The following is a 57,671-nucleotide window of genomic DNA, read 5'->3' as shown; positions in this document are numbered from 1 at the left end:
GGGCGAGGTCGAGGGCTCCATGGCGGTCCACGGAGGCGGCCTCGCTCCTGATGACCGGGCCGTCGGAGTGGATGGTCAGTTCAACCCGCTCGCGGACGTCGGCGAGCTTGGGGTTGCGCTCCTGGGACACCTCCACATCGACGCTCATGCCCTTGCGCTCCCACTTGGAGAGCCTGTCGAGCTTGGTCTCGACATGCTGTCGGAACTTCTCACTCACACCGGTGCGTCGACCCTTGACGATGATGTCCATAGGACCCCCTTCATCGCATGGCCGTCGTGAAGGCGACGGCCAGGCTGGTTCTACTCCCTCCCCGGGTAGGGAGGGGTGTGACGCGTCGACCCCCTTCCGTCGGCGGCGCGAGCCGGTGCACGGCCCGCTTGAAAGTGCGTATACCCATCAGGGACAGGGTCATCACCCGCCCCAAGGACATGATTGCCCGGAGCCGGTGAGCTGCGAATAAGGACCTTCCACGGGTTTAGGACATGTCCGGGCAAGTCGCCTGAATCGGTCATGAGAACCCGCGGTGGGAAAGGTGCGCGGACCCCGGTGAAGTACCCGACACGAACGTCGGTACGGTCGGGACGAAGGATGTCGGAAACGACGGGACGACCGCGATCGCGGGACGCCGCGAGGATCGCGAGAAAGCCGTCCCGGTCCTGGGAACGGTAGGGGGCCCACGCCCACGGGATCTTCACCCCGGACACGTCGGACCCCCGCACGTCGGCATGCCACCCGTCCGGCCGACCTGGTCTTCGTCCCCACATCCGCCTGCTGAGAGTGTCGCCGCTCTTGATCGCGACTACTGCTCTTCTCCCTGTCATGAGGGACATCGGGACCCTCCGCGGGGCAGGGCTTACCTCTAAGGCGCACCGTGATCGGTCGACGAAAAGTCGCCTTACGTGGGCCGTTTCGCCTGCGCCTGGCATCGGCTTGCCGGAGGAGCTCCCCGGTTTTCCCGGAGGCTCAGAGATTCCGACGCAACCACGGACCCGGACGGGTGCCATACCTGGACCGTAACCTGTCCGGGCCCGTATGTCAGGTGGAGAACCGGCCCTCGACCCACCCCTCAGGCCCGCAAAGCCTTACAGAAAGGCATCTTTCGCCTGTTCAGGGGGGTTTGTAAAACCTTGGTCCTCGAACATTGCCCGCGCCCGAAGTCGGCCGCTCCGACGCCCGTCCCCGCTCCGCCAGCACGACCGCGCCCAGGACCCGGGCGCCCTCCGCCCGCAGGACTCGGGCCGCCTCCGTGAGCGTCGCCCCGGTGGTGAGGACGTCGTCCACGATCACGACCGATCGGCCGGCCGGTTCGACCCGCCCACCGTGTTCGAGTCGGGCGAGTGGGCGGGCCGTGAACACCCCGGCCCGGTTGGTCAGGCGTTGTGCCCGCCCCAGTCCCACCTGAGGTCCGACCGGGCGCCGGTACGCGAGGACGGGTGCCGTTCCGGCCGCCCCGGAGGGGCCCGCGCCGCGGACGCACTCCCGCGTCAGCCGCGCCACCCGACCGCTTCCCGCTCTGGTGCCCCAGCGGCCCGGGACCGGAACGAGCAGCACGTCCGGACCGGCACGACCCGAGGCCCACAGTGTCCTGGCGAGTCTCTCCCCCAGCACACCGGCCAGCCGCCCGTCACCGTGTTCCTTGTAGGCGAGCAGGACCCGACGTTCCCGCCCCGCGTGCCCGCCCGCCGCCCAGGTCGGTGGGCATCCCCTCCGTGGCACGCAGGGGCGCGGCCTCTGGGCGAGCAACGTCCGGCAGTCGGGGCACAGCGGGCCGTGGGGCGCGGAGCAGCCCGCGCAGCGCTGTGGCAGTAGGAGGTCGAGAAGTGCGGTGAGGAGGGCCGACAGGTGGTGCACGAGCCCGGACGACAGGCCCGGTAGCCACCCCCGTGAGGGTGCGCCGTCTTGGTCCATGCCCTCAAGGGTGCGGGACCGGGCACCGCTCCACCAGTGCCGACTTCGAACCTGTGGACAACTCGGCGCCCCACCGCCGTCGGGCCATGCGCGTTCGTCTGTTCGGTGGGTCAGCCCGGGAAGGTGGGCGCCCCGCCCTCGACGACGTTCTGCCAGTTCAGCGGGTCATTGGAGGCCCAGATGTTGCCGTCGTCGGAACCGGCGAGCAAGGGCTGTCCGGGCGCTCCGGAGATGGTGACCATGCCCGCGGCGGGGGTGCCCGCGCTGGCCGCGGGGGTGCCGCCGTCCAGCGCCACCAGCATCGCCTGGTGCGTGCCACCGTCCCTGCTGCCCAACACCACCAACTGGTCGCTGGAGCGCCAGGCGACCGCGGTGACGTCCTCCAGCTCCTGGGCGAGGGTGATGAACTCGCCCACGGAGACCTGACCGTCGCGGTCGTCGACCACCCGGCCGACCTTGAGCGCTCGTTCACCGTCCTGTTCGGTGATGACCACCGCGCGCGCACCGTCCCGGGAGATCCGGAAACTCACCAGGGAGTGATCGCGCAAGCCGCTCACCTGGGCGCGGACGACCTCGTCGCCGTCACGGAGCATCCACAGGGCGCTGTCACCCGGTTCGGGCGGTTCCTCGGCTCCCGATCCGCTGAGGTTCGGGTCCCCTTCGGGCTCCCGACCCGCGCCCTCCTCTTCGTCCTCGCCCTCTTCGTCCTCATCCTTGGTCTCCTCCACCACCCAGAGGTTGTTGTCGATGTCCCAGGACAGGTCGGTGAACAGACCCTCGTCGAGGACCTCCTGGGTCTGGGCTCCCGGATTGGCGAGGCTGGTGACGACCTCGCTCCCGCCGAGGGTGATGCCGGCGATGGTGCTCTGGTCGAGCGAGACCGCGAACCGGTCCAGCGTCTGGTCACCGCGGCCGAGCGGGCCGGGGACCGGTTCGGCGTCGCCGAAGTTCTCGGCGGTCCAGTCGGAGGCCGACCACAGCTGCCCCTCGTGGGTGTAGTAGCCGCGGATGTCGGAGGAGGTCGCCCCGGGACTCACCCTGGCCCACAGGTCGCTGCCGGGGCGCGGCCGATCGGCGCTCTCCCCGTCGGAATCGGGGAAGGCGACCTCTTCGCCGTTGACCTTGAGGGTGAACTCCTGGACCTCGGGCAGTTGGCGCAGCGTCCAGGCGATCTGGGCCGCCATGTCGTACTCGTCGATCTCGGCGACGCCGCTGACGTTGATCACCGCGTGCTGGGCGTCGACCTCCAGCCGGGTGGTGGCCTCCTCGGGGAACGCGGAGGACACCGCGGGCGCGAGCCAGTCGGTGGGGCCGGCGATGAGCTTGCGGAGCAGCCGCTCGGCCGGCTGGTCCGGGCTCACCGGCAGGTAGACCGGGTCTGGGACCAGGGCCGTGCGCTCGGCGTTGAAGTAGTAGAGGTTGAACGGTCGATGGGTGCGTTCGATGTCGAGCGCGCTCAGCAGCAGTTCGTCCGGCAGGTCCTGGATCCGCCACTCGCCCTCGGGGTCGCCGTCCTCCCGGGCCAGGGTGAACGTCTCCTCCAGGAGGGTGGCCGAGGACTGGGTGGGGACGTACTTGCCGCTCTCGTCGATGGTCGCCACCAGGTTGCTGCGCACCAGGACGCGGGCGGTGAGGCCGTCGTTGCTGATCTCGGCGTCGAAGTCGGCGGCGTCGAGGTCGTTGAACACGCTCACGCCGCCGTCGGGGGACCACGTCCCAGCGGTCTCGGGCAGCATGTAGCTGCGCGCCGCCTTGTGGTCCTCCTCGAAGCTGCCCATGTCCTTGAGGAATCCGTCGACCAGACCCTCGGGGGCCACTCCGGGCTGTGGGCCGGCGGGCAGCAGCCGCACGTAGCCGTCATAGGGGTCGCCGGAGACGTCGCCGCCCTCGCCGGGGACCACCGGGCCGGTCATGGGGACGGTGGCGCACGCCGCGAGCGTCACGCAGGCGAGCGCGGCGGCTCCCAGGCTCCGTGTGGCCCGGGACGACCACCGCGGGGCCCTCACGCCCGGTTGTGGCGTCCTCGGGGACCACGCGACCGTTCGTGCCTTCTGGCTCACGGTGCCTCCTCGTCTTCGGTGCCACCGCGCACCTTGGCGGACGTTTCACCCGGGGCGGTGAAGTTGTTACGGCCCAAGGCGATCTCCGGTGGTACCAGCGGCAGCGGAGAACCGCGCAGTTCGGTGCCGGAGCGTCGAGGCAGGGACAACCGGAACTGGGATCCCTGGCCGGGCATGCCCCACGCCTGGAGCCAACCGCCGTGCAGGGTGGCGTCCTCCTTGGCGATGGGCAGTCCGAGGCCGGTGCCTCCGGTGGTGCGCACCCGGGAGTAGTCGGCCCGCCAGAAGCGGTCGAAGCACAGGTGCTCCTCCCCCTCCTTGAGGCCCACACCGTAGTCGCGCACGGCCACGGCGATGGCGTCACGGTCGCCGGCGGCGGCGACCACGACGTCGCGGCCCTCGCTGTGCTCGATGGCGTTGACCACCAGGTTGCGCAGAATGCGGTTGATCCGTCGGGTGTCGAACTCGGCCATGCAGGGTTCGGCGGGCAGTCGCAGGATCACCTTGATCCCACGGCGTTCGGCGATCTGCTCGGCGTCGCCGACCGCCTTCATCACCGAGTCCCGGATGTCGGAGGACTCGATTCCCAGGGTGGCCGCTCCCGCGTCGTGTCGGCTGATCTCCAACAGGTCCGAGAGCAGTTCCTCGAAGCGTTCCACCTGGCTCTGGAGGAGTTCCACGGAACGTCGGTGGGAGCCGTCGAGCTCCTCTCGATCGTCGAAGAGCAGGTCACCGGCCATGCGGATGGTGGTGAGCGGGGTGCGCAGTTCGTGCGAGACGTCGGAGACGAACTGCCGCTGCACCTTGGACAGCTCCTCCAGCTCCTGGATCTTCTCCTGGAGGTTGCCCGCCATGTCGTTGAAGGACATCGAGAGCCGGGCGATGTCGTCCTCGCCCCGCACGGTCATGCGTTCGGAGAGGTCGCCCGAGGCGAGTCGTTCGGCCGACTGCGCCGCGGAGCGAACCGGGGCGACCACCATGCGGGTGACCATGAACGCGATGAACCCGAGGAGGACCACGAGCAGGACGCCGACGAGCGCGACCGTGTTCTGGACCAGGTCCAGGATCTCCTGCTCGTGTTGGAGCGGGAACACGTAGTAGAGCTCGTAGGCGTGGGTGAGTTGGGCTCCCACGACCAGCGCGGGTTCGACGGAGCCGTCCTCGGTCTCGATCCGCGTGTACGTGTGGTACTGCTGGTCGGGCACTTCGGAGTGGCGGACCTGTTCGACCAGGCGTTCGGGCACGCTCTCGTTGACGGTGTCCTCGTCGACGGTCGCCCAGCCTCGTTCGTCGCTGACCGAGGGCAGCACGATGACGCCGTACAGCCCGGTCTCACCGCTGCGGCTGGTCAGCTCGCGCGCGATGTTGTTGAGCAGGCGGTCGCGGTCGCTGGTCTCGTTCTCCTGCAGTTCCGCCACGGCGTAGCTGAGGCCGGCGCGGTGGTCGTTGACCGCCCCGTTCACCTTGGCCTCCAATAGTCCGCCGCGGACCTCGGAGATGAGGACGTAGCTCAGTCCCACCAGGACGAGCAGGGACAGGACCAGGGTCGTACTGATGACCCGCAGGTACAGCGAACGGCGCCAGTTGGTGTGCGCCCCGCGCACCAGTGCGCGCGCGGCGTGCTGGGCGAGGAGGTAGGCGCGGGTCAGGCCCGAGTTGGATTCGCTCGGGGCGTCCTCGGACGCGGGCAGCCCTGAGGAGGGGACCGGCCGTTCCCCTTCGGGGTCGGCCTGCCGCCCCTCCTCGGGTTCGGACACGGTCATGGGGTTCTCGGTCGGATCAGGCGGTACCGGCCTTGTAGCCGACACCGCGTACGGTCACGACGACCTCGGGGTGCTCGGGGTCCTTCTCGATCTTGGCGCGCAGGCGTTGCACGTGCACGTTGACCAGGCGCGTGTCGGCGGCGTGCCGGTAGCCCCAGACCTGTTCGAGCAGCACCTCGCGGGTGAACACCTGACGCGGCTTGCGGGCCAGGGCGACCAGCAGGTCGAATTCGAGCGGGGTGAGACTGATCTGTTCGCCGTCGCGGCGCACGGCGTGCCCGGCGACGTCGATGTTGATGTCGCCGATCTGCAGGACCTCGGGGGCGGGCTCCTCGGTGCGGCGAAGACGCACCCGCACGCGGGCCACCAGTTCCTTGGGTTTGAAGGGCTTGACGATGTAGTCGTCGGCCCCCGACTCAAGGCCCAGCACCACGTCGACGGTGTCGCTCTTGGCCGTGAGCATGACGATGGGCACCCCGGACTCGGCGCGGATCTGACGGCACACGTCGATGCCGTCGGCCCCGGGAAGCATCAGGTCGAGGAGGACCAGGTCGGGCTTGGTCTCGCGGAAGGCCTCCAGGGCCTTGTCCCCGTCGTGGACGAACGAGGGTTCGAACCCCTCACCCCGCAGTACGATCCCCAGCATCTCGGCGAGGGCGAGGTCATCGTCGACAACCAGTACACGTCCCTTCATCGGTGTGTCCGGCGCCGTAGGGCCGGCGTCACCCTGGGGCGACGCGGGGTTTTCGGCGCCTACTCCTCTCTCCTGGAACACTCAAGCGGCGTCAGTGGTTCGGTCCCCGTGATCCCGGTTCGGGATCGTCGGGAACCGCGTTACGTCTTCTCCAACCTTGCCGGCTATGGCCAGGGTTGGAAGAGCGGTCAACGGTGTTGGGCCCTTTTGGCCTGCTTTCGACCACCGGCGGTGTCGCCCCTGGCCAGGAAGACCTGGAAGGCTACGTGACTTGGCCGGTTGGTAACAGAAAGCATACAAAAGGAATGAAGTGCGTCGGTTGGCATGGGACACACTCCGAGGCCACTGAAGAGCGGTGGGACCGACCGGTAGGTTGGTTTCCGACAGATCAGAATTGGCGCGAATACGCTCGCGCAGAGTAACCGAACCTCACGGAGGGCGGAACGGATGAGCCAGGAGGACGGCCACCGGGACACGTCCGGGGAGAGCCCGGACGGCACCGAGGAACAGCGGTCGCCCGACTCCGGGAGCTCCGGCGGGTCCGAGCGGCCGGCCCCGGGTTCCCCCGACCAGGGTCCCGCGGCCCCCGGATGGGCCGCTCCGGGGCAGGGGGCGACGCCTCCTCCCACGGGGACCGATGACCCGGGCCTCGCACAGCCCGCACAGCCCGGGCACGGCGAACAACCCGCCTATGGGCAGCCGTCCTACGGGCCACCGCCCGGGTACGTCCCGCCCGCACAGCCCGGCCACGGCGGGCATCCCCCCTACGGACAGCACTACGGACAACAGCCTTCCTACGGGCCACCGCCCGGGAGCGTCCCGCCCGGTGTCCCGGGTTACGGCGTTCCCCCCGGATACCCGCCCGGCAACGGCCCCCAGGGCGGCCACGGATACGGCCCCGGGCGACCCAACGCCCCCAAGCCAGGTGTGGTGGCGCTGCGGCCCATGAGCCTCGGTGACATCTTCAACGGGGCGTTCAGCTACGTCCGCAACAACCCGAAGACCACCATGGGGTCGGCCCTCGTCGTCATGGCGTTGGCGACCATCCTCAGCTCGATCGCCTCGACGCTCTTCCTGAACGACTACACCACGTTCCTGGACGAGGTCATGGCCGATCCGATGGCCGTCGACCCGAACGCGCCGCTCTTCCCGTCCTCTCCGCTGGTCATGGGCCTCATGTACCTCGGCGAGCTGATCGTCTACCTGGGCGCGGCGATCCTGCTCGGCCTCCTGGCGGCGGTCGCGGGCATGGCGGTCCTCGGTCACAAGCTCACCCCGAAGCAGGCGTGGGAGGCCGCCCGCGGCCGAATCGGCGCCATCATCGGCCTCTCCCTGTTGAAGCTGCTCCTCGGGTTCGTCATCGGCGTGGTGTTCTTCCTCGCGATGTTCGTCGCGATCCTCGTCGGCGTCATGGTCGGCTACTCCTCCGGTGGTGGGGCCGGAGTGGCCGTCGGACTGCTGGTCGGCCTGCTCGCGGCGGTCGCGGTGATCGCGCCCGCGATGTGGATCTGGATCCGGCTGTACTTCGCCATGCCGATAGTCGTGCTGGAGCGGATCGGTCCCTTCCAGGCCATCGCGCGTTCCTGGCGCCTCTCGCGGGGCGGTTGGTGGCGCACCCTGGGCTACTGGATCCTTACCGGGCTCATCGTCATGCTGGTGCAGATGGTCCTGAGCGGCCCGGTGGCTCTGATCACCGGTGTCATCAGCGTGGCCGCTCCCGAGGCCGCCTGGCTCACGATCCTCGCCGGAGCGATCACCTACCTGCTCACCGTGCTGATCTACGCGGTCACCCAACCGTTCGTGGCCGGGGTGAACACCCTGCTCTACGTCGATCTGCGGATGCGCCGTGAGGGGCTCGACCTGAAGCTGCACCAGGTCGCCCAGCGGGGCGGGTCGAGCGGCCCGGAGATCTACCTGCCGGAGCCGCGCGCGTGAGGCCGGCGACGTTCGCGCCCCTGGAGGTGAGCCGGGACGAGGGGCGACGCCGCGCCATCGAGGAACTCTCCGACCCGCTCTACGGTGAGCACGAACCCTCGATCATCGATCGCTTCCTGGCCTGGCTGGGAGAGTGGTTCGACGCCCTGATCGCCGCCGGTGAGGGGTACCTGCCCGGTTGGGTCTGGGCCGCCCTGATCCTGCTCATCGTGGCGATCGCCGTGATCGTGCTGGTCGTGTACCTGCGACCGAGGCGCAACCTCCGTATCGACGCCCTCGTCCACGAGGGAGCCGTCCGCTCGGCGGCCGACCACCGCGCCGCGGCCGAACGACACGAGACCGCCGGCGAGTTCGCCCAGGCGGTCATGGAACGACTGCGCGCCATCAGCGTGGACCTGGAGGACCGGACCATCATCGCTCCCCGGGCCGGGCGCACCGCCACCGAACTCGCGGCCGAGGCCTCCGACGTACTGCCGGGAGAGGCCGAGGAGCTGCGCGAGGGCGCCCGCATCTTCAACGACGTGGTCTACGGCGACCGGGTCGCCACCGCGGACTCCGCCCGCATCCTGCGCGAACTGGACGTTCGGCTCAGCGCCGCCCGTCCGGTGCTCGCCGAGGGCGAGACCGTGGAGGGGACACGATGACGGCGACCGCTCCGGCCTCCCCCGAGTCCGCGACCCGAGAACGGCCCCGTCCCGGGAACGACTCCGGAGCCCGACGACTGTGGCGCTCGGTCCGTGTCCCGGCGGCCCTGGTCTCCGCCCTGCTCCTGGTGGGGGTCCTGCTGTCCCTGGGCGGCGAACAGTTCCCCTCCGGCCACCTTGAGCCGGGCAGCCCCGAACCCGATGGGGCGCGGGCCCTCGCCCGGCTCCTGGGCGAGGAGTCCGACGTCACCGTGGCGCGTGACTCCACGTCCGCGGCGCGGGCCGTGGAACGCGCGGGTGAGGACACCGTGCTGCTGGTCTTCCTCGACCATCGGTTGCTGCCCGAGGAGCTGGACACACTCTCCGAGCTGGGCACGGACACCGTGCTCGTGCGGCCCTCGCTGCGTTCCCTGGGGGCGTTCGCGCCGGGAACCGACGTGACCGGGCGGGCCGACGACGAGGAGTCCCTCGAACCGGAATGCGCGCTGCCCGCCGCCGATTCCGCGGGGTCCGCCGAGGTCGGCGGTGAGCTGTACTCCGCGAACGAGGACGTGGTCGCCCAGGCCTGCTACCCGTCCGACGACGGGTCCGCGCTGATGAGGGTGGATTCTCCGCACGGAGGCACCACCACCGTGGTCGGCACCGGTGCCTTCCTGTCCAACCGCGACCTGGACGCCGACGGCAACGCCGCCCTGGCCCTGAACCTGGCGTCGGCGGAGAACGTCGTGTGGCTGCGCCCGGACGCCCCCGAGGAGGTCGGCGGCTCCGACATCGTCGACCTTCTCCCGGGCGGACTGCTGTGGTCCACGGTGCCCCTCGCCCTGACGCTGCTGCTGCTCGCCCTCTGGCGGGGCCGGCGGATGGGCGCCCTGGTCCAAGAGTCGCTGCCCGTCGTGGTGCGCGCCTCGGAGACCACCGAGGGGAGGGCCGGGCTGTACCGGTCGCGCAACGCGCGGGACCGGGTGGCGGCCGCGCTGCGCAACGGTTTCCTGGAACGTTCGGTGCCCAAGCTGGGACTGAACGCCGACTCCGGCTCGCAGACCGTGGTGGCGACGCTGGCCGCGCGAACCGGGGACGACCCGCGTCACTTGGAACAACTGCTGTACCCGGGGCCGAACGACCCGTACGTGGCCGATGACGCCGCCATGCTCGGGCTCGGCGAAGCGTTGGACGGGCTCGCCCGGAAGCTGCGATGACCCGCGGCACCGGGCGACGCACCGAAGGACCGGGACCGAAGGGTCGCGCGGTTCTCCCCAGACCAGAACCGACAAGGGATCGAGAGAGGTAGACGGCACGTGAGCGCGTTCACACCCGAGGCACTGCCCTCCGCCGACGAGGCACGGGCGGCACTGACCGCCTTGCGCCGTGAGGTGGCCAAGGCCGTCGTGGGCCAGGACGAGACGGTGACCGGCCTGGTCGTGGCACTGCTGTGCCGGGGCCATGTCCTGTTGGAGGGTGTGCCCGGTGTCGCCAAGACACTGCTCGTGCGCACGGTCTCCGCCGCACTGTCCCTGGACAACAAGCGGGTCCAGTTCACCCCCGACCTGATGCCCGGCGACGTGACCGGGTCGCTCGTCTACGACCAGCACACGGCGAAGTTCGAGTTCATGAAGGGCCCGGTCTTCACCAACCTGCTGCTGGCCGACGAGATCAACCGGACGCCGCCCAAGACCCAGGCCTCCCTGCTGGAGGCCATGGAGGAACGTCAGGTCACGGTGGAGGGCGCCCCGGTGGCGCTACCGGACCCGTTCATGGTGGCGGCCACCCAGAACCCCGTGGAGTACGAGGGCACCTACCCGCTGCCCGAGGCCCAGCTGGACCGGTTCCTGCTCAAGGTGACGATCCCGCTGCCCGAACGCCACTCGGAGATCGACATGCTCGGCAGGCACGCCGCCGGGTTCGACCCGGGCGACCTGGCCGCCGCCGGCGTGACCGCGGTCGCGGGGGCGGCCGAACTGCGGGCGGCCCGCGAGGCCGTCGCGCAGGTACGGGTGGCCCCCGAGGTCCTCGGTTACATCGTGGACCTGTGCCGGGCCACCCGCTACTCGCCGTCCCTGCGGTTGGGCGCCTCCCCTCGTGGCGCCACGGCGCTGCTGCGCACCAGCCGGGCCTGGGCCTGGCTGTCGGGGCGTGACTACGTGACCCCGGACGACGTCAAGGCCCTGGCCAAGGGCACCCTGCGGCACCGGATCGGACTGCGCCCGGAGGCCGAACTGGAGGGCGCCACCACGGATGGGATCCTGGACGGCGTGCTCGCCTCCGTCCCGGTGCCGCGCTGATGGTGGTCACCGGCCGGGCCGTGCTCTTGGCGCTCCTCGCGACGTGCGCGGTGGCGATCTCCGGTCAGATCGGTGAGCCCGTCACCTACATCGCCGTGGGCCTGGTGGTGCTGCTCATCGTGCTGGACGTGGGGTTGGCGACCTCCCCCCGCCGGATGCGGCTGTCCCGGGAAGGCGACACCTCGTTGCGGCTGGGCGACTCCGCTTCGGTCTCGGTCCTGGTGGGCAACCCGACCAAGCGCCGGCTACGCGGTTCGGTGCGCGATGCCTGGCCGCCCAGCTCGCACAGCACACCCAAGGCACGGCCTCTTCGGGTGGCGGCGGGTGAACGACGGCGGGTCACGACCACCCTCACCCCGACCCGGCGCGGCGACGCCCGATCCGCCGGGGTCACGGTTCGCAGCGTCGGCCCGTTGGGGCTCGCCGGACGTCAGGCCACCCTCCAGGCTCCGTGGACCGTGCGGACGCTGCCGCCGTTCCACAGCCGCAGGCACCTGCCGGGCAAGCTGTCCCGGCTGCGCGAGTTGGAGGGACAGCACACCGCGATGGTGCGTGGTCAGGGCAGCGAGTTCGACTCACTGCGCGACTACGTACCCGGGGACGACGTCCGGTCCATCGACTGGCGCGCCACGGCCCGCAACGACGGTGTGGTGGTGCGGACCTGGCGTCCCGAACGCGACCGGCGCATCCTCATCGTGTTGGACACCGGACGCACCTCCGCCGGACGCGTGGGCGACACCCCGCGGTTGGACCACGCCATGGACGCGGCCCTGCTGCTCACCGCGCTGGCCGGCAAGGCGGGCGACCGGGTGGACTTCATGGCCTATGACCGGGTCGTCCGCGCCCAGGTGAAGGCCTCGGGCAAGGGCAGCCAGGTGCATCGGGTCGTGGAGGCCATGGCGCCGTTGGAGGCCGAGCTGGTGGAGTCGGACCCCGCGGGGTTGGTCAGCACGGTGCTCTCCCAGGGCCGCAGTCGCCGGTTGGTGGTGTTGTTGACCGACCTCAACGCGACCGCCCTCGAAGAGGGTCTGTTGCCGCGTCTGCCGCTGTTGTCCTCGCACCACCTGTTGTTGGTGGCGGGGATCAAGGACCCGAAGGTGGAGGAGATGGCGACCGAACGGGGTAGCGCCGCCGCGCTGTACCGGGCGGCCTCCGCCGAACGCACCATGAGCGAGCGACACCGGATCAGCGCGGAGCTGCGCCGGATGGGCGCCGAGGTGGTCGACGCCGACCCCGAGCGCATCGCCCCGGCCCTGGCCGACGCCTACATCAACCTCAAGGCCCAAGGCCGGTTGTAGCACCCGGACTCGAAAGGAGGCGCTCCCGTACGGGGGCGTCTCCTTCGTGCGGCATGAGGGGCTCTCCACCCCTCAGGGCCGACCGCATGGCGCAGAGCGTGACGGCGCTCGACGTAGGCCTCGTGGATGATCCCCTTGAGGACGGTGGAGTGGTCAACGTCCCCCAGCGAGTTCTCGCAGTTCACGCTCGGTCTGGTCATCGGGGCTGAAGCTGATCATCGCCATACCCGAACCGTATGACGCAGCGTCACGAAACCGAGCCGATCTTCGTCCTACGCCGGTGCCCGCACGGAACCGTGCACTATGGGGACATGGCCTCACCCCCTGACGCCCACAACTCCGCCCATGGCGCCGTCCACGGGCAACTGATCCAGTCCCGTGACATCCACGGCGACGTCAACGTGTACTCCCCCCAGGCGCCCGCCACCGTCGCGGACGTGTCGCTGGACCCTCCGCGTCTCGCCACCGCCGTACGAGGGCGTGACGGGCTTTTGGAGGCCCTCCGGGACGCGATGGCGCCCGGGGCGCCCGAGCCACATGTGCTTACCGGGCCCGGCGGGTTCGGCAAGACCACCGTGGCGGCGGCCCTCGCCGAGCACGCCCGCACCGAGGGGTGGACCGTGTTCTGGGTGCGGCCGGACGCGATCCTGCCGAGCATGCTGGAGATCGCCGTGGAACTGGGCGCCTCGCGCACCGAGGCCGAGCAGGTGAAGGGCGCCCCTCGATCGGCTGCCCGTTGGGTCTGGCGACACCTCGACGCCGCTCCCCATCCCTGGCTGCTGGTGATCGACAACGCCGACCGACCCGAGCTGCTGGACCCGGAGAACCGCCCGGGCGAACAGCGGGGTTGGATGCGCTCCAGCCCCGGAGGATTCGTCCTGGTCACCAGCCGCGTGAACGACCCCGCGCTCTGGGCTCCGGCGAAGGTGCACCGAGTGGAGATTCTGACCCACCAGGCCGCGAGGTCGGCGTTGAGCGACCACGCCGGGGCCGAAGACATACCCGGGGCCGAGGCCCTCGCCGAACGCCTCGGTGGCGTGCCGATCGCCCTGGCACTGGCCGGACGCATCCTCGCCACCCATGGGTTGCTGTTCCCCGACGCCTGGTCGCTGCTGGAACGGTTGAAGGACGATGTCACCGGCCTGGACAGACTCGCCTCCCCGTTGATCGCCGGAACGAGCAGCGAGCGCGAGCTGCTCTCGGGGGTCTGGAGCCTGTCCTTGCGACTGGTCGGCGAGCGTTTCCCTCAGGCCGAACGGCTACTCGAGTTCCTGGCTCTCCTAGGACCCGAAGGCATGCACGTGTCCGTGCGCAGGCTTCCGATCTCCGCGCTTCGGGGTGGTCTCCTCGACGATCCCGCGTCCCCCTTGGACGAGGCGACCCTGGCCCGTTCGATCAACGCCTTGATCGTCCAAGGACTGGTCCGGTCGAGCCTTGACAGGGGTGAGCCGGCGGTACACCTGCACCCCCTCGTGGCGGAGACCGTGTTGGAAGGGCTCACCTCGTCGGACGCACCGCTCATCGACGAGGTCACCTCGCTCCTGTTCCGGCAGAACGGACGTGACCCGTTCCAGGAGTCGATCGCCCATTTCCACATCCTGCGGCGACGGGCCCGGTGGGGAGACCCGCTTCCGGGCGACGATCCGGATTTCCGAGAGTCGCCGGAACTCGTCTCCCAGGCGGTGGAGATCGTTCGCCTCCTCAACCTGGCCGGCCTGAGCGAGGGAGCCGAGTCGATGGGGCGTCGGTTCGTACGGGACCTGGAGTCTCAGCTCGGAGAGAGTCACCCCGAGACTCTCAGGATGCGGCACGGCATAGCCGAGTCCTGGCTACAACAGGGAGAGCTGACGAAGGCCGAGAGGGCCTACCACGACCTCCTCGAAACCAACCTCGCGGTGCACGGCGAGGAGCACGACGCCACGTTCAGCGCGCGTTTCATGGTCGCCCTCATGCCCCTGCGCCGTGGTGACTGGCAAGCGGCCGTCACGGGGTTCCGCCCCTTGATCGAGTCCAGGACACGCCGTTACGGACCGGACGACGGCCGGGTGCTCCTCGCACGCGAGAACGTCGCCTTCGCCCTCATGCACCTGGGGGACGTACGTCGCGCCGAGGACGAGTTCCTCGCCGTGCGAGAGATCCGTCTACGGACGCTGGACGTCGAACACCCCTTGGTCGCGATGTCCGACTACTACCTGGGGCGAGCGGCGTTCATGGCCGGAGACTGCGACAGGGCCGGTGAGCACCTACGACGCTGTGTGGACGTGCGCGAGCGGACCCTGGGCCATGGCCACCCGGACTCCGAGGACGCCCGCGAGTGGCTGGAAAGGGTCAACGAGGAGGCGAACTGACGAAGGCCCGCCATTCCGCCCCGTCGAAGACCAGCCGCTCATCCTCGGGTCGTCGGGAGTCGCGCACCAGGATCACCGCCTCCGACCTCGCGACTTCGAGGCAGCAGCTCACAGCCGCGCTGTAGCTGCTCTTGAACCAACGAGGGGATGCACTCATGACTTCGATTCTGTCAGAGGAGATCTCGCCTAGCCGGCGACGGGGACGGCTGCGGGGGCGTCCTCGATGTCGCCGGTCTCCCCCTCCTCATGGGCGCGCTTGCCGACGGTGAACACGTACAGGAAGAACAGCGCCTCGGCCACCACACCGATGCCGATGGCGACCCAGGTGTTGGTGATCCAGCCGGTCACCAGGCCCTCGATGAGGCCCGAGATGAACAGCACCACCGCCAGTCCCAGGGCCACACCGATGGCGGCACGGGCCTCCTCGCCCAGGGCGCGCAATCGGGTGCGCTCGCCCGGGGAGATCAGCGACCACCCGATCTTGAGGCCCACACCTCCGGCGACGAACACCGCCGTGAGCTCCAGCAGGCCGTGCGGGAGGATCAGCGCGAAGAAGACGTCACCGCGGCCGTGGGCGAACATCATGCCACCGGCCATGCCCACGTTGATCGCGTTCGTCAACAGCACCCAGAGGGTCGGCAGCCCGAAGGCCACCCCGAAGATGATCGCCTGCGCCGCCACCCAGGCGTTGTTGGTCCACACCTGCGCCGCGAACGAACCCGCCGGGTTCTCCGTGTAGTAGTTCGCGAACTCGTACTCGACGTAGCGGGCGATGGATTCAGGGGTGCCCAGCGCCGCCAGCACGTCCGGATCGCCCGCCACCCACCACCCCGTGACGGTCGCGACCAACAGGGTTCCCAGGGTGGTCCCGATCCACCACCAGCGCAGGCGGTACAGCGTGGCCGGGAACCCGCGGGTGAAGAACGCGCCGACGTCGGCCCAACCGGAGGAATGCGCGCCCGTCACGGCCGACCGTGCCCGGGCCACCAGGGACGACAACCGTCCCGAGAGCGCCGGGTCCTGTCCGGAGGTACGCACCACCGACAGGTGTGTGGAAACCCTCTGGTAGAGCTCGACGAGTTCGTCGATCTCCTCACCCGTGAGCGAACGGCGTCTGCGCACCAGTTCGTCCAGCCGGTCCCATTCCTGCGTGTGCACCGCGGAGAACACGTCGATATCCACGCATTGGACACTACTGGATCTTGACCCGGCCACCGTGCTCCCCCGCGACCGGTGCGCGCTCGGCCCGGGTAGTGTCGGTGGAACGGTTCCAGAACACCCGGAGAGGGAGCGTGTACAGGTGTCCTACCCCGGCGGCGATACCCGCGGCGACGTCTACGGCGTGACGCCGTTGGTCACGGGGGACGCGGTGGTGCTGGAATTGCGCCCCGCGGGGTTCGCGACCCGTACCGCCGCCTTGGCCATCGACGTCATCCTGCAGGCCGTCGCCCTGCTCGCGCTGGCCGTGGTGGTGATGTGGATCGGCGTCTCCGTGAACCCGGCGGCGACCGCCGCGATCTACCTGGGGCTGAGCATCCTCATCCTGGTCGGTTACCCGACCGCGTTCGAAACGCTCTCGCGCGGACGTTCCCTGGGCAAGATGGCGCTGGGTCTGCGGGTGGTCGGCACCGACGGTTCGCCGGAGCGGTTCCGTCAGGCGCTGGCCCGCGCGCTGAGCGGGGTCGTGGAGTTCTGGATGACCTCGGGCGTGATCGCGCTGATCACCTCGATGATCAACCGGGAGGGCCGCCGCGTCGGTGACTTCGTGGCCGGGACCATGGTGGTGGAGGAACGCTCCGTCTCCCGCAGGCAGCAGGAGATCCCGATGCCGCCGCAGCTGGCCGGATGGGCCGCCCAGGCCGAACTCTCCCGGTTGTCCCCCGAGACCGCGGACTCCGCCCGCCAATACGTGCTGCGCTACGGCGAGCTGGCCGAGCACACCCGGCACGAGATGGGCGCGCAGTTGGCCGACACGGTCGCCGCCCAGGTCAGCCCGCCCCCGCCGCCGGGGACCACTCCCCCGGTGTTCCTCGCCGCGGTGCTGGCCGAACGGCGCCGCCGCACCCTGCACAAGATGACCGGCACGGACCCGAACGCGGCCGAATGGCAGCAGCCGGGTCCCTACCCCGCGGGCCCACGGCAACCGGGGCCGTACCCGCAGGCCCCGGCGCCGTGGCAGTGGCCCGGTGGCAGCGATCGGACACCTCCGCCCCACGACCCCGGACCACCCCGGTGAGTCAGGGACGCCAGGAGCTGAGGTAGGCCTCCTGTTCGGATGTGAGGGTGTCGATCCCCACGCCCAGGGCCGCCAGTTCGAGTCGCGCGACCTCGTTGTCGATCTCGGCCGGTACCTCGACCACGTCCGGGGCCAGGTCCTCGTGCGCGCCGGCCAGCCACGCCGTGGTCAACGCCTGCACGGCGAAGGACATGTCCATGACCGCGGCCGGGTGGCCCTCGGCTGCGCCGAGGTTGACCAACCGCCCCTCCGACAGCAGCAGGACGCTCCGACCATCCTCGAACACGTACTCGTCGGCCTGTTCGCGCACTCCGTGGTTCACCCGTACCGCCAGCGACTCCAGGGCCGGTAGGTCGATCTCCAGATCGAAGTGGCCCGAGTTGGCCAGGATCGCGCCGTCCCGCATCCGCTCCAGGTGTTCTCCCCGGATCACCTCGCGATTGCCGGTGGCGGTGACGAACACGTCCCCGACCGGCGCGGCCTCGCCCATGGTGGCGACCGTGTACCCCTGCATGACGGCGTCCAGGGCCTTGACCGGGTCGACCTCGGTGACGACCACGTTCGAGCCCATGCCACGGAAGCGTTCGGCCAGTCCCCGGCCGCAGTAGCCGTAGCCGGCCACGACCACGGTCCGCCCGGCCAGCAGGGTGTTGGTGGCCCGCAGGATGCCGTCGACGGTGGATTGCCCGGTGCCGTAGCGGTTGTCGAACATCCGCTTGGTGCGGGTGTCGTTGACCGCCACCATGGGAACCCGAAGCTCTCCGGCGGCGCTCATCCGGCGCAGCCGGATCACGCCGGTGGTGGTCTGTTCACAGCCGCCCAGCACGCCTTCGAGCAGGTCGGGGCGGTGGGCGTGGACCGTGTTCACCAGGTCGCAGCCGTCGTCCAGCAGCAGGTGCGGACGGGACTCCAGGACGGTGACCAGGTTGCGGTCGTAGGCGACGGTGTCCATACCGGCCCAGGCGTGCACGCCCACCCCGTACTCCGCCACCAGCGCGGCGGCGGTGTCGTCCTGGGTGGACAGCGGGTTGGACGCGGCCAGCCACACCTGGGCACCGCCCGCCCGCAGGGCGCGCAGCAGGTTGGCGGTCTCCGCCGTGACGTGCAGGCACGCCGCCACCCGCAGCCCTTCCAGGGGACGTTCGGCGGCGAACCGTTCACGGACGCTGCGCAGCACGGGCATGGAGCGTTCGGCCCAGGCCACGCGACGGACCCCGGCCTCCGAGAGGCCGAGGTCCGCTACCTCGTGTGAGGGCGTTGTCATCGCCGGAGGTCCATCAGTAGCGGTAGTGGTCCGGCTTGTACGGCCCGGCCACGTCCACGCCGATGTAGGAGGCCTGCTCCTTGGTGAGCTCGGTCAGCCTGACGCCGAGCGCGTCCAGGTGCAGACGCGCGACCTTCTCGTCGAGGATCTTCGGCAGCGTGTACACACCGGTCGGGTACTCGTCGGTCTTGGTGAACAGCTCGATCTGCGCGATGACCTGGTTGGTGAAGCTGTTGGACATCACGAAGCTGGGGTGACCGGTGGCGTTGCCCAGGTTGAGCAGGCGGCCCTCGGAGAGCACCAGGACGGACTTGCCGTCCTCGAAGGTCCACTCGTGAACCTGCGGCTTGATCTCCTTCTTCTTGATGCCAGGGATCTTCGCCAGGCCGGCCATGTCGATCTCGTTGTCGAAGTGGCCGACGTTGCCGACGATCGCCTGGTGCTTCATGCGCGCGATCTGGTCGGCCATGATCACGTTGAAGTTGCCGGTGGTGGTGACGAAGATGTCACCGGTGTCCAGCACGTCCTCCAGGGTGGCGACCTGGAAGCCGTCCATGGCGGCCTGGAGGGCGTTGATCGGGTCGATCTCGGTGACGATGACGCGGGCGCCCTGGCCACGCAGCGCGTCCGCGGAACCCTTGCCCACGTCGCCGTAACCGCAGATCACGGCGACCTTGCCGCCGATGAGGACGTCGGTGGCACGCATGATGCCGTCCGGCAGCGAGTGGCGGATGCCGTACTTGTTGTCGAACTTGCTCTTGGTGACGGAGTCGTTGACGTTGATCGCCGGGAAGGAGAGCGTGCCCTCACGCTGCATCTCGTACAGGCGGAGCACACCGGTGGTGGTCTCCTCGGTGACGCCCTGGATCTCCTCGGCGAGCTTGGTCCACTTGCCGGTGTCCTTCTTCAGGCTCTCGCCCAGAAGCTTGAGGACGACCGCGAACTCCTCGCTGTCGGCGGTGGAGGGGTCCGGCACGACGCCGGCCTTCTCGAACTCGGCGCCCTTGTGGACGAGCATGGTGGCGTCGCCGCCGTCGTCCAGGATCATGTTGGGGCCCTCGCCCGGCCAGGTGAGCGCCTGCTCGGTGCACCACCAGTACTCCTCCAGGGTCTCGCCCTTCCAGGCGAAGACCGGGACACCCTTGGGGTCGTCGACGGTGCCGTCGGGGCCGACGACGATCGCGGCGGCCGCGTGGTCCTGGGTGGAGAAGATGTTGCAGCTGACCCAGCGGACCTCGGCGCCCAGGGCGACGAGGGTCTCGATGAGGACCGCGGTCTGCACGGTCATGTGCAGGGAGCCCATGATGCGGGCGCCTCGGAGGGGCTTGCTCTCCCCGTACTCGGCTCGGGTGGCCATGAGTCCGGGCATCTCGTGCTCGGCGAGGCGGATCTCGTCGCGGCCGAACTCGGCCAGGGAAAGATCGGCGACCTTGAAGTCGAATGCCATGGGTTCCTCACTCGTCAAGTCGTGGTGGCGACCCCGATTCTAGGGGCGCATCCCCACCCGGGTCACAAAGTTGACGACGGAGCGTTAGATTCCCCCCGCGCACAGGTGGGGGTGGGTTAGGGTCGCGTACATGGCCGCCCGCGACACTCCTTCCATCGAACCCGGCGATTCCACCGATCCCGCCCCGGTGCCGATCTCGGCGGCCGCCGAACGCGTCGGCAGCACGGCCCGCATGCTCCGCTACCGAGAGGGCCTCGGGCTGCTCCCCCGCACCCAGGACCCGCCGATCGGGCGCGGCCACCGGCACCGCCGGTTCACGGAGGAGGACCTGCGGACCATCCGCGGTGGGCTGGAGCTGGAGCGCGAGTTCGACATCCCTCCGGCCGCGCTCTCCTTCGCCCTGCGGGTCCTGGCCGAACCCGAGGTCCTGGCCCGGGTGCGCTCTCACGGCGAACGCCTGGGTCGACTGACCCCGGCGCCCGCGCGGGCCATGGACTTCGAGAAGGAGAAGGCGATGCGCCTGCTCCGTCCCACCCTTTGAGGTACGGCGGCCCCACCTCGGTTCGGGCGCCCGAACGGCGACCTCCCGCACCACAGGACGGAACCCGGTCACCAGCGGCCCCAGGACGCTCTTGAAACTCTCTGGTTGACCCGGATTCACGGCCGCCTCCGGACACCCAGACCAACCGTTCGGCATGTTTTGGCAAACCGCCCCCGGGCTACGTGAACACACGTGGACAGCCAACTCGGCGCCCCTGTCCGGGACTCCCTCCCGGATCGCGTGCGCACAGAACTCACGGACGTCGACCGCCTTCGGGCGTTCTGGGCCCGGCACCGCCAGTGCCAGACCCTGGAGGCCCGGGCCGCGGCTCGACGTTCCCTCACCCACGACCGCGTCCAGGGGTGGGGCGGCGGACCGGCGCTCGCGGACCTGTTGCTCGTCGACCCGGTCGAGCCCCACCCCCCGATGACCGCCGACCACATCGCGGGCCTCGCCGGGCGGGTGGCCGAACTGTCCGCCGTCTCGGGCCCGCCGCAGGCCCCACTGTCCGCCGAACACACCCGTGCCCTGGCCGAGGCGGCGACCGTGCCCGCGCATCCGGTCGTACGCGCCGCCCACGTATACGCGGAGTGCGCGCGGACGCTGGACGAGCTGAACGGACCCTCCACCGAAGCCTCCGAAGGAGCACCCGCTCGGATCCTGCCGTGGGTGCTGGCGTCCAGGGTGCTCCAGCGCGCCGACCACCCGCCGTTGCTGCCGGATCCGCGCACCCCCGCACCCCGGGCCCGGGTCGGTCCGCGGGAGGGCGAACACTTCGCGGAGCTGGTCACCCACTTCGCCCGGCTGGTCACCGAGGCGTTGCGCGCGGAGATCGGATGGGGTCCGAGGACGGGTCCCGTGCTCGACGCTCCCGTGCCACCGCTGAGCGCGGTCACCCGAAGAAGGGTCCTGGACTACGTGCGCTCCCGCGGCGCCACGGTCGAGCTCATCCTGCGAGCGCTCGACCCGACGGCACGCGCCACCGTGACCTCTGGGGACGGTACTTCAGGCACCGGGACCGGGGTGGCCGCGCGCGTGCTGCTCACCCCCGGAGCCACGCACTGGTGGGCCCGCCTGGACCTGGAGGTAGGTGCGGCGTGCCTCTCGCTGTACGTGGTGGTGCAGGACGTGGGCAGACCACCCTCGGGCGTGCTGGCGGTGACCGCGAACGCGCGCCTGACCACACCGGAGGGGGTCCAGGACGTCCTGGAGATGTCGGGCAGCGACAGCGTCACGGTGATGCCCAGCGACTGCGTCGACGACCGGTGGCCCCGGGTACGCGACCTGGTGGACGAGGCGGTCTCGCGTTCGATGAACGAGCTCACCCGGGCCTGACCGCGCCCGGGGCCCGCTCGGTCAGCCGCTGATCGCGAGGATGAGCACCAGCAGGAGCAGGATGACGATGGTGATGAGCACGAGCGGGATGACCCAGCCCTGCTGCAGCACCGAGTCCTTCCGTTGCTGCTGGTAACCGCCCCCGTAGGTCTGGTTGGGGTGCAGCCCGCCGGTCATCATGGGGTTCGCGCCGTGCTGCGCCGCCTGCGGGAGCCTGGGCTGCTGTGGCAGCGGCGGCTGCCCGAGCATGCCGGGACGCGGGTCGGACGTGCCCGGCTGCATGGCGTAGCCGCCGTGCCTGGGGTCCGAGCTCATGGGGTGCCCCGGCATCCCCGGCCGCGGGTTGGAAATACCGGGGTTGCCCATGCCCGGGGTGGGGTTGGCGAACCCGGGGTTCTGACCGGTTCGCGGGTCGGAGACCCCCGGCGGGTAGGCCATCCCGGGGCGTGGCCCGGTCTGGGGTTGAGGGCCCGTCTGCGGCTGGACCGGCGGCAACTGCGCCCCGTTGAGCAGACCGGTCTGGGCGACCCGCTCACCCCGCTCGAACGCGTCGGCGGTGTCGGGTTCGTCGGCCTCGTGCCCGAGCAGCCGCATGAGGAGCTGCTGGGCGTTGGGGCGGTTGTCGGGGTTCTTGTCCAGGCACGACTCGACGATGGGGCGCAGCATGTCGTCGATGCCGTCCAGGTCCGGGGGCGCGCTGACCACCCGGTGCACCACGGCGGGCACCGTGTCGGAACCGAAGGGCGCCCGTCCGGTGGAGGAGAACGCGATCACGCATCCCCACGCGAAGATGTCGCACTTGTCGGTGATCCCGCGCCCCTCGATCTGTTCGGGCGCCATGTAGGAGGGCGTACCGACGATCGAGTTGGTCATGGTGGCGGTGCCGTCGTCGACCCGGGCGATGCCGAAGTCGATCACCCGCGGCCCGTCCGGGCCCAGCAGCACGTTGCCGGGCTTGAAGTCGCGGTGGACGATGCCCGCCTTGTGGATGGCCACGAGCGCGGTCGCGGTGGACACCGCCAGTCGCTGGAGCGCGGCCCCCCGGACCGCGCGCCCCTTGGCCACGGTCTCCTGGAGGTCCTTGCCCGGCACGAACTCGCTCACCACGTAGGGCGGATCGTGATCGAGTTGGGCGTCGATGATCGCCGCGGTACAGAAGGACGCGACCCGCTGGGCGGCCCGCACCTCCTTCTCGAACCGCTTGCGCAGGTCGGAGTCCTGCGACCACTGGTCGTTGAGGACCTTGACCGCGTACTCCTCCCCGTCGGTGTCCTCGACGAGGTAGACGACGCCCTGGCCGCCCTTTCCGAGTCGTCCGGTCACGCTGTAGTCACCGAACGATGAGGGGTCGCTCGGCAGTAGCGATTCGGGACCGGGCATCGGTGTCCTCCAGGGAGGTCGTCTTGTGCGGGGCGCGCAGGACCAGGGTACGGGCAGGGTACGTCGGTCGGCGTGCTGGGAGAGACGGGACCCTGTGGGTCACCGCCTGACCGACGTACCCCCTATGACTGCCGAAACGAGTAGAACGTTCCGTTTCGGCCCGAACCTTTTTCGATCCTGCCGGGGGTACCTCGTGAAGGCCCCTGGGTGAGGGTTCAGGGCTGGGAGATCTTGCGCGCCTCGTCGACGAGCAGGACCGGGATGCCGTCCCGGATGGGGTAGGCCAGGCCGCTCTCGTCGCAGACCAGCTCGTCGGTCTCGGGGTCGTGGCGCAGCGGCGCCTGGCTCTGCGGGCAGGCCAGGATCTCCAGCAGCCAGCCGTCGATCTTCGTGCTCATGATTCTCGTTCCTCGTGTGCCGGCCTCGTGCGAGGTCGGGTCAGGCACGGACAATGTCCAGGACCTCGTCGCGCAGGCGCGCGACCTCTGTGTCGTCGGCGGCCTCGACGTTGAGCCGCAGGAGCGGCTCGGTGTTGGAGGCGCGCAGGTTGAACCAGGCCCCTTCCGGCAGGGTGACGCTGAGACCGTCGAGTTCGTCGACGGTGACTCCGTCCCGTCCGACGAACGCCTCGCGTACCGCCGCCATGCGACCGGAGGCGTCGTCGACCTTCGAGTTGATCTCACCCGAGGCCGCGTAGCGGGAGTACTCCTCCGTGATCTGCGAGAGCGGCCGTTGGTCCGCCCCCAGGACACGGAGGACGTGCATCGCCGCGAGCATACCCGTGTCCGCCTTCCAGAAGTCCCGGAAGTAGTAGTGGGCGGAGTGCTCACCACCGAAGACGGCCCCGCTCTCGGCCATCGTCGCCTTGATGAAGGAGTGACCGACCCGGGTGCGGACGGGCTCGCCGCCGTGTTCGGCGACGATCTCGGGGACCGCCGCGGAGGTGATGAGGTTGTGGATGATGGTCGCGCCCGGTTCGCGCTTCAGTTCCTGGACGGCGACCAGCGCGGTGACCGCGGACGGGGGTACCGGTTCGCCCCGCTCGTCGATGACGAAGCAGCGGTCGGCGTCACCGTCGAAGGCCAGACCGATGTCGGCGCCGGTCTCGCGCACCTTGGCCTGGAGGTCGACCAGGTTGTCGGGGTCCAACGGGTTGGCCGGGTGGTTGGGGAAGGTGCCGTCGAGTTCGAAGTACAGGGGCACGATCTCCAGCGGCAGGTCGCGCAGCACCGCGGGGACGGTGTGGCCGCCCATGCCGTTGCCGGCGTCCACCACGGCCTTGAGCGGCCGAGAACCCGACAGGTCCACCAGGTCGCGCAGGTATTCGGCGTAGTCGGCGAGCAGGTCCCTCTCGGCGACGGTGCCCTTCGGGCCGTCGTGGGCGGGGACGCCGCCCCCGTTCAGGCTCTCCTGGGCGAGACGACGGATGTCGTCCAGACCGGACTCGCCGCTGATGGGCGCGGCCCCGGCCCGGCACATCTTGATGCCGTTGTACTCCGCCGGGTTGTGACTGGCGGTGAACATGGCACCGGGCATGTCCAGGGCACCGGACCCGTAGTAGAGCAGGTCGGTGGAGCCGAGTCCGGCGAACACCACGTCCACGCCCTGGGAGGTGACCCCGTCGGCGAAGGCGTGGGCGAGCTCCGGCGAGGAGGGGCGCATGTCGTGGGCGACCACGACGGAGGAAGCGGCCACCACGCGGGCGAATGCCGCACCGATCGCTCGGGCGATATCGGCGTTGAAGGTGTCCGGAATCACACCCCGCACGTCGTATGCCTTGAAGATGCTTCCGAGGTCAACCACGTCTGCTCCGGCCGGGTCGGTTCTGCCACGAGTTCGGTCCAGCGTCCGGGTTCCGGACGCCGTACAAAACTAGCAAGGTACCGGCTGGGAGCCCCACGGGCATCGCCCGGAGGGGGCGCCCGTTCAGCCGTGCGGTCGGCGAGGGTCTCGCTGTTCGGAACGGTCGGACTTGACCACGCGTAGGTGGCCGCGGCGCAGGATCTCCTGGCCCTCGCCCACCGGCTCTCCGGGGGACGGCTCAGAACGCGCTGGCGGCCGCGCCGCCTCACGTACGGCGTCCGCCAGCGCCTCCAGGTCATCGCTGCCGGGGCCTCCGCCCGACGTCTCGACCGGGAGCCGGACCACCTCCCACCCGCGCGGTGCGGTCAGGCGCTCGGCGTGCATGGCGCACAGGTCGTAGCAGTGCGGTTCCACGTAGGCGGCGAGCGGTCCGAGGACGGCGGTGGAGTCGGCGTAGACGTACGTGAGCGTGAATACGGCGGGCTGCCTGCACGCGGTGCGGGAACAGCGTCGAACATGGCTCACAGCGTTCGACTGTATGCCTTTACCGAGGGACACGCCAGCATCGTGTCATGAGCTGTACGTTTTCCGAACCCACTCGCCGGCTTCGAGCGGGTTCCCGGGATCCACGGCCCCACCATGGCCTTGGGGCCCGAATCGGACAGGGGCTACGCCAGGGGCCCGTGATGGCTTAGGCTCGAAGTGTGCGACGAGTGCGCCTTTCCAGTGGCCAACCAGATCGAGTCCGGCGCCGGGACCGCCGCGGCCGAGGCATCCGCGGTCCTCTCGTGCCCTCCGACCTACCGGTGTACCGCAGCCGAGCGCAGGCCTTCGACGACCTCGTCTTGGACGCGGTCGAACGCCTCGAACGGTTGTGGGCACGCGAGCTGGCGAACGTCGACTTCCTAGTGGAGGACGTTCCGCCGGTCCCGCCCCGCGGCGAGCCATCCGAGACGATCCCCTTCTCCCGCCTGGAGACCGACCCCGAGGGTCGGGCCAGGATCGTCGTCTACCGCCGTCCCGTGGAGATCCGGACCAAGGATCCGGACGAGATGGCCCTCCTGGTCCACGAGGCCGTGGTCGAGGAGGTCGCCAACCTGCTCGGGGTGGAGCCGGAGTCGGTCGACCCGGAAGGGTGACGACCCGGCCCCGCCCCCACGGGTCCGGATCCGGCCGTGCCACCCCGCACGACCGGATTCCACCCCTGCCCGAAGCGCTCCGCCAGTGCCGCGTCGGTCGGGATTCGCCCGTTACGGAGCGGGGTTCAGGATGGTGCATCGCAAGGCGGCGGGAAGTCCTCATAGTGGTTCCTATGTGGGCTTTTCGCCAACGCGGCGAGGTGCCGTGCCGAACTCCGCGACGGGGTGAATCCTGGCTGACGCGGCACTAGGGGACCACACCGGTCATGCTGTCTCGGACGACCGGTAGGCGGACCTCGATGGGCGCGGGCCGCACGGGCAGGACGCTGATCCCCGAACCCGAGCGCAGCACCCGGGCCACGTACACCGGCCCGGAGTCGTCCAACAGTTCCAGGCGCACCGCGTACCCGTCCGCGGGGTCGGCCCCCGAGGGCGGGGCCCAACCGTCGGTGTCCGTTCCGAAGACGTGCGTGGTACCGCCCGCCACGTCGGCGCGCACCGCGTCGCCCATGCTGCCGTCGGCGGAGATGGGGGTGGCCACGACCCTGGCGTCCTTGTCGGGGGCGCCCAGGATGAGCTCGACGTCGACGTCCTCGGGCACGTCCGGGATGACCGCGGTGCCGTTCAGCGGGGCCGCGAGCGGGTCGACGGCGGCCGTGTAGGCGGTCTCCACGACGGTCGAGCCGTCGTCGGAGTCGACCTCCTCGACGATCACACCGGCCACGACCGGGGAGTCGGACTCGACCACGATCGTGCCGGGGAGACCGGCCAGGGCGCTCTCCATGGTCATCCAGGCGGAGGCGGCGGGCGGCACGTTGAGGATCATCGGATCGTCCGGGGTGCCCTTGCCACCGTTGCCTTCGCCCTCGTCCTCGGCCTCTTCGTCACCGTCCTCGGTGGAACCCTCCTCGGGGACCACGTGGACGCGGGCCTCGACGGGTTCGTCACCGGGCGCGGCCACGATCAGGCGCCGGACGCCTTCACCGGCGGGCAGACCCGGAATGACCTGTTCGACGTCAGGGGCCCGAGTGGGGGTGACCCAGTCGGTGTGCCCCTCGGCGTGCTCGGCGAGCAGGGAGGCGGCCACGCGTCCCGTGCTGGTGCGCACGTGAACGCCGATGGAACCGGTGTTCTGGATGAGCTCGGTGACGTCGATGGTGGTCGACTCCCCCGGTTCCAGGCCGATCCCCCGGCTCTCCGGTGAGTAGGAGGGCCCTTCGGACGCGTAGATGTCGATGCTGGTGGTGGCCCGGAAGTCCTCGGGGTTGGTCAGGTGCACGGTGAGGGTCTCCAGTTCGACCCCGTCGGCACCGCCACCGCCGGGCAGGGCGAACCACGCGCCGATGCCGGGTTCACCGCAGCGGACCTCGGTGACGGCGTCGTCGGACACCGTGGTCTGGGCGACGTCCAGGCCGGAGGCCAGCGAACCCTCGGCGTTCAGCGCGGTGGGATGGGAGACCTCACCGGTGTCGGTGCGCCAGACCCGGCCGGGTTCGGTGAGTTCCTCGCCGAGCAGGTCTCCGCGTTCGTCGGCCTCCTCGGCGTCATCGGGGCTCCGGGACTCGGTTTCCGTGTCCTCGTCCGCCTCGTCCGTCTCCTCCGCGTCGGTGTCCTCGTCCTCCTGCGGGGTTCCCTCGACGGGTGTCGCCCACAGGGCCCCCTCGTCGTCGCGGCCCACCCGGGGCGCGAAGCCCGCCATCGAGCTCTCCGCGCCGTCGTCCTCTGACTCATGGGGGGCCGGGCACACGCGTGTGGCCAGTTCGGGACGGACGGTCCCGGGCCGGGACACCCCGAGTTCGGGGTTGACCGGCCGGATGACGAAGGCGACCCCGAACAGGGCGAGCAGGGCCAGCGCGACCAGTCCGAACAGGGCGAACCGGTTCTCCACGATCAGTCGCATCTAGCCCTCCCTCTCATCGTCGGGGCTCTCCGCGTCATCGCGGGACGCGCCCTTGTCGTCCGCTCGACGCTTCTTCGGAGCCCTGCGGGTGCCGGCCCGCCTGGTCCCGCGCTTGCCACGACGACGGCCGCCGACCACAGGAATGGACCCGGTGGTGGTGGGCCCGCTGTCGGGCTCGTCGCCCGGGTCATCGACCTGGTCGTCGCCGGCGTCCTCCGGGGAGACGCCCTCCTTGGCGGTGTCCTCCGGTGGAGCCTCGGTCTCGACCGTGGCGCCCCTGCGGGTTCGTCGGCCCCGACCCGGCGCCGAGGGGCCCTTGCGCGGACGGCGCGGGCTCGGCATCGGGGTGGCCTGGATGAGGCGCCGTTCCTCCTCGGTACGCACACCCGGCGCGGCCAGCACCGACACGATCAGCAGCAGTACGCCCTGGGTCAGGACCCAGGCCCGCTGCACCAGGTCGGTGTAACGGATCCGCAGTTCCCCGCCGTTCACCGGCAGGGTCCAGGCCTGGGTACCGTTCTCGGTCTCCACCGGGGTGAGCTCGACACCGTCCAGGCTGGCCTCCCAGCCGTCGTCGGCGGTCTCGGCCAGGGCCAGGCGCCGTCCCGTGTGGCCTTCCTCGACCTGTGCGGTGAGGTCGTCGGCGGAACCGTCCACGGTGAGTGCCTCGGCGGTCACACCGTCCTCTTCGACCACGCGCAGCGCACCGGTGGGCTCGGCGATCCGCCAGAGCCCGTAGTGGTGGGAGAGCGACTGCCGACCCAGGCCGGGGGTGCCGTCGAGGATGTCGACCATGGTGGCGTCCGCGGGTCCGCCCAGCTCGGGCCGGGGGTAGAGCACGTACTGGATGCCGTGGTCGAGCAGGGCGACCAGCTGATCGCCCTGGCCGGCGGCGAGTTCGGCCACCGCCCGATCCATGACGGCACGGGTCTCCGGATCGGGCACGAGCCGTTCCTCGCCCAGGCGGGGTTCGCGACCTCGCGCCACCACGTAGTCGAAAGCGCTGTCATCGGCGGGGGTGACGATGAGGGTGCGGGGTCGGGTCCCATCGCCGCTGACGCTGATCAGGGCACCGGGAACGGCCGGGGTGGCGTCCGCGGTGAGGGGTCCGTCCACTCCCTCCCACATCCACAGACCGGCCGCGGTGATCGGGGTGGCCAGGGCGAGGGTGGCCACACCCAGGGCGAAGTACCGCTTGAGGCCCCCTCCACCGATCATGTCGCCGAACGCCCGTGCCGCCGTGGCCGCCGTGAGCAGCACGGCGGTGGCGACGAAGGCGAGCGCGACCCCGGGCCAGACCTGGGCGGGCGGACCACCGAAGTAGGGCTCGATCACGACCTGGCCGGTGAGGATGGCGATGAGCAGACCGAAAAGGGCGAGCGACCAACCCGCCGCCACGATCATCCTGTTGCGGAGCAGCAGCAACGAGCACAGCGCCGCCGCGATGAACCCGGCGGTGACCCAGTACGGAGGGGTGCCGGGGCCGCCCGGGGACAGCATGAGCAGTTCGACGGGGGTGGCCCCGGGGTCGGACAGCTCGGGCCGGTGCAGCCCCGCCTCCAGCAGCCACAGGCTCGGGTGCAGCAGGAGTTCGAGGGTCCACGGCATGAGCAGCATCAACGGCACGCCCAGGCCGATTCCGACGCTGACGTAGACGCGGCGGCCCAGGTGCCCGAAGGCCAACGCCACGAGTACCCCGGTGACCAGGCACAGCAGCCAGACGAGGGGGACGAATGCGGTGGCCACGGTCAGGGTCAGGGCGAGTCCCCAGGCGGCCCGTCGGGAGGACTTGGGCGGCATGGACACGAGCCGGACCAACAACAGTCCGAGGATCGGCAGGAGGGCGTGTACCAGGGCCGTCCCCAGACGGCCTTGGGCGACCGCGCCGGTGGCCATCGGCATCAGCGCGTAGGCGCCGGCCATCCACAGACGGGCCGGGCGGAAGCCCAGCACCTCCTTGGCGAGCAGGTAGGCGGTCAGGCCGGCCAAGGGGACGCAGCCCAGCAGGATCACCATGACGGCGACCCAGGGTTGGCCCAGGGTGAGGGTGGACAGCAGCGCCAGCACACCCACGTAGGGCGGGACCGGGCCGTCGGTGCCCACACCGGTGTCGGGATGCGCGGACAGGTACAGGTTCCACAGGTCGGCGGCGTTGCCCGCCACCGCGGGAAGCGCGCCCCCGGCGAGCAGGTCGCCGAAGAGGAGCGAACGTTCGGCGATGATCGTGATCACGGTCAACCCGATGACCAGCATCGGACCGGGTTGCAGGACCACCCGGCGCAGGAACGAGTCGGCGTCGTCGGCGACCCCGTCCTCTTCCTCACCCGGCTGGACGGTCACGGCCTGGTGCCGGCCCGCGGTGTCGCCGACCGATTCGCCGGTGAGGAGCCCGGTGAACGCGTCGGCGAACTGCCGGGCGGCCACGCCGCGGGCGAGGAAGGGGCGGATCGCGCTGTAGGTTCGGCGACGGTCGCGTCGGCGGCGGAAACGGGCCTTGGCCAGCCGGAACGGCCTGCCGTAGACCATGGTGATCGCGGCCGCCTCGTCCAGCGCGTTCGCCGGCTGTTTGATGAGCAGGTACAGGATCACGCGCAACAGTGAGGCGACCGAGTTGCGCAACAGGGCGAACACCATGCCACCGACGGGCAGGTTGGCGAGCAGGACGAACACCGCGTGCCTGCGGTCGATCCGGCGGGGGTGGTTGCGGGTGGCCGTGATGCGCCGACGGCGGCGGGCCGAGGCCTCGGCGTGGTAGGCGATGGCCTCCGTGACCAGGCGCACCCGGAGTCCCGCGCCGCCCACACGCCAGCAGAAGTCGATGTCGTCGCGGAACAGGGGCAGCGCCGGGTCGAACCCGCCGAGCCGTTCCCACACGTCGCGGCGGACCAGCATGCCCGCGCTGGAGACGGCCAGGACCTGGCGGGTGCCGTCGTGCTGACCGTGGTCGAACTCACGCTGTTCCAGGCCGGTCTCGCGGCGGCCTGCCCCGTCGATGGTGACGCCGACCTCGACCAGGAGCCGGCGGTCGAACCAGTCGCGGAGCTTGGGGCCCAGGACCGCGGTGCGGGGGTCGTTGTCCGCCGCGGTCAGCAGCTGTTCGAGGGTGTCCCTCTCCGGGGTGAGGTCGTCGTGGATCAGCCACAACCACTCGGTGGCGTCGTCGTCGAAGCCCCGTACCTCGGTGGTGGAACGCGGTAGGTCCAAGGCGGCCCGGATCGCGTCGCCGTAGCCGGTGTCGTCGGGCAGGTCGATCATCGCGTCGTCGGGCAGGTGGTCCGCGAGGACGTCGGTGCTTCCGTCGGTACTGCCGGTGTCGGCCGCCACCACGCGCTGGACGGGCCTGCTCTGCGCACGCAGCGCGGACAGGGTTTCCGGCAACCAGCGTGCGCCGTCGTGGGACACGAGGACAGCGGTGACGACGTGACGGGCGGAATCCAGGTCATGCACGGCTGTGGTGGGTTCTCTCCGGGAGATGGATCGGCACCCGTGCTGCACGGGGCCGGGGATACTCCGGCCGGGCCGGCCGGTCGGCGCGTGAGTGCGCGGGGCGGCTCGCGGGCGCGAACGCGGGACATCACGATACGCCACCCCGCACCATTACAGGTCTATTCGGGTCAGGGGGACGGTGCGACCATATCGGAGCATTCACCCCATCGGAGGAGGGAGGGCGTGGTTCAGAGCCACCGACATGAGAAAAGCGCGCCCGGGCTCGTGCCCGGACGCGCTATGGCGATGGCTCCTCAGAGCATGTCCGCCAGGAAATCGAAATCTCCCCCGGCGGCTTTCTTCAGCCTTCGGCGCTCGCGCTCGGAGAGTCCCCCCCAGATGCCGAAGCGTTCATCATGCTCCAGCGCGTATTCCAGGCACTCCGCACGTACCTCGCACGACTGACAGACCTTCTTGGCTTCCCTGGTGGAGCCGCCCTTCTCGGGGAAGAACGCCTCCGGGTCGGTCTGCGCGCACAAGGCACGTTCCTGCCAGCCCGGATCTTCATCCGAACCGTGCGCCAGCGGGATGACCTCGCTCATGCGCACCTCCTGTAGCCCCCCAATAGATGTCCCGACCCTTTTCATCCCCCGGGTCGGGCGGAAATCCCACATTGGAATTACACGTGGATGCTCGACCTGAGGTCAAGCGCCCTGCGTGGTAATCCACTGAATATCATGCGACGAGCCTCCAACGGCAGGCCCGCGATGTCCGTTCTGTGGATTACCACGCCATTCACGTACCTTCCAAGGTGCGCTTCCGGGAGGCCTACCAGGATGGATCAGCGCTGACCGTCGTTGCCGTACCAGTTCTGCTGGCCATCGGCTCCACCCTGTCCTTGCTGGTCAGAGCCGTAACCGGCGCCTGATCCGTACTGGCTCCCGTAGGTGCCGGCGTTCGGATCCGACGACTCACCACCATTGTTCTCACCGGAGTTAAAGAATCCTTCAACTCCGCCCTCGGCAGGCGGCTCCTGCCCCGGCTGGGCCTGGTTCTGGTTCTGGTACCAGCCGTTCTGGATGGCGTCCTGGGCCTGCTGGTCGGCGACCGGCTGAGCGTCGTAGGGCTGCGGGGCGTACTGGGAGGGGTCGTAGCCCTGCCCGTACTCGGCCGGCTGCGCGGCCGGCTGAGCGCCCGTTCCGTACTGCTGGCCGTAGGCGTCGACGTTGTACTGCTGACCGTAGGAGTCGGCCCCGTACTGCTGGCCGTAGGCGGCCTGCTGCTGGGCGGCGGCGTCCTGCTGTTGACCATAGGCGTCCTGGCCGTAGGCGGCCTGCTGCGCACCGGTCCCGTACTGCTGGGCGTAGGCATCCTGACCGTAGGCCTGCTGAGCGCCGGTCCCGTAGGCCTGCTGGCCACCCGTGCCGTACTGCTGACCATAGGCGTCCTGGCCGTAGGCGGCCTGCTGCGCACCGGTCCCGTACTGCTGGGCGTAGGCATCCTGGCCATAGGCCTGCTGAGCGCCGGTCCCGTACTGCTGGGCCGCCGGGTCCTGGCCATAGGCCGCCTGCTGCTGGGCGGCGGCGTCCTGCTGCTGACCATAGGGGTCCTGGCCATAGGCGGCCTGCTGCGCACCCGTGCCGTACTGCTGGGCGACGGCCTCCTGCTGCTGGCCGTAGGCGTCCTGACCGTAGGCCACCTGCTGCTGAGCGGCTTCCTGGCCGTACTGCTGACCGTAGGCCGCCTGCTGCGCCGCCGGGTCCTGGCCGTAGGCCTGGGCCGGGTCGGCCGAGGGGTAGCCCTGCTGGGCGAATCCCTGCTGCGCGCCGGTGGCCGGCGGGAACTGCTGCGGGTACTGGACCTGCTGCTGCGGCTGCGCGCGCGGCACCAGGTTCGGGTCGTTGAACGCCTTCAGCAGAGCGAACCCGAAGAAGCCGAGCACCGCGCCGAGTGCGGCCCGAGACAGGAAGCCGGAGAACGCCAGGCCACCGTTGTTGATGTCGATGAACCCACTGATCAAGCCGATCAGGCAGAACAGCAGCCCGACCCCGACCATGATCATCGCGGTGAGGACCACCGGGAAGGAGTTCGGGCGAGTACGCTCACCGGTCAACACCAGGGCCACCGCCGCGATCAGCAGCAGGGTGACGTTGATGCCGTAGAAGGACGAACCGGCCCCTCCCATGGCCCCGGCGAAGCTCCCGCCGATCTCGCTCGAAATGATGATCAGATCGATGAGACCCGAGAGCATCGTGACACCCACGGCCCCCAACAGGACCCAGGCCCCGGGCAGGCGTAGGCGTTCTAGTGTTTCGTTTTTCAAGAGAGGTTCCCCTCTGCTGCTTCGCCATCGCGTCGGAGGAAGCTTGGCATATCGTCGGACTGTCGGGTGAATCGGCTCGACCGTGCGTGGGCGGGACTTAAGGGACACCGAACGCGGAGCCGATGGGGTGGGATGGTGACCGCCACCGGAAGGTTCGCAAACCGCTCGCACCGGATCGGTCACGATGGACCGCGCCCACCATGGGGCAGACGACCCATACGCCTGCCCAGCCTGCCAGACTTGGGCGCATGCGGATAGTCGTACCGGCCGGCGGTATCGGCGGCGCACGTTTCCTCCGCGGCCTCAAGGCCGCCTTGGGAATGGACGCGTCGACCGGCCCGGACCAGGCCACAGACCACGAGATCACCGTCATCGGCAACACCGGTGACGACATCACCCTCTTCGGCCTCCGGATCTGTCCGGACCTGGACACCGTGATGTACACCCTGGGCAGTGGGATCAACGAGGAACAAGGCTGGGGCAGGATCGACGAGACCTTCACGGTCAAGGAGGAACTCGCCGCTTACGGGATGAAACCCACCTGGTTCGGGCTCGGTGATCGGGACACCGCCACACATATCGTACGTGCGCAGATGATCGCGGCGGGTTTCCCCCTCTCCGCGATCACCGAGGCGCTATGCGACCGCTGGAAGCCGGGTGTGCGCCTGCTCCCGATGAGCGACGACCAGGTCGAGACGCACATCGTCGTCGAGGACGGGCAAGGGCGCCGGGCCATCCACTTCCAGGAATGGTGGATCGAGCACCGTGCCGCACTGCCCGCCTCGGAGATCGTCTCCGTGGGCGCGGACACCGCCAAGCCCGCCCCCGGCGTGCTACGCGCCATCCAAGACGCGGACGTGGTCCTGCTGCCGCCGTCCAACCCCGTGGTCAGCGTGGGTTCCATCCTCGGGATCCCTGGGATCCGCGAGGCCCTCGTCGACAAGACCGTGGTGGGCATATCCCCCATCATCGGCGGCGCGCCCGTGCGCGGGATGGCCGACGCCTGCCTCACCGCCATCGGGGTCGAGACCAGCGCCCGAGCGGTCGCCGAGCACCTGGGTTCGGACCTGCTGGACGGCTGGCTGGTCGACGAGGCCGACGCCGACACCGAGGTCGACGGGATCGAGGTCCGATCCCGCCCCCTGTACATGAGCGACCCCCGGACCACCGAGGCGCTGGCCCGGGCCGCCCTGGACCTGGCCCTGGAGCTGCGCGGGGACGAGGACCGATGAGCACCGGCTTCCGCGTGCGCGGCCTGGTCGGGATACCGGAGGTACGCCGAGGAGACGACCTGGCCGCGCTGATCGTCGACGCGGTGGCGGCCTCGGGCGATCCACTGGTCGACGGTGACATGTTGGTCGTCACCTCCAAGGTCGTCAGCAAGGCCGAGGGGCGCGCGGTGCGGATGGACCGTGAGGAAGCCATCGACGCCGAGACCGAACGGGTGGTGGCCCGCATGGGTCGGACCCGGATCGTGCAGACCCGACAGGGGCTGGTGATGGCCGCCGCCGGGGTGGACGCCTCCAACGTCGAACCCGGGACGGTGCTATTGCTGCCCGAGGACTCCGACGTCTCCGCCCGTGCCCTGCGCGCCGAGATCACCGAACGCCTGGGCGTGCGCGTGGCCGTGGTGATCTCCGACACCTTCGGCCGCCCCTGGCGGGAGGGTCAGACCGACGTGGCGATCGGGGTGGCCGGACTGCGCGCGGCACAGGACCTGCGCGGCACGGTCGACACCCACGGCAACCTCATGGACGCCACGATCAACGCCGTCGCCGACGAGATCGCCGGCGCCGGTGAACTGGTCAAGGGCAAGACCAGCGCGATTCCGGTGGCGATCGTTTCGGGTCTGGGCGACCTGGTCGACGAGGAGGACGGCCCCGGCGCGGCCGAGTTGATCCGGCCGGCCGACGCCGACATGTTCCGCTATGGATCGCGCGACGTGGTCCCTGCCCGACGGACGGTACGGTCCTTCACCGACCGACCGGTCGACCCGGCGCTGGTGCGCCGCGCCGTGGCCACCGCGGTGACCGCTCCGGCCCCGCACCACACGACGCCGTGGCGGTTCGTCATGGTGGAGTCGGCCCACACCCGCAAGCGTCTGCTGGACGAGATGTTGCGGGCGTGGGTGACCGACCTGCGCGGGGACGGGTTCACCGAGGAACAGATCACCCGGCGGACCCGGCGCGGCGACGTGCTGCGACGGGCCCCGTACCTGGTGGTGCCGTTCCTGGTCGCGGACGGGGCGCACCCGTACCCGGACGAGCGCCGGGCCGACGCCGAGCGGTCGATGTTCCATGTGGCGATGGGCGCCGGCGTGCAGAACCTGCTGGTGGGGCTGGCCATGGAGGGGCTGGGTTCGGCCTGGATCTCCTCCACGATGTTCTGCGCGGACGTGGTCCGAGAGGTACTGGAGGTGCCCGACGACTGGCGTCCGATGGGCTCGGTGGCCGTGGGATACGCGGCCGAACCTCCCAAGGACCGCCCGCCCCGGGACCCCGACGACTTCGTCGTGGTGCGCTGAGCCCCGCGCCCTTTCCGGATTCCCCGGCTCCACGTCAGGACGCGCCGCCCGCCACGCGGGCGGCGCGTCCTCGTGTCGTGGCCGCCCGACCACTGCATGCTGGTCCGGTGCGCGACCGACGTTAGGGGGCCCGGGTGCGCGTGGAAGAGTACGTGATCGCCACGTTGGTCGTGGTGGTGGCGGTCATCGTGGGGAAGGTCGTCTCCGGGCGGATCCGGATGCCCGGCGCCGTGGTGCTGGTGATGCTGGGGATGGTCCTGGGCGTGGTCCCGTGGATGCACTCGCTGTCGATCACCCCCGAGATCATCCTCCTGGTCTTCCTGCCGCCGCTGATCTACAACGCGGCGTTCTTCTCCTCGCCCAAGGACATGCGCGACCTGATGCGGCCCATCATCGTGCTGTCGGTGGGGATGACCCTGGCGACGGCGTTCGGGTTGGCCGCGATCGTCCACCTGCTGTTGCCGGACGCCGGGTGGCCCGCGGCGATCGCGTTGGGGGCGGCGATCGCCCCGACCGACGCCGTGGCGGCCTCGGCGATCCTCAAACGCGTGGGCACCCCGCGCCGGGTCCTGACGATCCTGGAGGGCGAGTCCTTGATCAACGACGGGGTGGCGCTCACCCTGTTCGGTCTGGCGGTCACCGCGATGGCGCGCCCCCTCACCCCGGGGGACGCCGCCCTGGAACTGGGCAAGGTGGTGGTGGGCGGGCTGGCCTACGGGGCGCTGGTGGCCGTGGGGGTCGCCTGGGCCCGGGGCCGGATCCGGGACGCGTCATTGCAGCTGATGGTGTCGCTCGTCCTCCCGTTCGTGGCCTACATCCCCGCGGAGATGGCGGGCTTCTCCGGGGTATTGGCGGCGGTGGTGGCCGGGTTCTACCTGGGCACGCACGGGGAGGGCCTGTTGCCGCCCCGGGTGCGGGTGAGCGGCCAGACCATCTGGGGCACGTTGGTGACCCTGTTGGAGGCGATGCTGTTCGTCCTCCTGGGGTTGCAGTTGGACGCGGTGGTCACCAGCGTGCGGGAGAGTTTCGACTTCCTGTACCTGGTGTCGGTGGCGTTGGCGGTGACCGCGACGGCGATCGTGCTGCGCGTACTGCTGATGCTGTTGATCAGCCCCCCACGGCGTCTCGCACCGCGGCTGAGATCGGACCTTCCGTCGTTCCGTGAGCGCGTCGCGATCGGGTGGAGCGGCATGCGCGGGGCGGTGTCCCTGGCGATCGCGCTCTCGTTGCCCGCGACCTTGGACGGGGACCCGTTCACGGATCGGGGCGGGCTCATCTTCGTCGCCGGGGTGGTGGTGATGGTGACGTTGGTCGGACAGGGGGCGACACTGCCGTGGTTGCTGCGCCGGCTGGGACTGACCGACGAGGGGACCCGGCGCAAGGAGTACCTGCGGGCCGAGTACGAGATGGACTGCGCGGCGGTGCGCAAGGTCGACGAGCTGCTCACCGCGGGCGACATGGAGGACGAGACGGCGGACGTGGTCCGGGAGAGGTACTCACGGCGGATCGGTCGGTTGAAGAGGCTGCTCGACACCGAGGAGGGCGACCTGGACCGGATCAAGCGGGACGCCCGGGAGCGGGGCGCGATGCTCGGTCAGATCGATCAGGCGCGCCGGGACGCGTTGATGGCGCTGTACCGCTCGGGGGAGATCGACCACGACGTGTTCACCGGGATCGGCAAGGAGCTGGACCTGCGTGGCAAGGGCGGTGGGATCGCCCCCTGATAACAACCGGTACCGGGTACCCAAGAAAACTACAAACTTTCTTAACCATTTCCGTTGACGGGCACCGGCGGTAACTCTAAGGTCTCCTAACAATTACCGGTTCACACGAGCACCTTCGTCTCCCCCGTCTCCCCGCTCGACGAAAGGAACGACCCCCTCATGCTCATCACCCGAAAGGCCCGGCTCGCCCTCATCGGCGGCCTCGCCGCGGCCACCACCGCGCTCGTCTCCTCCTGTGGCGCGACCGCCGAGCCGGTCGAGACCGTGGCCAACGCCGACTCCGTCGAGGTCCAACAGACCGACCAGTGGCTGACCGGGTACTGGCACAACTTCGACAACGGCTCCACCGTGATGCCGCTCGGGGACGTGCCCTCCGAGTACAACCTGGTGCCGGTGGCCTTCGCCGACAACCACCCCGAACTCGACGGCGGCATCACGTTCAACCTCGCCAGTGACGAACTGGGCGGGTACACCGACGAGCAGTTCCGCGAGGACATCACCGCCCTGCAGGCCGAGGGCCGCAAGGTGATCATCTCCGTGGGCGGCGAGCTCGGCCACGTCGACGTCACCAACCCCACCCAGGCGCAGAACTTCGCCGACACCACCTACGAACTCATGCAGGACTACGGGTTCGACGGCGTCGACATCGACCTGGAGCACGGCATCGACGCCCAGCACATGAGCGACGCCCTGCACGACCTCAGCGGCCAGGCCGGTTCCGACCTGATCATCACGATGGCCCCGCAGACCATCGACTTCCAGAGCCCGGACGCCGGGTACTACCAGCTGGCGGAGAACATCTCCGACATCCTCACCATCGTGAACATGCAGTACTACAACTCCGGCACGATGCTGGGGTGTGACGGCAACGTCTACGAGCAGGGCACCAGCGACTTCGTCGCGGCCCTGGCCTGCATCCAGCTGGAGATGGGCCTGAGCGCCGACCAGGTCGGCCTGGGCCTGCCCGCCACCTCCGACGCCGCCGGCGGCGGGTACATGCCGCCGAGCGACGTGGTCGCCGCCCTGAACTGCCTGCAGACCGGCGAAAGCTGCGGCGCGTACTCCCCCGAGACCCCCTACGGCCAGATCGGCGGCGTGATGACCTGGTCCGTCAACTGGGACGCGGTGAACGGCTACGACTTCGCCCAGACCGTTTCCGCGGCCCTCGTGTAGGAGGGACCGGAAGGGAACGATCCGCGGGAGCACTCCCACCCGCGGCCTCGCGCGGCCCGAACCTCCCCTCGCCGGGCCGCACCCCACAAGGGGCGGGACGCCATCACCGGCGTCCCGCCCCTTCGGGTTCGGGGCCCCTCAGACCACGGGCAGGTTGGGGCGCAGGATGCTCGGGGCGACGCCGTCGCTGTCCTCGGCCACCCTCTGGCGTTCCTCCGGGACCGGGCCGTAGGTGGTGGTGCGCTGGCGAACGGGTCGGCCAGTCGGTCCCACCAGGGCCTTGATGTCGCTGATCGTCTTGTACGAACCCTGGCCCGAGCCCGCCATCCGGCTGATGGTCTCCTCCATGAGGGTGCCGCCCACGTCGTTGACACCGCCCTGGAGCAGCTGCCGGAAAGTGCCCTCGGCGAGCTTGACCCAGGAACCCTGGATGTTGTCGATCTGTCCGTGCAGCAACAGCCGCGCCAGGGCGTGCACCGCCCGGTTCTCGCGCACGGTGGGACCGGTACGGGCCAGCCCGGCCAGGTAGATCGGAGCGCTGGTGTGCACGAACGGCAACAGGACGAACTCAGTGAAACCGGGCCGTCCGTTGCGCTCACGGGACCGTTCCTGGAGGGAGCGCAGCAGCTTGATGTGCGCCACCCAGTGGTGCGGGGAGTCCACGTGTCCGTACATCATCGTGGACGTCGTGGGGATCCCCAGGTCGTGCGCGTTGGTGATGACGTCGACCCACTCCGACGCGGGCAGCTTGCCCTTGGTGAGGACCCACCGGATCTCGTCGTCGAGGATCTCCGCGGCGGTACCGGGGATGGAGCCCAGACCGGACTCGCGGGCACGGGTCAGCCAGTCCCGGATCGACATGTTCGTGCGGGCGGCGCCGTTGACGACCTCCATCGGGCTGAACGCGTGTACGTGCATGTCCGGAACGCGTTCGCGCACGGCCGCGGCGATGTCGAAGTAGGCGGTTCCGGGCAGGTCCGGGTGGATACCGCCCTGCATGCACACCTCGGTGGCGCCCGCCTTCCACGCCTCCTCCGCGCGGTCGGCGACCTGGTCCAGGGAGAGCGTGTAGGCGTCCGCGTCGGTGCGGCGCTGGGCGAAGGCGCAGAACCGGCAGCCGGTGTAGCAGACGTTGGTGAAGTTGATGTTCCTGGTGACGACGTAGGTGACGTCGTCACCGACGGTGTCGCGGCGGACCCGGTCGGCCAGACCGGTGAAGGCCTCCAGGGCGTCGCCGTCGGCGTGCAGCAGGGCGAGCGCCTCGGCGTCGCTCAGCCCGGCGGGGTCGCGTTCGGCGCTGCGCAGGGCGGCGGCGATCTCCGGGTCCGTCCGCCGGGGCACCGCGCCTTGGCGGTCGACGACGGGGGTGAGTTCGTCCCAGTCCCCGTAGACCGCGTCGAAGTCACTTCGCCGGTCCTCGGTACGGCCCTCGGTGTCGATGTCGGTGTGCAGGTCGATGCGGCCCGAGGAGACCATGACCGCCTCGGGTTCCTGCCAGGGGCGGCCCACCAGGGGCGCGTCCTCGCGGGCCAGTCCGGTCTCGGGGTCCACCAGGGCGTCGACGTGCGCGCGCACCCGTGGGTCGATCCAGGGTTCGCCGGCCCGGATGTACTCGGGGTAGACGGTGAGGCGCTCGCGCAGCGTGAAGCCCTGGGCCGCGGTACGGGCGGCGAGGTCGTCGATCTGGGGCCAGGGACGTTCGGGGTTGACGTGGTCGGCGGTGAGCGGGGAGACCCCGCCCCAGTCGTCGATACCCGCGCGGATCATCAGCGCGTACTCGTCCACGCTCCCATCCTCCGCGCCGATGAGGTTGGGCGGTGCCTGGATGTGCGCCTTGGGCCCCATGACCAGGCGGGTGACGGCGATGGTGGCGGCCATCTCCTCGCGTTCGGCGTCGGGGCGGTGCATCATCGCGGTGTCCGGCTTGGCGCGGAAGTTCTGCACGATGATCTCCTGGAGACCGCCGTAGCGGCGGGAGACCCCGCGCATCGCGAAGATCGAGTGCGCCCGGTCGGCGAACGTCTCGCCGATGCCCAACAACAGGCCGGTGGTGAAGGGGACGCTGGAGCGACCGGCGTCCTCCAGGGCGCGCAACCGGACGGCCGGGTCCTTGTCGGGGCTGCCGTAGTGGGGTTGGCCCTTCTCCTCGAACAGACGCCGAGAGGTGGTCTCCAACATCATGCCCATCGAGGGCGAGACCGGCTTGAGGCGTTGGAAGTCCGACCAGGTGAGCACCCCGGGGTTGAGGTGCGGCAGCAGGCCCGTCTCCTCCAGGATCATGATCGCCATGGCGCGCACGTACGAGAGGGTGTCGTCGTAGCCGCGCGAGTCGAGCCACTCGGCGGCCTGCTTCCACCGGTCCTCGGGGCGGTCGCCCAGGGTGATGAGGACTTCCTTGCAGCCCATCTCGGCGCCCTTGCGGGCGATCTCCAGGACCTCGTCCGGGGACATGTAGGGGGATTCGAGCCGACCGGGGACCGTAACAAAGGTGCAGTAGTGGCAGCGGTCCCGACACAGTCGGGTCAGTGGCACGAAGACCTTGCGGCTGTAGGTGATGACGTTTCCGCGCCCGGAGGCCTCCAGGCCGGCGTCGCGTACCCGTCCGGCGTGGTCGAGGAGGAGGTCGAGGTCTTCGCCACGGGCGTGCAGGAGAATCTCGGCTTCGGTGGGGTCCAGGGTCTTGCCGTCACGCGCTCGGGCCAGCGCTCTGCGCATGGCGGACGCCGTGGGCGTGGGGATGGGCTCCGGGTCGTTCGCACCGCTCATACCGGCCCACCCTACGCGCCGGTCTTTCACGGATCCCGGCCGCCACCCGACCATTCGGTATGGCCGGAAATGTTGGCGGTGTGATTCACGGGTCCTCAACCGGGATGATCTTGCTCGTAGCGCCCATTTGGGCGCCCAAATGGGCGCTACGAGCAAGATCACGCGGGACAGGCCCGAGTCGGTGAACCTAGGGGGTCACCGCATTAGGCTGGCCGGGTGCTGACTCGGCTTCGACGTAACACGTGGGTGCGCCTCACCCTGCTACTGGTGGTGTGCGCCTGCGCGGGCGTGGCCGTGCACGCGAACTGGAATCAGGCGCGCGAGGCCGTGGCCGAACTCCCCCTATGGGTACTGCCGACCGCCGTCCTGGCCGGGATGCTGGGGTTGGCCGCGCAGATGCTGGCCTGGCGTTCGCTCCTGGCCGGGCTGGGTTCACCACTGCCACGTACGGTGGCCGCACGCGTGATGTTCGTCGGTCAGCTCGGCAAGTACCTGCCGGGTTCGGTGTGGGCCTTCGTCGCCCAGGTGGAACTGGCCCGGGACTGGAACGTGCCCCGCTCACGTGGTGCGGCGGCCACCCTGGTGGCGATCGCGGTGACGGTGGCGGTGAGTCTGGCTGTGGCGGCGGTGGCGCTGCCACTGTCATCGGCGGAGGCGGCCCGCCGCTGGTGGTGGGCGCTGGCCGCCGCCCCGGTGTTGCTCGCCTGCCTGCACCCACGGGTGTTGGGGTGGGGCATCGGGCTGGCCGCACGGCCCTTCGCCCGCTTCCGAGAGGTGGCCGAGGCCGGTCCACTGCGGATCAGCGGGGGCGCCGTGGCCGCCTCGGTGGGGTGGACCCTGGTGGCGTGGGTGCCCTTGGGCGCGCACGTGTGGCTTCTGACCTGGGGGGTGGGTGGGAACGCCCTGGCCTCGATCGGTCCGGCGGTGGGCGCCTACGCGCTGGCCTGGACCCTGGGTCTGCTGGTGGTGTTCGCCCCGGCCGGGCTCGGGGTGCGCGAGGTGGTGTTGGTGGTCGCGCTGGCCCCGGTGGTGGACGCGGGCGCGGCCCTGGTGGTGGCGGTGTTGTCCCGCCTGGTGATGACCGTGGCGGATGTGGGCTGGGCGGGTCTGTCGCTGTTGTTGTCCCGCTCCTCGATCCGACCAGCCGCGCACGACCCGGCCTGACCGGGTCGAGTCCCGTCACCGTCGCACACCCTCACCCTCCTTGTGCCAGTTAATGAAGTTCATGCTCTTGTGCCCCACTTACAGGTCGTCGCAGTCGAAGGCCGCTGGAGAAGTCGACCCGGTCGACTCAATGGCATGAGCAGGGCCCATGGCGAGGGGCGGGCCATCCACGTGCCGAGGATGAAGCAGCTGCTCCTTCCGTGCATCAGCGTTCGGGTCCGCAGGCCGGGTCCTCTGAGCCGATCTCGGCCTCCGTCCGGCCCGGTTCCCATGATCGGGGTAGTAGGACTCCACGTGGTTCTCCCTGGTCGATGGCTGCCCGAAGCGTGTCAGGGCAATCCCCTGACGCATCAAGAAAGATGACCTCCCCACCAACGAACTCAGCCCCGGTGAAGTCCACCTCCGCCTCGGTGAAGCGAGCCTGGAAGAAGGACACGTCCGCCCCGGTGAAGCGAGCCTGGAAGAAGCCCACCGCCCCGCCGGCGAACTCAGCAGTGCCGAAGTAGGCCTCCCCGTCGGCGAGTTCGGCTCCAGTGAAACCCACCTCCGCCCCGGTGAAGCGCGCCTGGAAGAAGTTCACCTCCCCGCCGGTGAAGCGAACCTCAGCGAAGTCCACCCGCCCGCCTGCAAGTTCGGCTCCAGCGAAGTCCACCTCCCCACTAGCGAACTCGGCTCCGGCGAAGTCCACCTCCCCACCAGCAAACTCGATGTCCGTGAAGTCCACGTTGCCACCGGTCAGGCGAGCCTGAGAGAAGACAACATGCCCGTCGGTGAAGCGAGCTTTGGTGAAGTCCACCCGCCCGCCGGCGAACTCGGCCTTGGTGAAGTCCACCTGCCCACCGGCAATCTCGGCCTTGGTGAAGTCCACCCGCCCGCCAGTGACGCGGGCCTGGGAGAAGTCCACATGCCCGCCGACGAAGCGAGCCTCGGGGAAGTCCAGACCACCATCGGCGATCTCGGTTTCGCTAAAAAGAACCTGGCTACCTGTGAACTCCGACTCGAAAAAGGACACCATCGTGCCCTTGAACACGCTGTCGAGGAAAAAGACCTTTCCGCCGGTGAATCGGGTCTTCCAGAAGAGCACCTCGCCCCCGGTGAAGTGGACATCCGTGAAGAGCGCATCCCCGCCGGTGAACTCGGCCTCGGTGAAGTCCACGAACCCGCCGGTGAAGTGGGCCCTACGCAGGTCGCAGCCGTCGAAGACGACACCGGTGAAGTCGTAGTCCTTACCGCGCCAGCGGGTGGGGCCGCGCAGTCGCTGGCCGATGATGCGGAGGATGGTGTGGCGCACCTCGCGCGAGGCGGCGAACTCCAGCTCACGCTCGCGGTGCTCCTCCCTCCGTGCCGTGGAGGCGTTCTTGGCCGGTGCCCGAGGGGCCGAGGTATAGGGCATGCGCAGGTAGGCGCACAACACGTCGATGACCATCTGCACCAGATCCTCACGCCCCTCGGGGGCCTCATCGGCCAGCCGGGCCAGGGCGTGCACGCCGGCCAGTCGCACTGCGGCGTGGTCACTGCCGAGCTTGTCGCTGGCGCTGTCGAAGGTGTCGGTGAACAGCTTCGCGACCTCACGTGCGGCTGCCTGTTCGGCGCGTTCGGCATCGGCTTCGGTCGTGCGCTGACGTCGGTAGTGGATCGCCAGCAGCGCGACACCGCCCAGGCCGGCAACGATGGCGAAGGACCGGGTCGCGATCGCGTCCAAGGCGCGCGGGGGCAGAACGGCGGGAACGTCGAGTCCAGGGGTGCCCAGGATGAGCCAGACAAGCAGCACCATCGCTGCCACTGCCCCGATGGCCACCGCCCATGCGGCGAGGATCAGCCACCACAGCCGGACCGAGGCCGACTGTTGGGGGCGGATGAGCACCGCGGCGATCCCCAGTGCGGCCACCAGGCCCGTACCAAGAAGGATGCTCCTGAGGGGCAGGCCTGGAGGAAACAGGCCCAGCAGGAAGGTGAACAGGGGCCAAGAGGTAGCGGCAAGGGCGGGCAGCGCCACGGCGGCCAAGGCGATGCCGACCCACTGTCGGGGGGTGGGTGAACGCATGGCGGTCACGGTAGACCGCCCGGCGCCGGGGCGAGCTCGGGTTGCCGATTCCGGCCAACATCGGGTGCCGACAACGAACGTGGCAACAGGCGCGAACCGCTCAGTGGGCGAAGGCGCCGGGCCTGGCGCGGTCTTGGTCGGACAGTTCCGACCAAGACCGCACTCTTTGACGGTTTGGGGGTGATGATCGGGGGCCGCTCAGGCCATGGCCGGAACGCGGGGGCTGCCGAGGTTCCGGGCCCAGGGCCGTATGGCGGGCCGGTCGGTGTGCGGCCACAGTTTCAGGAGGAGTTCGTCCACGTCGCGGGCTTCGACCAGGCCGGAGGGGGTGGCGATCCAGAACGACTGGGTGGCCTCACCGAAATAGATGAGCAGGTGGCGGTTTCGGGCTTGGGCCTGGGCGGCCTGGGCGTGTTCGCGGGAGAACTCGGAGCGGTGTCCACCCAGGCGGGGCAGGGTGCGGGCGCGCTGGGTCCGGCAGGTGCGATGGTCACAGGACGCACAGACCGGACCGGTGGTGGGGGCCGAACGCGGCGGGGCCGGGGTGAAGGTCGTGCCGCTGGTGTGGGTGGGGCGAGTGTCCACGGGGCGACGCGGCGCGGGGATAGGGTGGTTCATCAGATCCTCGTTTTCCTTACAAATGAACTGGTTTGGTTGTTCGGGGGTTCAGGGCCCGGAAGAGCGTTGGCGCGCTCTCCTGGGCCCGTCTCATGTCATCGACGTGACAGAGCGTGGAGTTCAGTTGAGGGCGGCGGTGTTCCATCCGCTGCGGGTCAGGTCGTAGGCCAGGTACAGCCACACGGTGCGGTACTCGGCGTTGCCGTTGTCGCCCCATGAGGTGGCCAAGGCGTCGATCATCGCCAAACCGCGCCCGGACTCGGCTCCCAGGTTCAGCCCGTCCGGGGCCGGGACGAGGCGGGTGTTGCGGGTGTGTAGTCCGCCCCGGTCGTGGCAGCTCAGGTGGAGTCCTTCCTTGTCGCGGTGCACCCGCAGGGTGTAGTTGCCACCCGGGAGTCCGGAGAGACTGTGCCGGAGCGCGTTATTGGCCAGCTCGCTGCCCAGCAGGGTGAACAGGTAGCGGTAGTCGCCCGTTTCGGTGGCCGCGCACGTGTCCAGGAACGCGCGGACCAGGGGCATCAGGGCGGGGACTCCAGCGAAGTCGTAGCTGCGCGCTCGGTAGTTGGGGCGCTCGGGCAGGCCGGAGAAGTAGTGGCGTTGGAAGGGCCGGATGAAGCTGGCCAACGGCACCGTGGCCTCGCCCTGAACCGGGACGGGGACAGGGCCAGGGGCGGGCGCGAAGGCGTTTTCGGGCATGACGAACACACTCCTTGACATGGGTCACCGGACTTCAAAGCGTCGGCTCTACGGACACGAAACCTCCGCACCATCCGCCCTGTGTTGCTCAGCGGACAACCGGCGCCTCAGACTCTTGAGAGTCATGATTGATTTTCAATATAGAATCTCAAACAGCTTCCCGCCAGCGATTCACCAACCTGGCCATCCAGGTTTCTCGAAGCTTCCACACCGGGCAGCCGACCCAACTAACGTTCGAACGGCTGACTTCAGACAGACAGGGTGGTGCAAATGGGATCAAGTCCGACAGTGTGGCGACGTTGGCTTGCCCACGAGCTAAAACGTCTCAGGGTGGAGGCCGGACTCAGCCGCAAAGACGTCGCCGCGGAGCTTCGCTGCACCCAAGGGAAGCTGCACTACATCGAGACCGCAGTGGTCCCACCACGCGCCCGGGACCTGGAAGAAATCCTCTTCGACCTCTACCAGATTCCCGAGGAACGCCGTGATCACTACCTTCAAGCAGCTCGCAACGCGCGCAAACGAGGCTGGTGGGAGAAGCAGGACGACAGCGTCACCCTGCCGAAATGGTTCTCTTTGTACCTCGGTCTTGAGCAAGGTGCCTCAGAGATCTATACCTGGGAGACTCAGCTGATCCCGGGCCTACTTCAGACCAGGGAGTACGCATACACCGTTATCAACGGGGCGATCGCGGAACAGGGCTCTGACGAAGTCGAGAAGTTGGTCGACGTGCGCATAGCCAGGCAGAACATCCTGTCTGGGGAAGAGGCCATCCGACTCTGGGCTGTCATCGACGAGACAACTCTTCTCCGCGAGGTCGGAGGTCGATCAGTCATGCATGATCAGATTGACCACATCCTCAACTTGAGTTCCCATCCACGCATCACCATCCAGCTCTTGCCACAACCAAGTGGAACTCACGCTGGCATGCTGGGAAGCTTCTCCATCCTAGGGTTCCCAGCTTCCACGGATCCTGGTCTCATCTACCTCGAATACCGCACTGGAGCGATGTACCTTGAGCAACCCTCAGAGATCAAGAACCATCAGATAGCTTTCGAACACCTTCGGATGGCCGCGCTCAAACCTGAACCCTCACGTTCAAGGATGAAGGAGATCATGGAGAACCTGCGATGAATCAAGAATCGCTGGAGTTGAACTGGCATAAAAGCAGCTATAGCGGTGAGACAGGTGGAAACTGCGTGGAGGTAGCGCACATCCCCACCAGCTTCCGGAAGAGCAGCCACAGCGGTGCCGGCGAAGACTGCGTCGAGGTCGCCGAACTCCCCAGAGGCGCGGCCATCCGTGACTCGAAGCACCCCGATGCCGGACACTTCCCCTTCCCCGTCTCCGAATGGACCGGCTTCCTCAGAAGCGCTCTCCGCTAACCGACCCCGGCCAGAACCCCGCCTGCGGTGGGCCCTCACCCACCGCAGGTGTCTCCCACACGACTGACTCTTGAGGACTTCCAACTCGGGCCCCGGGCCGCTGTCCGCTCCCGGGCTCCAACTGAGAGCGCCGAACGCGGGACGGGGAGGCAACGGCCTCCCCTCCGTGGTCAGGCTCCTAGGAGACGGGCGGTGTAGTCCTTCCAGAACGGGGCGGCCTCCACCGGGCGCACGCCCGCGCGCAGACGCTCGGGAACCCCCGGGCGGTAGAAGTCGGCCAAAGCCCGAGCCAGGTCGGTGACGTCGCCGGGTTCGCACAGCATCCCGTCCACCCCCTCGCGCACGTGGTCGGCGAGGGCCCCCGCCCGGGTGGCGATCACCGGTAGACCGTGCTCGTGGGCCAGCCACACGTTCTGACTGGCGGTGGCGGAACGGTACGGCAACACCATGGCGTCGGCGGCGGCGAACAACTCGGGGAGTTCCTCGGCGGGCACGTAGCCCTCGCGGAAGCGCACCCGATCGGCCACCCCGAGACGACGGGCCAACGCGGTCAGGTCGGCGGATCCTCCCCAGAACTCTCCGGCCACGGTCAGGGTGACGTCGTCGGGAGCGCCCTCGGCCAGCGCCCGCAGCAACACGTCCACGCCCTTGTAGGGGCGCACGATCCCGAGGAAGAGCAGGTGGCGCCGCTCCCCCGGCTCCGGCGCGGAACGCGCGCCGGTGTCGGGCAGGTGCGGGGGCATCGGCGCGACCACCGGCCGACGACGCTCGGAACCGAGCAGCCCTTCGGCCAGGCGGGCCTGTTCGGTCGAGTGGGTGAGCACCCCATCGGCGCGGCGCAGCAGGGCGCGGACCAGGGAGACGTCCACGGCACGGCGTTCGTGCGGCAGGACGTTGTGGCACAGGACCACCACACGGGTTCGCTCGGCTCCTCGGCTCGGTCGAGCCGAGCGCAGTCCGGCCAGGATCCCCAGGTAGGCGGGGACCTGGACCGGTGAGAACAGGGTGAGCACCACCAGGCCCTCGGTGCGGGCCAGCCGCCGACCCGTCGCGAACCAACCGTCGGGCCGGTACCAGGCGAGGTCGTGCCGGGTGTCGGGGAAGGGCTCGCCCTCGGGGTCGGCGACGGTCTGTTCACCCGGGTACAGGGCGGCCGGATACTGGGCCAGCCAGGACTGGATCCGGACCCGGTGCCCCTGGGCGGCCAGGCGGTGGGCGAGTTCGGTGGTGTGCCGGGCGCCACCGCCCTTGTACGGGTGGGCGGGCCCCACGAGCGCGATCCGTCTCACGAATGCTCCCTGGAGCGCACGATGAGGTCGGCCAGCAGCGCGATGGCCGTGAGGAGCAGCCCCGTCATGAGGATGAAGACCGTGTTGCTCGGCAGGTAGAACAGGTTCCGCACCTGGTCGAAGACCAGCTTGGCGGCGCCGATGCCCAACAGCCACAGGGCGGGCGGCATCAGGACCTTGAGCGGGTTGAAGTACATGACCATGCGCAGCACCTGGAGGATGTACCGGTAGGCGTCGCTCACGAAGTGGAACTTGGAGGTTCCGGCGCGCTTGGCGTACTCGATGGGCACGTACCTGATCTGGTGCTGGTTGGACAGGAACGCCAGCGTGATCGTGGTGACGCAGGAGAACCCGGGCGGCAGCAGACGCAGGTAGGGGCGGGCCACGTCCCGGCGGAACACCCGGAGCCCGGAGTTGAGGTCGGGGATGGGGGTGTTGGTGAGGCGTTCGGCGATCTTGCGGATCACCCACTTGGCGGGGACCCGCAGCGCCTTGTGGGTGCCCATCTCCTGGGTGCGCGCGCCGACGACCTGGTCGATCTCGGGGTCGGCTTCGAGCATGGCCACCAGTTCGGGGATGCGCTCGTTGGGGTAGGTCATGTCCGCGTCGGTCCACACCACGAACTCGCCCCGGGCCCGTTGGCTGCCGATCCGTCTCACGGTGCCGGCGCCTCCGTTGTGTCCGAAGGCGACCACCCGCGTGTGCGGGAAGAGGTGTTCGACCTCGCGCAGGCGGTCCAGGGTGCCGTCGGCGGAGGCGTCGTCCACGGCGAGCAGTTCGTACCCGTACCCGGAGGCGTCCATGGCCGAGCAGATCCGCTTGACCTCGTCGACGACGTGGTCCTCCTCGTTGAAACAGGGCAGGACGATCGTGACCCGGACGGGAGGTTCGTCGGCGCGCTCGCGCGGTTGTTCGGTGTCGGCGTGACTCATCGTGTTCTTCTCGACGGAGCGGGTTTGTCGGAAACGGCGGGCGACGGTTCGGAGCACCGCCGTGGGGACTCGAAAAGTCTCATCCAGGGGGTTCCGGAACGACCGTCCAGACACTGCCGCGGAAATCCCAGGAACCGGTGGGGGGTTCCATGAGCGTACTCGGGTCCATGTCGGCGACGACGTAGAAGTCGCGTTCGGCCTCGTCGGCGTCGGTGACCTCGTCCAGTTGGTTCCACTCCGGCGCGGCGAGCACGGGGGTGCGGTCCCGTTCGTAGACGGCGCCCACCACCCGGTCCACCGATTCCTCGTCGGGCGCGTCCATGGCCGCGGTGGGCGCCCCGCACACGTTGCGGAGCAACGGCATGTAGGCGCCCGCCATCCCCGAGTCCACCACGATGACCGAGGCGTCCCGCGGTAGTGACGCGCACAGGCGTTCGGTCGCCGCGACCGTTCCGATGTCCTGCCGGTACCCCATGATCCCGGCGGCGGAGGTGACCAGGGTGGGGCCGAGCATGGCGACGGCCGCCCCCGCGGCCACCACCGCCGGAAGCGAGCGGGCGAGCGGGCCGCCGTGGCCGTACCGGACGGACCGTTCGCAGTAGCGGGTGAGCCAGGCCAGGAACCACAGCGCGAAAAGGATGAAGGCCGGGATGACCAGCACGATCAGCCGACGACTGGCCCAGGGGTGGTCCGGTGTGATGGCCGGACGCAGCAGGGTCGTGGCGACCGTCCACACGAGCAGCATCGCGGGCAACAACCACTGTGTGTCGCGACGGAGCGTGAGTCGGCGCAGCACCAGGGCGACCCCGAGGGCCGCGAACATCACGGTGCCCAGCCCCACGTACCAGCCCACCCAGTACAGGCTCATGTCGTAGTAGGTGCGACTGCCCTCGATCGGCAGCCCCTCCGTCTGTTGGACCGCCGCGACCCACTGGTCGGTGAAGTCGCTGCCGTGGCCGTAGTCCGGCCACAGCAACGGGCGGATCGCGAAACCCACCATGACGAGGATCGCGAGCAGGCCGACCGCGTTCGGCAGCCACCGGACCCGTTCGGTGTGCGGCAGTCCGTACCGCCAGAGCGCGGCGGTGAGGACGACGGTGATGAAGATGACGACCGAGCTGATGAGCAGCAGCGGGTTCATCGAATCCGACAGGTACTCCAGGTAGGGCAGCGAGTAGCCGTACCCCGCGACCAACCCGTAGACCACGCCCACGACGAGCCCGCCGAGCAGGGGCAGGGCCTGACCGCGCCGGGCCACCAGGAACAGTCCGACGAACCCGATCACCGGCAACAGGTCGCGGATGGCGTCGATGCGCACCAACACCCCGAGACCGAGCACCACCCCGGCGATCGCGGCGAGCGTGTGGCCCGCTCCCCACCCGTCGGTGAGGGCGCGTCTTCGGCTCAGGGCGTCGAACGCGATGATCAGGCCGCCCAGAAGCAGGATCTGGGCGAGCGGCTCGCTGTAGGTGAACCTGCTGACCCACTGTTGGGGCAGGCAGACCGCCAGCACCAGCGCGGCCAGGGGCGCCCAACGCGCCCCGACCAGGCGGGCGGTGAGCCCGGCGAAGGTGAGGACCCCGAGCGCGCCGAGGATGGGGGTGGCGACGAGCATGCCGTCGAGCCCGCCCAGCCAGTAGCCGATCGACAGCACCAGGGGGGCGCCCGCCATGAACTGTGGCCAGATGACGTCGTCGCGCTCGTAATGGGCCAGGCTCCGGTAGTTGAGCGCCGGATCGTCACCGGCTATGAGTTCGCGCTGCTGCGGGATGGGCAGGAACCCGTTCTCCGCGATCCACGACGTGTACATGGCGTAGGAGGCGGGATCACGGCGAATGACCAACGCCTCGGCGTGGTAGGCGATCTGGACCACGGCGAAGGCGACCGTGATGAGCAGCACCGCCACCACCGGCCACCACGAGAGGTGGTCCTCGTCGAGGTCGGGGATCAGGCGGGGCGACAGCGCGCAGGCCACCAACACCGCGGGCGCCCCCAGAAGGAGCCCGAGCAGCGGAGTGAACCAGCCCGCGACCAGCAAGGGGAAGGCTACGAGGAGCCAGGCCGAGAGGGCGATCGCGGGGAGCGCGGTCACACGGGCGAGGAACCGTCCGGGAAGCAAGCGCATGGGGCAACTCTGGCACTTCCGGCACCGGTACGCACACCGGCACCGCCCGCACGCCCTCTTCCCGACGGGGCCGTGGCACCGGCCACGGTCGTCCTCCGCTCCCCCGGGGCTCCTACCATGAGGGCCATGTCCGATTCTCCCGCGCCGCTGTGGCGCGCTCTCGTCTCAGCCGATCCCGCCCGCCCGTTCGTGACCTCCTACGACGATCTCGGGGACCGGGTGGAACTGTCCCGGGCCACCCTGGACAACTGGGTCTCCAAGACCTCGAACATGCTGGTGGACGGCTTCGGCACCCAGCCCGGCGACCGGGTTGCGGTGGCTCTGCCGCCGCACTGGCAGTCGTTGGCGTGGCTGCTGTCCTGCTGGTCGGTGGGCGCGTCCGCGGTACTGGACGGTTCGGGTGACGTGGCCCCGAACACCGAGGTGTCGGTGGCCGGCCCCGACCGGCTGACGGCGGCTCAGGACAGCGGCGCGGAGGAGGTCGTGGGCACCTCCCTCGATTCCTTGGGGATGCCACTCAAGGAGGTGCCCGCGATGGTCACCGACTACACCGTGGAGGTCCGCGGGCACGGCGACCACTTCCAGCCCTATCCCGTCGACGCCGGCGAGACCGCGCTGGAGGTGGGCGAGCGCGCGCTGACCGGCGCCGAGGTGGTTGCCGCCGGCCGGGCCCGTGCCGAGGCCTGGGGGCTGGCCGAGGGCGACCGGCTGGCCGTGGTGGTCGCCTCCGACGCCCCGTTGACGGCCCTGGGCGAGGACCTGTCGGTGCTCACCGCCGCGATCGTCTCCGGTGTTCCGCTGGTGTTGACCCCCGCCCCGGCCGCCGGCGAGGAGGAGCGATTCCTCAAGCGGTTGGGGACCGAACGGGTGAGCGTGGTGTACGGATGGGTTCCCGAGGGCGACGCGCCCTTCCGACGGGTGGACTGAGCGGACGACTCCGAGGGTTCACACCACGAGGTCATGGTCGGGGTCTCGGCCCTTGGCGCGTTCGCGGTCGCCGCGTTCCTTGTCGGCACGGGCGGCCTCACGGGCCGCCCGTTCCTCGCGGGCGATCCGCTCCATCTCGGCGCGGTACTGATCGGCGGCCTGGGCGCTGTGGTCGGGGTGCATGGGGTTCTCCGGGGGTTCACCGGCCGGGGGCCGTTCCCCCGGCTGATCCCAGACTCGGTCTAAGGACCCCCGCGGCACATCGGAAGACCTCATCGAAGCGCGAGGCCGCGGCCCCCTTAGACGGGTCGGCCGCGGCCTCGCGGATGCCTCAGATCGCCCGTTCCCTCCTTAGACGAAGGAGCGCGCGGCGCGGGTGACGCCGGTGCTCAGGGCTCCCGGTAGTAGGGGTCCAGGGCGATGCCCTCGCGACGTTCCCGGTCGTAGGTGTACACCTGGCGACCGCTCACGAACACGCGCAGGGCACGGCTCATGATGTCGAGCGGGTCGCCGGACCAGACCACCACGTCGGCGTCCAGGCCGGGCTTGAGGGAACCCACACGGTCGTCCAGGCCCATGATCTCGGCGGGGTTGATGGTCAGGGCGCGGATCGCGGAGTCGCGGTCCATCCCCTCCTTCACGCACAGGATCGCCTGGTAGACGAGGAACTCCACCGGGATGACCGGGGCGTCGGTGGTGAGGGCGACCTTGACGCCGGCACGGTCCAGGATGCCGGGGTTGGCCAGGGTCCGATTGCCGACCTCCACCTTGGAACGGGAGGTCATCAGCGGGCCGGTGATGACGGGGATGTCGCGCGCGGCGATCTCGTCGGCCAGCAGGTGGCCCTCGGTGCAGTGGTTGATGATGAGCCGGTAGCCGAACTCGTCCGCCAGACGCATCGCGGTGTGCATGTCGTCGGCGCGGTGCACGTGCTGGCACCAGGGCACTTCGCCGTCCAGCACCTGGACCAGGGTCTCCAACGTGTTGTCACGGTCGAAGGGCTTGCCCTCCTCGGTGGCGTGGTCCCGCTTGACCTTGTAGTCCTGGGCCTTGGTGAAGGCGTCGCGGATGACCGCGGCCACACCCTGCCGGGTGGAGGGGAGTGAGTCCTTGTTGCCGTAGACGCGCTTGGGGTTCTCGCCCAGGGCACTCTTGACGCTGACGGGTTCCTTGAGCAGACGGTCCTCGACGCTGCGACCCCACATCTTGATGGCGACGGTGCGGCCGCCGATGGGGTTACCCGAGCCGGGCTTGATCACGGAGCTGGTGACACCGCCCGACAGCGCGTCGACGAACCCCTGGTCGGCGGGGTTGATGGCGTCGATGGCACGCATGCGGGCGCCGTTGGGGTCGGTCATCTCGTTGGTGTCGTCACCGGCCCAGCCGATGGTCTCCTCGTGGATGCCGACATGCCCGTGCGCCTCGACGAAGCCGGGCAGGACCCACTGGCCCGCGGCGTCGACGACCTCGGCCCCCTCGGGGACGGCGATCTCGTCCGCCGTCCCCACCGCGGTGATGCGACCGTCGGAGATCAGGACCGTCCCGCCCTCGATGGGGTCCCCCGCGACGGGCACGACGTATCCGGAAGTGATAGCGATATCCATGGCCGGCAACCTAGCCCATGCCCGGGTACGCACCCAAGACCATTACCGCACCGATCATCCAACGACCCGCTCGTGGGATCATCCCTCGGGCCGGCGAGCGGTGAGCAGTTCGGAGTCGGGGGTGAGCTCGACGCTCGCCTCCTCGATGGAGTCGCGCACCTTCCGGCAGTGTCCGACGTCCTCACTGTCGCCGGTGAGATCACCGCCCTGGGTGGCGAAGGCGTAGACCATGCTGGGCCGGTCGGCGAACTCCATGATCCGGAACGCGCCACCCAGCCCCGGGTGGTACGGGGTGTCCTCGGGGATGGTCGCGAGGTCGACGATGCCCGCCTCGACCAGGTCGGCGAGGAAGTCGCGTTGACCGTTGAGGACCGCCGCCCCGCCCTGGGGCCGACGCAGCACCGATTCGTTGACGACCACCCGCAACGCCGGACCCTCGGGGCCGGTCATCGCCGCGCGGTAGGCCATCTCCTCGTCCACCATGGCCTCGATGTCGTCCGGCTCCAGGTCGGAGTGCCGCGGGCCCAGCACCGCCCGCGAGTATTCACGGGTACGTAGGAACACCGGAACGGTCATGGGCTGGTGTTCCCACAACCGCGCGGCGTGGGTGCCGAGTTCCCTCATGTCGCCGAACTCGTTGGGGAAGGCCTCCGCCTGCAACGCGATGGCCCAGGCGTCGAGTAGTTGGTGCTCGGTGCCCAGGGCGGTGTCGACCCGTTCGACCAGGGAACGGGCCGGTCTGCAATGCGCGTCCTCCACCTCGCGGAGCTTGTCGTCGGTGACCCCGACGCTCCTGGCGAGCTCGCTGCGTGAGAGCCCTCGGGCGGAGCGGGCACGTAGGATCCGAGCCCCGAAGGGGAGCCACATCGCCGACGGCAACGTCGAATTCATGCCCATGACCTCTCCCGATTCTGCCGACACCTCTGGGGGCCTGGAGTGACGTACCCTCGTTGCGACGCCCCAGCCCCCGGGCTTCGACCTTCTCTTGCCCCCGGGTGGCCGGTCAAGCGACTCGACGGGTGCGGCCATCCGTGACAAGTCAACACAAAGTCCGCGATGTCGTTCTTCCCCTGTCGAGTGTTTCCCCCGATTGGAAGGTCTGTTGGTCTACCTCGCCCTCATCGCCACGGTCCTGTCACTGGTGTTCTGGGTCTACGTGCTCTTCGACGTCATCGGTTCCGAAGCGGAAGGGGTCCGCCTCCTGCCCAAGCCCGCTTGGGCGGTGATCGTCCTGTTACTGCCGAAGATCGGCGCCGCGGCGTGGTTCCTCCTGGGCCGCCCTCGCCGTGAACGAACGTCCGTCGAGGGTCCGGTGGGGCCGCCCTCGCCGTTCCCCGAGTACGACCACCCGAGCAGGGCACGCGCCTCCACCACCGAGGAGGACGAGGCGTTCCTGCGGCAGTGCCGCGAGCGGGCCGAGGAGCAGCGCGCTCGGGCCAGGGAGTTGCAGGCCCGCGAGGAACGCGAACGCCTCGAACGGCGGCGGGAGCAGCGGGAGGAAGGCCTCGAACAGGGCGAACGCGACGTCGACGAGGACCCGACGGAGTCCTCGCCCTGAGCGCCACGGGGGGTTCGGACGGATAGGTCCCGAACATCTGGGCCGTCCGAATTCGCAGTACGCTGAAGCCGCCCCGCCGCGAACCTGACCTTCCGGAAGTGAACCCGATGAACCGCTTGACTCTGCCGGTATCGATCCTCGCCTGCACCGCCTTGTTCGCCACCGCGGCCTGCCAGTCCGAGGAACCCGCACCGGAGACCGACTCCCCGTCCCCCGAAGCCTCGGAGGAATCCCCGCTGCCCGCCGAGGTGGACATCACCGGGGTGGAGGGCGCGACCCTGCACACCAGCGAGGGCGACATCGCACTGGAGCTGCTGCCCGACGACGCCCCCATCACCGTCGCCAACTTCGTCGGCCTGGCCGAGGGCGGTCTCGCGACCAACCCGGAGACGGGCGAGGAGCGGTTCTACGACGGGACGATCTTCCACCGGATCATCCCGGACTTCATGCTCCAGGGCGGCGACCCGGAGGGCACCGGCCGCGGCGGACCCGGCTACCAGTTCCCCGACGAGTTCGACTCCGGTCTGACCTTCGACGAACCGGGCATGCTGGCCATGGCCAACTCGGGTCCGGCCACCAACGGCTCCCAGTTCTTCATCACGGTCGAGCCGACCCCGCACCTGAACAACATGCACACGATCTTCGGCAAGGTCGCCGACGAGGAGTCGATGGAGATCGTGGACGCGATCTCCGCCGTGGAGACCGACGCCAACGACAAGCCGAACAGCGACGTCGTGCTGGAGTCGGTCACCATCGACCGCGCCGACGACTGACGCTGCGGCGAACACCCGGTGGCGTCGGACGAAGGTTCGACGAACGTCCAGGGGTGGTGGGACGGGGTCCCGCCACCCCTTTTCGTGTTTCGTGTGCGGCCCGCCTCGCGTATGCGGTCCGTCACGGTCGGGCCGTTCGGGGGTGGGTCAGCGGCGGCGCTTGGCGCGGGCGGCACGAGCGCGCTCGACCGCCGGGCCGATCTCCGCGACCAGCCGTGCCACGTCCTGCGTGGTGGAGGTCCGCCCCAGGGACAGGCGCAGGCTGCTCAGCGCCATCTCGGTGTCGGCCCCGGTGGCCAACAACACGTGACTGGGCTGGGCGACCCCCGCCGAACAGGCCGAACCCGTCGAGCAGGAGACGCCTCGGGCGTCGAGGAGCATCAACAGGGCGTCGCCCTCACAGCCGGGGAAGGACAGGTGGGCGATGCCGGGCAACCGCCGGTCGGTGTCGCCGTTGACCACCACGTCCGGGACGGCCGCGTGGACGCCGGCCTCCAGTTCGTCGCGCAGGGACGCCAGGTGTTTGGCGTGCTCCCTGCGCTCGGAGACCGCCAAGCCCACCGCGGTCGCCAGACCACGGGTGAGCGGTGCGGCCAGGGTGCCGGAACGGATGTCGCGTTCCTGACCGCCACCGTGCAGGACCGGGGT

The 57,671-nt window shown here is 69.7% G+C and carries 48 protein-coding genes (2 of these 48 running past the window's edge); 20 read left to right on the top strand and 28 right to left on the bottom strand.

The window, feature by feature from the left end; translation table 11 throughout:
- The 5 genes from hpf to mtrA form a co-directional block, all read right to left on the bottom strand.
- On the bottom strand, positions 1–250 hold the 5' end (the start) of the coding sequence (gene hpf, locus ACWGSK_RS05120; RefSeq protein ID WP_358503293.1) for a ribosome hibernation-promoting factor, HPF/YfiA family. The gene continues 422 nt to the left of window position 1, outside the view; only the first 250 of its 672 coding nucleotides appear in the window; its start codon is at positions 248–250; its stop codon lies beyond the left edge, outside the window.
- A gap of 858 nt (positions 251–1,108) precedes the next feature.
- Positions 1,109–1,909 carry a ComF family protein gene (locus tag ACWGSK_RS05115; RefSeq protein ID WP_358503296.1) on the bottom strand — a complete coding sequence of 267 codons (801 nt, stop codon included), beginning with the start codon at positions 1,907–1,909 and terminating at the stop codon, positions 1,109–1,111.
- A gap of 110 nt (positions 1,910–2,019) precedes the next feature.
- Entirely contained in the window at positions 2,020–3,915 is a 1,896-nt protein-coding gene (locus ACWGSK_RS05110) for an LpqB family beta-propeller domain-containing protein (protein ID WP_358503299.1), read from the bottom strand.
- Positions 3,916–3,965: 50 nt separating this feature from the next.
- Positions 3,966–5,732: an MtrAB system histidine kinase MtrB gene (gene mtrB / locus ACWGSK_RS05105; RefSeq protein WP_358503302.1), complete on the bottom strand. Its 1,767-nt coding sequence runs from the start codon at positions 5,730–5,732 to the stop codon at positions 3,966–3,968.
- Positions 5,733–5,748: 16 nt separating this feature from the next.
- Complete coding sequence (gene mtrA / locus ACWGSK_RS05100) at positions 5,749–6,426, bottom strand: MtrAB system response regulator MtrA (protein ID WP_067607333.1); 678 nt, start codon at positions 6,424–6,426, stop codon at positions 5,749–5,751.
- 447 nt (positions 6,427–6,873) lie between these two features.
- Here mtrA and ACWGSK_RS05095 point away from each other — a divergent pair, with 447 nt between their 5' ends.
- From ACWGSK_RS05095 to ACWGSK_RS05070, 6 genes are all read left to right on the top strand, one after another.
- A complete protein-coding gene (locus ACWGSK_RS05095; RefSeq protein WP_358503306.1) occupies positions 6,874–8,361 on the top strand; it encodes a glycerophosphoryl diester phosphodiesterase membrane domain-containing protein in 1,488 nt (495 codons plus the stop codon).
- Positions 8,358–9,005: a DUF4129 domain-containing protein gene (locus tag ACWGSK_RS05090; protein WP_358503309.1), complete on the top strand. Its 648-nt coding sequence runs from the start codon at positions 8,358–8,360 to the stop codon at positions 9,003–9,005. The genes ACWGSK_RS05095 and ACWGSK_RS05090 overlap by 4 nt, the downstream gene beginning before the upstream one ends.
- Positions 9,002–10,201 carry a DUF4350 domain-containing protein gene (locus tag ACWGSK_RS05085; protein WP_358503311.1) on the top strand — a complete coding sequence of 400 codons (1,200 nt, stop codon included), beginning with the start codon at positions 9,002–9,004 and terminating at the stop codon, positions 10,199–10,201. The genes ACWGSK_RS05090 and ACWGSK_RS05085 overlap by 4 nt, the downstream gene beginning before the upstream one ends.
- A gap of 99 nt (positions 10,202–10,300) precedes the next feature.
- Positions 10,301–11,284: an AAA family ATPase gene (locus tag ACWGSK_RS05080; protein ID WP_358503314.1), complete on the top strand. Its 984-nt coding sequence runs from the start codon at positions 10,301–10,303 to the stop codon at positions 11,282–11,284.
- A complete protein-coding gene (locus ACWGSK_RS05075; protein WP_452455260.1) occupies positions 11,284–12,582 on the top strand; it encodes a DUF58 domain-containing protein in 1,299 nt (432 codons plus the stop codon). Before ACWGSK_RS05080 ends, ACWGSK_RS05075 begins: the two co-directional genes overlap by 1 nt.
- Positions 12,583–12,893: 311 nt before the next feature.
- The gene (locus ACWGSK_RS05070) at positions 12,894–14,930 is read left to right on the top strand and encodes a tetratricopeptide repeat protein (protein WP_452455259.1); all 2,037 of its coding nucleotides are present in this window, start codon (positions 12,894–12,896) and stop codon (positions 14,928–14,930) included.
- Here ACWGSK_RS05070 and ACWGSK_RS05065 read toward each other — a convergent pair.
- Together ACWGSK_RS05065 and ACWGSK_RS05060 are read right to left on the bottom strand one after the other, a co-directional pair.
- Complete coding sequence (locus ACWGSK_RS05065; protein WP_358503321.1) at positions 14,911–15,087, bottom strand: DUF397 domain-containing protein; 177 nt, start codon at positions 15,085–15,087, stop codon at positions 14,911–14,913. The genes ACWGSK_RS05070 and ACWGSK_RS05065 overlap by 20 nt on opposite strands.
- A gap of 29 nt (positions 15,088–15,116) precedes the next feature.
- Positions 15,117–16,112, bottom strand: a complete 996-nt coding sequence (locus ACWGSK_RS05060; RefSeq protein ID WP_358503323.1) for a stage II sporulation protein M — start codon at positions 16,110–16,112, stop codon at positions 15,117–15,119.
- A 118-nt stretch (positions 16,113–16,230) separates the two neighbouring features.
- Here ACWGSK_RS05060 and ACWGSK_RS05055 point away from each other — a divergent pair, with 118 nt between their 5' ends.
- Entirely contained in the window at positions 16,231–17,166 is a 936-nt protein-coding gene (locus ACWGSK_RS05055) for an RDD family protein (protein ID WP_358503325.1), read from the top strand.
- A 1-nt stretch (position 17,167) separates the two neighbouring features.
- Here ACWGSK_RS05055 and ahcY (ACWGSK_RS05050) read toward each other — a convergent pair whose 3' ends face one another.
- The gene (gene ahcY, locus ACWGSK_RS05050) at positions 17,168–18,430 is read right to left on the bottom strand and encodes an adenosylhomocysteinase (protein ID WP_358503327.1); all 1,263 of its coding nucleotides are present in this window, start codon (positions 18,428–18,430) and stop codon (positions 17,168–17,170) included.
- Positions 18,431–18,443: 13 nt separating this feature from the next.
- Positions 18,444–19,877, bottom strand: a complete 1,434-nt coding sequence (ahcY, locus tag ACWGSK_RS05045; RefSeq protein ID WP_358503330.1) for an adenosylhomocysteinase — start codon at positions 19,875–19,877, stop codon at positions 18,444–18,446.
- Between the two features lie 130 nt (positions 19,878–20,007).
- Between ahcY (ACWGSK_RS05045) and ACWGSK_RS05040 the strand changes: the two genes are divergently transcribed.
- A complete protein-coding gene (locus tag ACWGSK_RS05040) occupies positions 20,008–20,418 on the top strand; it encodes a MerR family transcriptional regulator (RefSeq protein ID WP_358503332.1) in 411 nt (136 codons plus the stop codon).
- Positions 20,419–20,658: 240 nt separating this feature from the next.
- Positions 20,659–21,753, top strand: a complete 1,095-nt coding sequence (locus ACWGSK_RS05035; protein WP_452455258.1) for a hypothetical protein — start codon at positions 20,659–20,661, stop codon at positions 21,751–21,753.
- A gap of 21 nt (positions 21,754–21,774) precedes the next feature.
- On the opposite strand, the gene ACWGSK_RS05030 is transcribed toward ACWGSK_RS05035, so the two are convergent.
- From ACWGSK_RS05030 to ACWGSK_RS05015, 4 genes are all read right to left on the bottom strand, one after another.
- The gene (locus ACWGSK_RS05030; RefSeq protein WP_358503338.1) at positions 21,775–23,133 is read right to left on the bottom strand and encodes a protein kinase domain-containing protein; all 1,359 of its coding nucleotides are present in this window, start codon (positions 23,131–23,133) and stop codon (positions 21,775–21,777) included.
- 215 nt (positions 23,134–23,348) lie between these two features.
- Positions 23,349–23,531, bottom strand: coding sequence for a Trm112 family protein (locus tag ACWGSK_RS05025; RefSeq protein ID WP_067607312.1), 183 nt, complete (start codon positions 23,529–23,531; stop codon positions 23,349–23,351).
- A 40-nt stretch (positions 23,532–23,571) separates the two neighbouring features.
- Positions 23,572–24,936 carry a phosphomannomutase/phosphoglucomutase gene (locus tag ACWGSK_RS05020; protein ID WP_358503342.1) on the bottom strand — a complete coding sequence of 455 codons (1,365 nt, stop codon included), beginning with the start codon at positions 24,934–24,936 and terminating at the stop codon, positions 23,572–23,574.
- Positions 24,937–25,059: 123 nt separating this feature from the next.
- Positions 25,060–25,461, bottom strand: coding sequence for a DUF3499 domain-containing protein (locus tag ACWGSK_RS05015; RefSeq protein WP_067607308.1), 402 nt, complete (start codon positions 25,459–25,461; stop codon positions 25,060–25,062).
- Positions 25,462–25,724: 263 nt separating this feature from the next.
- Here ACWGSK_RS05015 and ACWGSK_RS05010 point away from each other — a divergent pair, with 263 nt between their 5' ends.
- Complete coding sequence (locus ACWGSK_RS05010) at positions 25,725–26,075, top strand: metallopeptidase family protein (RefSeq protein WP_358503345.1); 351 nt, start codon at positions 25,725–25,727, stop codon at positions 26,073–26,075.
- Positions 26,076–26,322: 247 nt separating this feature from the next.
- Here ACWGSK_RS05010 and ACWGSK_RS05005 read toward each other — a convergent pair whose 3' ends face one another.
- The 4 genes from ACWGSK_RS05005 to ACWGSK_RS04990 form a co-directional block, all read right to left on the bottom strand.
- Positions 26,323–27,975 (bottom strand): DUF5719 family protein, encoded by a 1,653-nt coding sequence (locus ACWGSK_RS05005; protein WP_358503348.1) that lies wholly within the window; start codon positions 27,973–27,975, stop codon positions 26,323–26,325.
- On the bottom strand, positions 27,976–31,422 hold the full coding sequence (locus ACWGSK_RS05000) for a glycosyltransferase (protein ID WP_452455257.1): 3,447 nt from the start codon (positions 31,420–31,422) through the stop codon (positions 27,976–27,978). It abuts the gene before it with no gap.
- Between the two features lie 293 nt (positions 31,423–31,715).
- On the bottom strand, positions 31,716–32,003 hold the full coding sequence (locus ACWGSK_RS04995) for a WhiB family transcriptional regulator (RefSeq protein ID WP_067605953.1): 288 nt from the start codon (positions 32,001–32,003) through the stop codon (positions 31,716–31,718).
- Between the two features lie 239 nt (positions 32,004–32,242).
- A complete protein-coding gene (locus ACWGSK_RS04990; RefSeq protein ID WP_452455256.1) occupies positions 32,243–33,724 on the bottom strand; it encodes a hypothetical protein in 1,482 nt (493 codons plus the stop codon).
- 248 nt (positions 33,725–33,972) lie between these two features.
- Here ACWGSK_RS04990 and cofD point away from each other — a divergent pair, with 248 nt between their 5' ends.
- The 4 genes from cofD (at position 33,973) to ACWGSK_RS04970 (ending at position 39,145) form a co-directional block, all read left to right on the top strand.
- On the top strand, positions 33,973–34,956 hold the full coding sequence (gene cofD / locus ACWGSK_RS04985) for a 2-phospho-L-lactate transferase (RefSeq protein ID WP_452455255.1): 984 nt from the start codon (positions 33,973–33,975) through the stop codon (positions 34,954–34,956).
- The gene (locus ACWGSK_RS04980; protein ID WP_358503360.1) at positions 34,953–36,248 is read left to right on the top strand and encodes a coenzyme F420-0:L-glutamate ligase; all 1,296 of its coding nucleotides are present in this window, start codon (positions 34,953–34,955) and stop codon (positions 36,246–36,248) included. Before cofD ends, ACWGSK_RS04980 begins: the two co-directional genes overlap by 4 nt.
- A 134-nt stretch (positions 36,249–36,382) precedes the next feature.
- Entirely contained in the window at positions 36,383–37,972 is a 1,590-nt protein-coding gene (locus tag ACWGSK_RS04975) for a Na+/H+ antiporter (RefSeq protein WP_452455254.1), read from the top strand.
- A gap of 159 nt (positions 37,973–38,131) precedes the next feature.
- On the top strand, positions 38,132–39,145 hold the full coding sequence (locus tag ACWGSK_RS04970) for a chitinase (RefSeq protein WP_358503366.1): 1,014 nt from the start codon (positions 38,132–38,134) through the stop codon (positions 39,143–39,145).
- Between the two features lie 138 nt (positions 39,146–39,283).
- Here ACWGSK_RS04970 and ACWGSK_RS04965 read toward each other — a convergent pair whose 3' ends face one another.
- Positions 39,284–41,860, bottom strand: coding sequence for a bifunctional FO biosynthesis protein CofGH (locus ACWGSK_RS04965; protein ID WP_452455361.1), 2,577 nt, complete (start codon positions 41,858–41,860; stop codon positions 39,284–39,286).
- A 267-nt stretch (positions 41,861–42,127) separates the two neighbouring features.
- On the opposite strand from ACWGSK_RS04965, the gene ACWGSK_RS04960 reads away from it, so the two are divergent.
- Positions 42,128–43,075 carry a lysylphosphatidylglycerol synthase domain-containing protein gene (locus ACWGSK_RS04960; RefSeq protein WP_452455253.1) on the top strand — a complete coding sequence of 316 codons (948 nt, stop codon included), beginning with the start codon at positions 42,128–42,130 and terminating at the stop codon, positions 43,073–43,075.
- A gap of 205 nt (positions 43,076–43,280) precedes the next feature.
- Here ACWGSK_RS04960 and ACWGSK_RS04955 read toward each other — a convergent pair whose 3' ends face one another.
- The 3 genes from ACWGSK_RS04955 to ACWGSK_RS04945 all read right to left on the bottom strand — a co-directional run bounded on the left by ACWGSK_RS04955 (position 43,281) and on the right by ACWGSK_RS04945 (position 46,433).
- Entirely contained in the window at positions 43,281–45,119 is a 1,839-nt protein-coding gene (locus tag ACWGSK_RS04955; protein WP_358503375.1) for a pentapeptide repeat-containing protein, read from the bottom strand.
- Between the two features lie 198 nt (positions 45,120–45,317).
- A complete protein-coding gene (locus ACWGSK_RS04950) occupies positions 45,318–45,737 on the bottom strand; it encodes a hypothetical protein (protein WP_358503378.1) in 420 nt (139 codons plus the stop codon).
- 120 nt (positions 45,738–45,857) lie between these two features.
- Positions 45,858–46,433: an ATP-binding protein gene (locus ACWGSK_RS04945; RefSeq protein WP_358503381.1), complete on the bottom strand. Its 576-nt coding sequence runs from the start codon at positions 46,431–46,433 to the stop codon at positions 45,858–45,860.
- Positions 46,434–46,703: 270 nt separating this feature from the next.
- Between ACWGSK_RS04945 and ACWGSK_RS04940 the strand changes: the two genes are divergently transcribed.
- Complete coding sequence (locus ACWGSK_RS04940) at positions 46,704–47,564, top strand: helix-turn-helix domain-containing protein (RefSeq protein WP_452455252.1); 861 nt, start codon at positions 46,704–46,706, stop codon at positions 47,562–47,564.
- Positions 47,561–47,815 carry a DUF397 domain-containing protein gene (locus ACWGSK_RS04935; RefSeq protein ID WP_358503386.1) on the top strand — a complete coding sequence of 85 codons (255 nt, stop codon included), beginning with the start codon at positions 47,561–47,563 and terminating at the stop codon, positions 47,813–47,815. The genes ACWGSK_RS04940 and ACWGSK_RS04935 overlap by 4 nt, the downstream gene beginning before the upstream one ends.
- Before the next feature lie 170 nt (positions 47,816–47,985).
- On the opposite strand, the gene ACWGSK_RS04930 is transcribed toward ACWGSK_RS04935, so the two are convergent.
- The 3 genes from ACWGSK_RS04930 to ACWGSK_RS04920 all read right to left on the bottom strand — a co-directional run bounded on the left by ACWGSK_RS04930 (position 47,986) and on the right by ACWGSK_RS04920 (position 52,161).
- On the bottom strand, positions 47,986–49,104 hold the full coding sequence (locus ACWGSK_RS04930; RefSeq protein ID WP_452455251.1) for a glycosyltransferase family 4 protein: 1,119 nt from the start codon (positions 49,102–49,104) through the stop codon (positions 47,986–47,988).
- On the bottom strand, positions 49,101–50,036 hold the full coding sequence (locus ACWGSK_RS04925) for a glycosyltransferase family 2 protein (protein WP_452455250.1): 936 nt from the start codon (positions 50,034–50,036) through the stop codon (positions 49,101–49,103). The genes ACWGSK_RS04930 and ACWGSK_RS04925 overlap by 4 nt, the downstream gene beginning before the upstream one ends.
- A gap of 79 nt (positions 50,037–50,115) precedes the next feature.
- Entirely contained in the window at positions 50,116–52,161 is a 2,046-nt protein-coding gene (locus tag ACWGSK_RS04920) for a hypothetical protein (RefSeq protein WP_452455249.1), read from the bottom strand.
- Between the two features lie 126 nt (positions 52,162–52,287).
- Between ACWGSK_RS04920 and ACWGSK_RS04915 the strand changes: the two genes are divergently transcribed.
- The gene (locus ACWGSK_RS04915) at positions 52,288–53,088 is read left to right on the top strand and encodes a TIGR03089 family protein (RefSeq protein ID WP_358503397.1); all 801 of its coding nucleotides are present in this window, start codon (positions 52,288–52,290) and stop codon (positions 53,086–53,088) included.
- An 18-nt stretch (positions 53,089–53,106) separates the two neighbouring features.
- On the opposite strand, the gene ACWGSK_RS04910 is transcribed toward ACWGSK_RS04915, so the two are convergent.
- From ACWGSK_RS04910 to ACWGSK_RS04900, 3 genes are all read right to left on the bottom strand, one after another.
- Positions 53,107–53,271: a hypothetical protein gene (locus tag ACWGSK_RS04910; protein WP_358503400.1), complete on the bottom strand. Its 165-nt coding sequence runs from the start codon at positions 53,269–53,271 to the stop codon at positions 53,107–53,109.
- A gap of 206 nt (positions 53,272–53,477) precedes the next feature.
- The gene (locus tag ACWGSK_RS04905; protein ID WP_452455248.1) at positions 53,478–54,692 is read right to left on the bottom strand and encodes an amidohydrolase; all 1,215 of its coding nucleotides are present in this window, start codon (positions 54,690–54,692) and stop codon (positions 53,478–53,480) included.
- 78 nt (positions 54,693–54,770) lie between these two features.
- Complete coding sequence (locus ACWGSK_RS04900; RefSeq protein ID WP_358503406.1) at positions 54,771–55,583, bottom strand: helix-turn-helix domain-containing protein; 813 nt, start codon at positions 55,581–55,583, stop codon at positions 54,771–54,773.
- Between the two features lie 211 nt (positions 55,584–55,794).
- Here ACWGSK_RS04900 and ACWGSK_RS04895 point away from each other — a divergent pair, with 211 nt between their 5' ends.
- Both ACWGSK_RS04895 and ACWGSK_RS04890 read left to right on the top strand, forming a co-directional pair.
- Positions 55,795–56,250, top strand: a complete 456-nt coding sequence (locus tag ACWGSK_RS04895; protein WP_452455247.1) for a PLD nuclease N-terminal domain-containing protein — start codon at positions 55,795–55,797, stop codon at positions 56,248–56,250.
- A gap of 107 nt (positions 56,251–56,357) precedes the next feature.
- Positions 56,358–57,023: a peptidylprolyl isomerase gene (locus ACWGSK_RS04890; RefSeq protein ID WP_358503412.1), complete on the top strand. Its 666-nt coding sequence runs from the start codon at positions 56,358–56,360 to the stop codon at positions 57,021–57,023.
- Positions 57,024–57,170: 147 nt separating this feature from the next.
- On the opposite strand, the gene ACWGSK_RS04885 is transcribed toward ACWGSK_RS04890, so the two are convergent.
- On the bottom strand, positions 57,171–57,671 hold the 3' portion of the coding sequence (locus tag ACWGSK_RS04885; protein WP_452455246.1) for a cysteine desulfurase family protein. 672 nt of this gene lie beyond the right edge of the window; the window shows 501 of its 1,173 coding nt (coding positions 673–1,173); its start codon lies beyond the right edge, outside the window; the stop codon is at positions 57,171–57,173.

The sequence above is a fragment of the Nocardiopsis sp. NPDC055551 genome, from assembly GCF_053619415.1.
Note: the sequence above shows the minus strand (reverse complement) of the source record. Positions and strands in the feature narration are given on the sequence as shown.

Coding starts and splice junctions, on each gene's coding strand:
- ACWGSK_RS05040 (WP_358503332.1), top strand. CDS start 20,008: ATGGCCGCCCGCGACACTCCTTCCATCGAACCCGGCGATTCCACCGAT.
- mtrA (WP_067607333.1), bottom strand. CDS start 6,426: ATGAAGGGACGTGTACTGGTTGTCGACGATGACCTCGCCCTCGCCGAG.
- ACWGSK_RS04980 (WP_358503360.1), top strand. CDS start 34,953: ATGAGCACCGGCTTCCGCGTGCGCGGCCTGGTCGGGATACCGGAGGTA.
- ahcY (WP_358503327.1), bottom strand. CDS start 18,430: ATGACAACGCCCTCACACGAGGTAGCGGACCTCGGCCTCTCGGAGGCC.
- ACWGSK_RS04905 (WP_452455248.1), bottom strand. CDS start 54,692: ATGGATATCGCTATCACTTCCGGATACGTCGTGCCCGTCGCGGGGGAC.
- ACWGSK_RS04910 (WP_358503400.1), bottom strand. CDS start 53,271: ATGCACCCCGACCACAGCGCCCAGGCCGCCGATCAGTACCGCGCCGAG.
- ACWGSK_RS04950 (WP_358503378.1), bottom strand. CDS start 45,737: ATGAACCACCCTATCCCCGCGCCGCGTCGCCCCGTGGACACTCGCCCC.
- ACWGSK_RS04935 (WP_358503386.1), top strand. CDS start 47,561: ATGAATCAAGAATCGCTGGAGTTGAACTGGCATAAAAGCAGCTATAGC.
- ACWGSK_RS04920 (WP_452455249.1), bottom strand. CDS start 52,161: ATGCGCTTGCTTCCCGGACGGTTCCTCGCCCGTGTGACCGCGCTCCCC.
- ACWGSK_RS04915 (WP_358503397.1), top strand. CDS start 52,288: ATGTCCGATTCTCCCGCGCCGCTGTGGCGCGCTCTCGTCTCAGCCGAT.
- ACWGSK_RS05005 (WP_358503348.1), bottom strand. CDS start 27,975: ATGCGACTGATCGTGGAGAACCGGTTCGCCCTGTTCGGACTGGTCGCG.
- ACWGSK_RS04940 (WP_452455252.1), top strand. CDS start 46,704: ATGGGATCAAGTCCGACAGTGTGGCGACGTTGGCTTGCCCACGAGCTA.
- ACWGSK_RS04945 (WP_358503381.1), bottom strand. CDS start 46,433: ATGCCCGAAAACGCCTTCGCGCCCGCCCCTGGCCCTGTCCCCGTCCCG.
- ACWGSK_RS04925 (WP_452455250.1), bottom strand. CDS start 50,036: ATGAGTCACGCCGACACCGAACAACCGCGCGAGCGCGCCGACGAACCT.
- ACWGSK_RS04900 (WP_358503406.1), bottom strand. CDS start 55,583: ATGAATTCGACGTTGCCGTCGGCGATGTGGCTCCCCTTCGGGGCTCGG.
- ACWGSK_RS05065 (WP_358503321.1), bottom strand. CDS start 15,087: ATGAGTGCATCCCCTCGTTGGTTCAAGAGCAGCTACAGCGCGGCTGTG.
- ACWGSK_RS04955 (WP_358503375.1), bottom strand. CDS start 45,119: ATGCGTTCACCCACCCCCCGACAGTGGGTCGGCATCGCCTTGGCCGCC.
- ACWGSK_RS04965 (WP_452455361.1), bottom strand. CDS start 41,860: ATGCGCAGAGCGCTGGCCCGAGCGCGTGACGGCAAGACCCTGGACCCC.
- ahcY (WP_358503330.1), bottom strand. CDS start 19,877: ATGGCATTCGACTTCAAGGTCGCCGATCTTTCCCTGGCCGAGTTCGGC.
- ACWGSK_RS05070 (WP_452455259.1), top strand. CDS start 12,894: ATGGCCTCACCCCCTGACGCCCACAACTCCGCCCATGGCGCCGTCCAC.
- ACWGSK_RS05030 (WP_358503338.1), bottom strand. CDS start 23,133: ATGCCCGGTCCCGAATCGCTACTGCCGAGCGACCCCTCATCGTTCGGT.
- ACWGSK_RS05025 (WP_067607312.1), bottom strand. CDS start 23,531: ATGAGCACGAAGATCGACGGCTGGCTGCTGGAGATCCTGGCCTGCCCG.
- cofD (WP_452455255.1), top strand. CDS start 33,973: ATGCGGATAGTCGTACCGGCCGGCGGTATCGGCGGCGCACGTTTCCTC.
- ACWGSK_RS04890 (WP_358503412.1), top strand. CDS start 56,358: ATGAACCGCTTGACTCTGCCGGTATCGATCCTCGCCTGCACCGCCTTG.
- ACWGSK_RS05095 (WP_358503306.1), top strand. CDS start 6,874: ATGAGCCAGGAGGACGGCCACCGGGACACGTCCGGGGAGAGCCCGGAC.
- ACWGSK_RS05075 (WP_452455260.1), top strand. CDS start 11,284: ATGGTGGTCACCGGCCGGGCCGTGCTCTTGGCGCTCCTCGCGACGTGC.
- ACWGSK_RS04970 (WP_358503366.1), top strand. CDS start 38,132: ATGCTCATCACCCGAAAGGCCCGGCTCGCCCTCATCGGCGGCCTCGCC.
- mtrB (WP_358503302.1), bottom strand. CDS start 5,732: ATGACCGTGTCCGAACCCGAGGAGGGGCGGCAGGCCGACCCCGAAGGG.
- ACWGSK_RS05085 (WP_358503311.1), top strand. CDS start 9,002: ATGACGGCGACCGCTCCGGCCTCCCCCGAGTCCGCGACCCGAGAACGG.
- ACWGSK_RS05115 (WP_358503296.1), bottom strand. CDS start 1,909: ATGGACCAAGACGGCGCACCCTCACGGGGGTGGCTACCGGGCCTGTCG.
- ACWGSK_RS04995 (WP_067605953.1), bottom strand. CDS start 32,003: ATGAGCGAGGTCATCCCGCTGGCGCACGGTTCGGATGAAGATCCGGGC.